Below are 43718 nucleotides of genomic sequence, written 5' to 3' on the forward strand. Positions count from 1 at the left end.
GGTACGGGGGGGAGCGGGGGGGGGGGGGGGGGGGGGGGGGGGGGGAAGGAGGGGGGGGGGGGGGGGGTGTGGGGGGGGGGGGGGGGGTGTTTTCCCCCCCCCCCCCCCCCGCGGGGGTCTCACTGCATGACGGCCATGGCCAGCGCGCGGCGGGCGCGCATCGAGGCGCGTTCGGCGCGGCGCTGCATGCGGCGGGCGGTGACCAGCCGCAGGGCGGGGCGTTGGGACTCCGCCTCGCGCAGGAGGTTGTCCATATGGGCCCGGGCCAGGGCTTCTGGGATGAGTTGCATTTCGAGGTTCCTGTTCTGACGCGACGCGGTCGCGGAGGTGTGGCGGGGGGCCTTGGAGCCGAACGGCTCGGACGGGTGCTGCATGGTCGGGGCCTGCTTCTGGGGGTCGTACGTGGTGGGGTGGTCGATGGTGCCGGCGGTGCTCATGCGCTGACCGGGTTCTTGCGCGGGCGGCCACGGGGACGCTTGCGGGCCACGACCACGCCCTGGACGAACAGCTCGCCGCCCCAGACGCCCCACGGCTCGCGGCGGTCCATGGCGCCGGCCAGGCAGGCCTCGCGGAGCGGGCAGGTCTGGCAGAGCGACTTGGCGTACTCGACGTCGGCCGGGGACTCGGCGAAGAAGACCTCGGGGTCGTAGCTGCGGCAGGGCACGGAGCCACCCAGGTTCTCGATCGCGTCGTCGAGGTCGGTGAGGGTGGTCAGTGAGGTGAGGGGAGTCAAGGTGTCCTCCGTGGGGACAGGCGGGGGGATCAGGTCGGTGGCTACTGACGGGGTGTGTGCCTTGAGTTGCACGGTGTCCATGTCCTCGTCTGTGTTCCGGCTGGTGGCCGGGCTGGTTTCCCCGGGCTTGGGGGCAAGCAAAAGGGCCGCGGATCCCGGTGTGGGTTCCGCGGCCCTGGAAGGTGCCGACCTGATCGCGATCAGGCTGGATCTCTCCAGGGTTTGAGCCCACGGAAGGCCCACGTCTTGGGAAGGTGGTGCTGCGGTGCGTTCGGGGAACCGGCGCCATTGGCGGGCGCGGCGACGACATAGGCCTGGGCCTGTGCCGTTGCTGCTGCCTTTACCGGGGACGTCATGGCCGGTCGCTGTTCCAGCTGGACCATTCCGGCACCGGACAGACCGGTGCCCTGGAACGGGCCGAAGGCGGAGCCGAGCATGCCGGCGGAGCTGACGCGGCGATCGGTCATTTTGTCGCGGCTGATAAAGCTGATCATTTTCTCCGCCTCCTCTCGGCGTCTCGGGGGACCGGTCGAAACCGGTCCGAGTCTTCGGTTCAGTACAGCACGGATCCAACGAATCCCGGTAGTACCGCAGAGCCGTCGTTCCCTGCTGGGAAGGCTATGGGTATGCCGTCCACACGCGCAAACTATTTTTCCGGAGATTCTTCGGACGTGTCCTGGGACACGTTGTCCGACGCCGGAACGTCGCCCGCGCACAGGGCGAGGACATCGGCTCCGAACCTGGCGAGCTTGCGTCCTCCGACTCCAGAGATGCTCGCGAGCTCCGGTTCGGTTCCCGGAACGGCCTCGGCGATCGCGAGGAGTGTCTTGTCGGTGAAGACGCAGAAGGCGGGCTGGCCCAGCAGGGCGGCCTGCTCGGCCCGCCAGTCGCGCAGCCGCTCGTAGAGCGCCTCGTCGAGCTCCGAGGGGCAGTCCTCGCACCGCATGAGCTTGATCTCCCCGGCCGCGGTGAGGGTCCGGCCGCAGACCCGGCAGCGCACCGGGACGCGCCGGCCCCGGGCGCCGTGCTCACCGCCGTGCCCGCCCGGTCCGGAACCGAAGCCGGAGGCGAAGCCGGAGCCGGAGCCGCCCGTGGCGAAGCCCGGGCCGCCGTACGCGGAGGTGGTTCCGAAGCCGCCGCCGGAGCGGGGCGCGGCCGAGCCGGGCCGCAGGCCGCTCAGGAAGCGGGTGGGGCGCCGGGAGGGGCGGCCGCCGGGGGTGCGGGAGAGGGACCAGGACAGGAAGAGGCGGGTGCGGGCGCGGGTGACGCCGACGTAGAGGAGGCGGCGCTCCTCCTCGATCTGCTCGTCGGTTTTGGCGTAGGTGATCGGCATCATGCCCTCGGTGAGGCCGACCAGGAAGACGGCGTCCCATTCGAGGCCCTTGGCGGCGTGGAGCGAGGCGAGGGTCACTCCTTCGACGGTGGGCGCGTGCTGGGCGGCGGCGCGTTCGTCGAGCTCGGCGACGAGGTCGGCGAGGGTGGCGTCGGGCCGGACGCGGACGAAGTCCTCGGCGAGCCGGACGAGGGCGGCGAGGGATTCCCAGCGTTCGCGCACGGCGCCGGAGCCGGCGGGGGGCTCCGGGGTCCAGCCGCGGGTGCTGAGGACGGCCCGCACCTGGGCGGGTACGTCGTCGGCGCCGGCGAGCTGGGGGTCGGTGTGGTGGCCGGCGCGGGCGGCGCCGCGCAGCAGGAGTCCGGCCTCGCGGACCTCGGGCCGCTCGAAGAAGCGTTCGGCGCCGCGCAGCTGGTAGGGGACGCCGACGTCGGCGAGGGCCTGTTCGTAGACCTCGGACTGGGCGTTGACGCGGTAGAGGATGGCGATCTGGCTGGCGGGGACGCCGGAGGCGATGAGGTCGCGGACTCGGCGGGCGGTGGCCTCGGCCTCGGCGGGTTCGTCGGCGTATTCGGTGTAGGCGGGGTCGGGGCCGGGGTCGCGCTGGGAGATGAGCTCGAGGCGGTGTTCGGCGGCGCGGCCGCGGGCCTGGGAGAGGAGGCCGTTGGCGAGGTGGACGACCTGGGGGGTGGAGCGGTAGTCGCGGACGAGTCTGACGACGGTGGCGTGCGGGTGGCGGATGCGGAAGTTCAGCAGGTGGTCGGGGGTGGCGCCGGTGAAGGAGTAGATGGTCTGGCTGGCGTCGCCGACGACGCAGAGGCTGTCGCGGTCGCCGAGCCAGAGGTCGAGGAGGCGCTGCTGGAGGGGGCTGACGTCCTGGTACTCGTCGACGACGAAGTGCTGGTACTGGCGGCGGACGGTGTCGGCGATGTCGTGGCGGTCCTGGAGGACGCCGACGGTGAGCAGCAGGACGTCCTCGAAGTCGATGGTGCCGCGGTCGCGCTTGAGCTGTTCGTAGGTGGCGTAGACGCGGGCGATCTCGGCGGCGTCGCGGGGGGCTTCGCGGCCGCTCTTGGCGGCGGCGGCCGGGTAGTCCTCGGGGACGGTCTGGGTGACCTTGGACCATTCGATCTCGCCGGTGACGTCGCGGAGCTCGTTGCGGTCGAGGCGGACGCGGCAGCGGGCGGCGGCCTCGGCGACGACCTGGACCTTGCGTTCGAGGAGGCGGGGCATCTCGCCGCCGACGGCCTTGGGCCAGAAGTACTGGAGCTGGCGGAGGGCGGCGGAGTGGAAGGTGCGGGCCTGGACGCCGCCGGCGCCGAGCTGGCGGAGGCGGCCGCGCATCTCTCCGGCGGCGCGGTTGGTGAAGGTGACGGCGAGCACGGCGGCGGGCGGGAGGATGCCGGAGCGGACGCCGTAGGCGATGCGGTGGGTGATGGCGCGGGTCTTGCCGGTGCCGGCGCCGGCCAGCACGCACACCGGGCCGCTCAGGGCGGTGGCCACCTGGCGCTGCTCGGGGTCGAGCCCGTCGAGCACCGCGTCGGCGGAGGCCGGCACCTGGGGGAAGAGGGTGGAGTGCGTTGCTGGTGTCACCCCGCCATGCTGCCAGGTCCGCGGGGGCGACCGGGAATGTCGTCCACAGCCGGGGCCGTATGGTCGTACCGGTACGACCGGAGTCCCGTGGTGGGAATGCCGGCCGGTGGGTGAGCGTTCTCCTTCCGGAATTACACCGAGGAAAAACGAAGGAAAAGGAGCGCGGGTCGCATGTCGAGCAGCGTGACGATGTACAGCACGACGTGGTGCGGTTACTGCCGCCGTCTGAAGAGCCAGATGGACCGCGAGGGCATCGCGTACAACGAGGTCAACATCGAGCTCGACGCCGACTCGGCGGCCTTCGTGGAGAAGGCGAACGGTGGCAACCAGACGGTCCCCACCGTTCTCTTCGCGGACGGCAGCACGCTCACCAACCCTTCGCTGGCCCAGGTCAAGGCCAAGATCGGCGTCTGAGGCCGACGAGCCGGCGAAGGGGCGAGCCGGCGAAGGGGCGCGGCGGCCGCTACGGCAGCGGCTCGCCGTACCAGAGTTCGATCAGGCGGGCCGCGATCGAGATGCCGGTGGGAGGCAGGACCTCCCCGGTCTTGAACGCGGCCCGCAGCTCGTCCCGCGAGAACCAGCGCGCCTCGTGGATCTCCTCCCCGTCCACCTGGATGTCGGCGGAGGTGGCGCGTGCCATGAAGCCGAGCATGAGGCTGGAGGGGAAGGGCCAGGGCTGGCTGGCGATGTATTCCACGTCGCCGACGACGACGCCCGCCTCCTCGGCGACCTCGCGGCGTACCGCCTGCTCGATGGACTCGCCCGGCTCGACGAAGCCCGCGAGGGTCGAGAAGCGGCCTTCCGGCCAGTGCATCTGGCGGCCGAGCAGGGCGCGGTCCTGTTCGTCGGTGACCAGCATGATCACGGCCGGGTCGGTGCGCGGGTAGTGCTCGGCGCCGCAGGCCGGGCAGCGGCGGATGTGGCCGGCGGCGGCGATGACGGTGCGCTCGCCGCAGCGGGAGCAGAAGCGGTGGAGCCGCTGCCAGTTCTCCAGGGCGACGGCGTGGACGAGCAGGCCGGCGTCGCGCGGCGAGAGGAGCAGCCCGGCCTCGCGGAGGCCGGCGGGGCGCGCGGACTGGTCCATGCGGCCCGGCAGGGCGTCCTTCTGCAGCGCGAAGTAGGCGACGCCGTCGCCGTCCCGGCCGAGGAAGTAGCGGTGGGTCTCGGTGGGGGGTGCCTCGAAGGCGGGGGTCATCACCAGTTCGGTGCGGCCGTCGGGGGTGTCGTCGATCAGCGCCTGGCCGCCGGAGACCACGAAGACCCGCGTCGAGGGGTGGCTCCACGCCGCGGAGAGCCAGGCCTCGTCCAGGCGGTGGTGCGCGGCGCGGTCGATGCCGCTCGCGCCGCTGAGCGTGATCGGCCGGTCTGCTGCGAATTCGGTCCAGGTGCTCACGGCTGCTTCCAACTCCCCCTACGGATGGTGTGTTGCCTCGGGCCCGCCGGGGCGGGTCAGCGGGTGGGTGCGGTCCGGGCCGGGTCGGCGGGGTCGCCGGCGGCCAGGTCGCTCCAGAGGTACGCGGCGGTCTCGACGCCCTTCATGAGGAGGTCGAGCTCGACCTTCTCGTTGGGCGCGTGCCAGCCGTCGGAGGGCACGGAGATGCCCAGGAACAGTACGGGCGCGCCGAGGACGTCCTGCAGGTCGGCGGCGGGGCCGGAGCCGCCCTCGCGGGTGAAGCGGATCTTCTGGCCGAAGGCGCGGCCCATGGCCCGGACGAGGGACCGCAGGTACGGGTGGTCGAGGGGGGTGAGGCAGGGGCGGGTGGCGCCCCAGAACGTCACCTCGTGGCGGATGCCGGTGGGCAGCCGGGCCGCGACCCAGTCGCGGATGGCGTTCTGGACGCGGTCGGCGTCCTGCCCGGCGACGAGCCGGAAGGAGAGCTTGAGCTGGGCGGACGAGGGCACGATGGTCTTGCCGCCGGGGCCTTGGTAGCCGCCGGTCAGGCCGTTGACCTCGGCGGTGGGGCGGGCCCAGACGCGTTCGAGGGTGCTGTAGCCGGTTTCGCCGAGGGCGCCGTGGGAGTGGGCGGTGCGCAGCCAGCGCTCCTCGTCGAAGGGGAGCTCGGCGAAGAGCTCGCGCTCGGTGTCGGTGAGCTCGACGACGCCGTCGTAGAAGCCGGGGACGGCGACGCGGCGGTCGTCGTCGTGGAGGGCGGCGGCCAGGCGGGCGGCCTCGGTGGCGGGGTTGGGCACGGCGCCGCCGAAGGAGCCGGAGTGGATGTCCTGGTCGGGGCCGCGGAGGTCGATCTGGCAGTCGGTGAGGCCGCGCATGCCGGTGCACACCGTGGGGGTGTCCTCGGCCCACATGCCGGTGTCGGAGACGATCACGGTGTCGCAGGCGAGGCGGTCGGCGCGGTCGCTGACGAGGGCGGGGAAGTTCGGCGAGCCGGACTCCTCCTCGCCCTCGACGAGGAGCTTGAGGTGGACGGCGGGGGCGGTGCGGCCGGTGGCCGCGAGGTGGGCCCGGACGCCGAGGGTGTGGAAGAGGACCTGGCCCTTGTCGTCGGCGGCGCCGCGGGCGTAGAGGCGGCCGTCGCGGACGGTGGGCTCGAAGGGCTCCGTGTGCCAGCCGTCCTCGCGGGCGGCGGGCTGGACGTCGTGGTGGCCGTAGACCAGGACGGTGGGGGCCTGGGCGTCGTCGGAGGGCCATTCGGCGAAGACGGCGGGGGCGCCGGGGGCGTCCGGGGTGCCGGTCTCCCAGATCTCGACGACCGGGAAGCCGGTGTCCTTGAGCTTCGCGGCCAGCCAGTCCGCGCTGCGCCGGACGTCCTCCGCGCGGGCGGGGTCGGCCGACACCGACGGGATGCGCAGCCACTCGGCGAGGTCGTCGAGGAACGCGGCGCGATGGGCGTCGATGTACGTGCGGACGGCGCTGTCCGGGGTGCTGCTCATGACATCGAGCCTATCCGTACACGGGGTGTGACCGGGACCGGGTTTCGTCACATGCCCTCTCCGGTGGCCGCTCCCCCGCCGGCGGCCGGGTCGGGGCCGGTGCCGAGGAGGAGGCGCTCCAGCCCGGCCCTGTCGGGCAGGCCGGGCGGGTGGACGGTGGCGCCGTCGCGGATGTGGACGAAGGCGGCCGTGACGGAGGACACGGGCACACCCTGGCGTTCGGCCCAGGCGACGCGGTAGATCGCGAGCTGGAGGGGGTCGGCGTCCTGGGCCCGGCCGGTCTTCCAGTCGACGATCTCGTAGGTGTCGCCGTCGGGGCCGCGGTGGCGGTAGACGGCGTCGATGCGGCCGCGGATCACGCGGCCGGCGAGCACGATGCGGAAGGGCGCCTCGACGCGGTACGGGGTGCGGTGGGCGTAGGGGGTGCGCTCGAAGGCCTCCTTGAGGGCGGCCAGGTCGCGCTCGTCGGCGATCTCCGGGTCGTCGTCGGGGCCGCCGGGGAGTTCGTCGGGGCCGAGGAGGGGCAGCGGGAGGGCCTCGAAGCGGGATTCGACCCAGGCGTGGAAGCGGGTGCCGCGGCGGGCGGCGGGCCGGGGGCGGGCGGGCATGGGGCGGGCCAGGTCGCGGGCGAACTCCTCGGGGTCGGCGGCGAGCCGTACGAGCTGGGAGGCGCTGAGGGCGGGGGGCAGCACGATGTCGCGGACGGTGGCGCGGGCGCGCTGGAGCTCGCCGGTGAGGGTGGCCAGGTCGCGGTCCCAGGAGGCGATGGCGCGGGCCTCCTCGGGGGTGGGTGCCATGGCTTCCTCGGGGGTGGCCGCCATGGCCTCCCGGGGGGCGGTCCCCTGACGCGTGTGGGCCCGTACGGCGTCGGCCGCCTCCCGACGGCGGGCCAGGGCGGCGCCGTCCAGGGGCAGCGGCCAGACGTGTTCCCGCTCGGCCTCCTCCAGGGCCGGGTTGGTCTCGTCGTCGCCCGGCCGCTCGGCCCAGGCCTCGATCTCGCCGTGACCGGCCTCGCAGTGGGCGCGGAGGCGTTCGAGGAACTCCGAGGGGCCGCGGCGGCGCTTCTGGGCCGGGCCCCACCAGTGGCCGGAGGCCAGCAGGAGGGAGCGGGGGCGGGTGAAGGTGACGTAGCCGAGGCGCAGCTCCTCGGTGGCCTTGTGGTCCTTCATGTCCTGCTGGTAGGCCCTCAGACCCTTGGCGTCCCAGGTCTCGACGGTGGGCAGGGTGTCGGCGTCGCCGCGCAGGGTGTGCGGGAGGACGTGGGCGTGGGCGGTCCAGGAGTCGGTGCCCTTGGTGCTGGGGAAGGCGCCGTCGACGAGGCCGGGAACGGCGACGACGTCCCATTCGAGGCCCTTGGACTTGTGGGCGGTGAGGATCTTCACGGTGTTCTCGCCGCCCGGCAGCGAGCTGTCGAGGCCCTTCTCGTACTGGGCGGCGGTGCGCAGGAAGCCGAGGAAGGAGGCGACGGTGGTGTCGCCGTCGAGGGCGGCGAAGCCGGCGGCGATGTCGAGGAACTGGTCGAGGGTCTCCTTGCGGCGGGCCGCGAGGGCCTGGGGGGAGGCGGCCAGTTCGACGTCGAGGCCGGTGGTGGTGAGGACGCGGTGGAGGACGTCCATGAGGGGGTCGGCGAGGGCGCGCCGGAGGTCGCGGAGTTCGGTGGCGAGGCGGGCGAAGCGGACGCGGGCCTCGGTGGAGAAGGGGAGGCCGTCGTCGGGGGCGCCGGCGGGGGTGAGGAAGGTGTCGAGGGCGTCGGCGAGGGAGATCACCTCGGCGGGGTCGGTGCCCTCGACGGCTTCGGCGAGGCGACGCTCGGGGTCGGTGCCGGTGCCGGTGCCGGCGTAGGGCACGAGGGTGCGGGCGCGGCGGCCGAGGAGGGCGAGGTCGCGGGGGCCGACGCGCCAGCGGGGTCCGGTGAGGAGGCGGACGAGGGGGGCGTTGGCGGTGGGGTCGGCGAGGACCTCGCAGACGGCGACGAGGTCGGCGATCTCGGGGAGGTGGAGGAGGCCGGAGAGGCCGACGACCTCGACGGGGAGGTCCCGTGCGACGAGGGCGGCCTGGATCCGGGCGAAGTCGCCGGCGGTGCGGCACAGCACGGCGATGTCGCCGGGGCGGGTGCCGGTGCGGACGAGGTGGGCGAGGGAGCCGGCGAGCCAGTCGAGTTCGGCGGCGTGGGTGGGCAGCAGGGCGCAGCGGACGGTGCCGTCGTGTTCGGCGCCGGGGGCGGGGCGCAGCGCCTCGACGCCGTGGTGGCGGGCGCGGAGGGGGGCGGCGAGGCCGTTGGCGAGGTCGAGGAGGCGGCCGCCGCTGCGGCGGTTCTCGCTGAGGGTGTGGCGGCGGGCGGGGCTGCCGTCGGCGTGCGGGAAGTGGGCGGGGAAGTCGTCGAGGTTGGCGACGGAGGCGCCGCGCCAGCCGTAGATGGCCTGGCAGGGGTCGCCGACGGCGGTGACGGCGTGGCCCGTGCCGCCGCCGAAGAGGCCGGCGAGGAGGATGCGCTGGGCGACGGAGGTGTCCTGGTACTCGTCGAGGAGGACGACGGCGAACTGCTCGCGGAGGATGCGGCCGGTCTCGGGGCGGGTGCGGGCGAGCTCGGCGCACAGGGCGATCTGGTCGCCGAAGTCGAGGAGGTCGCGGTGTTTCTTCTCGCGCCGGTAGGCCTCGACGAGCTGGAGGAGTTCGAGGCGGGCGCGGGCGGCGTCGGGGGCCTTGCGCAGGTCGGCGTTGGTGAGACGGGCGGTGCCGAGGGCGGCGAGCAGCTCGTGGTCGTGGGCGCGGAGCCGGGCGGGGGGCACGAGGTGCTCGGACAGTTCGCCGTCGAGGGTGAGGAGGTCGGCGACGAGGTCGGCGAAGGGCCGGGTGAGGGCGGGGTGGGGGCCCGGGGAGGTGCGCAGGACGCGGGCGGCGAGCTGGTAGCGGGTGGCGTCGGCGAGGAGGCGGGCGGTGGGCTCGAGGCCGATGCGCAGGCCGTGTTCCTTGAGGAGGCGGCCGGCGAAGGCGTGGTAGGTGGAGATCTGGGGTTCGCCGTCGGTGCCGGGCTCGTGGGGGGCGCCGGGGGTGATGCCGGCCTCGCCGAGGGCCTTGCGGACGCGTTCGGCGAGCTCGCCGGCGGCCTTGTTGGTGAAGGTGAGGCCGAGGACCTGTTCGGGGGCGACCTGCCCGGTGCCGACGAGCCAGACGACGCGGGCGGCCATGACCGTGGTCTTGCCGGAGCCGGCGCCGGCGACGATCACCTGCGGGGCGAGGGGCGCGGTGACGCAGGCCATCTGCTCGGCGGTGAAGGGGATGCCGAGGAGCTCCTTGAGCTGCTCGGGGTCGGTGAGACGGGGGGTCCGGGGGGTCACCCTGTCCACCGTAACGGGGGGTGCCGACAACGCCGGACCGTCGTACGTCACTCCACCACCTGGCGGCCCTCGGGCCGGGCGGTGCAGGAGGAACGGAAGGAGCAGTGGGAGCAGTGGCGGCCGGGGCGGGGGGCGAAGCGCTCCTCGAGGACGCGGCCCGCGGCCTCGGCGAGGAGCTCGCCGACCCATTCGCCGTCGAGGGCCTCCTGGCCCTGGACCCGGGGGACGGTGTCGCCGCCGTCCTTCTTGGGGGCGCCCTGGCGGAGGTGGACGAGTTCGGCGCCGCCGGGGCGGGGGCGGGTGCCGTCGAAGAGGCCGTCGACGGCGCCCTCCTGGACGGCGAGCTGGTAGACGGCGAGCTGCGGGTGCTGCTCGACCTCGGCGGCGGAGGGGGTGTTGCGGCCGGTCTTGAAGTCGACGACGTAGGCGTGGCCGTGGTCGTCGCGCTCCACGCGGTCCATGGAGCCGCGGATGCGGACCTGGTACTGGCGGGCCTTGAGGGTGACGTCGAAGGGGTGCTCGGTGGCGACGGGGGTGCGGCCGCGTTCCATGACGTGCCAGCGCAGGAAGCGTTCGAGGGCGGCGCGGGCGTCGTCCTTCTCCTGCCGGGACTTCCAGGGGGCGTCGAAGGCGAGGGAGTCCCATACGGAGTCGAGGCGCTCCATCAGGACGGCGAGGTCGGCGGGCGTACGGCCGGAGGCGACCTCGTCGGCGAGGACGTGGACGACGTTGCCGAAGCCCTGGGCCGCGGTGGCGGGGGCGTCGGCCTTGACCTCGCGGCCGAGGAACCACTGGAGGGAGCAGCCGGCGCCGGTGAGCTGGCCGAGGGCGGAGCCGGAGAGGGCCAGAGGCTGCTCGGGGTCGCGCAGGGGCGCGGGGGCGCTGGTGGTTTCGGCCAGGCCCCACCAGCGGTCGGGGTCGGCGGCCGGGACGAGGGGCATGCCGTCGTCGTCGCGGAGCGCGGCGAGGGCGGCGAGCCGCTGGGCCGCGGCGGCCCGCAGGGTGGCGGAGGCGTGGGGGTCGACGGTGGTGGCGCGGAGTTCGGCGACGAGCGGGGCGACGGCGAGGGGGCGGCGGGGGCGCTGGGTGACGTCGACGGGCTGGACGCCGAGCTCGGTGAGGAAGCGGGACGGCTGGTCGCCGTCCTCGGCCGCGGCCTTGACGGCGGTGACGACGAGGCGTTCGCGGGCGCGGGTGGCGGCGACGTAGAAGAGGCGGCGCTCCTCGGCGAGGAGGGCCTTGGGGGTGAGGGGTTCGGCGAGGCCGTCGCGGCCGATGCGGTCGGCCTCGAGGAGGGAACCGCGGCGGCGCAGGTCGGGCCAGAGGCCCTCCTGGACACCGGCGACGACGACGAGCCGCCATTCGAGGCCCTTGGAGCGGTGGGCGGTCATGAGGCGGACGGCGTCGGGGCGCACGGGGCGGCGGGTGAGGGTGTCGGCGGCGATGTCCTGCGCCTCGAGCTCGTCGAGGAGGTTGAGGGCGCCGCGGCCGCCGGTGCGTTCCTCGGCGCGGGCGGCGGTCTCGAAGAGGGCGCAGACCGCGTCGAGGTCGCGGTCGGCGTTGCGGCCGGCGGCCCCGCCGCGGTGCGCGGCGCGCTGCAGGCGGGCGGGCCAGGGGGTGCCGTCCCAGAGGGTCCAGAGGGCCTCCTCGGCGGTGCCGCCGTCGGCGAGCAGCCGGCGGGCCGCGGCGAGGAGCGCGCCGAGGCGCTGGGCGCCGCGGGCGTAGGCGGGGTCGTGGGCGACGAGCCGGGCGGGCTCGGCGAGGGCCTCGGCGATGAGCACGTCGGACGGCCGCGGCACCCGCTCCCCGGCGGCCCGCTCCTCCTCCCGAAGCGCCCGCCCGAGCCGTCGCAGGTCGGAGGCGTCCATACCGCCGAGGGGCGAGGTGAGCAGGGCGAGCGCGGTGGCGGGGTCGAGGGGGGCCGCCCCCGGGGCCGCGGTCGTACCGGGGGTACGGGGCTCCGCGGGGGTGCCGGACGCGACGGGGTCGCCGGGGGCCGGCGTACCGCCGGGGCCGGGCTCGGCGGGCGCGCCGACGGCACCGTACGGGCCGGAGACGCCTGACACGGCGCGCTCGCCCGTCGTACCGGCGGTACGGGGCTCGGCGGGGGTGCCGGACGCGACGGGGTCGCCGGGAGCCGGCGTACCGCCGGGGCCGGGCTCGGCGGGCGCGCCGGGCTCGGCCGGCTCTCCGGGCGTACCGGCCGCGCCGGGCATCCCGAGCGCGCCGTTCTCGGCAGAACCCGGTGCGTCCGGCCCGGTCGCCGGGGCCGCCGGCTCGCCGGAGGAGCCGGTCGCCGCTTCCGCCACCGCCCGCAGGGCCATGAGCAGGGGCGCCACCGCGGGCTCGTGGCGGAGGGGGAGGTCGTCGCCGTCCACCTCCACGGGGACGCCGGCGCCGGTGAGGGCGCGGCGGAGGGGGGGTATCGAGCGGGAGCCGGCGCGGACGAGGACGGCCATGTCGTGCCAGGGGACGCCGTCCTCGAGGTGGGCGCGGCGGAGGATGTCGGCGATGTTGTCGGCCTCGGCGCCGGCCGTGGGGAAGGTGCGGGCCTCGACGCGGCCGCCGGCGCGGGGAGTGGCGAGGTCGCGGTGGGCGCGGACGGCGTCGGCGGGGAGCCGGGTGAGCGGCATCCGGTGGGTGAGGAGCCGGGTGGCGGCGAGGAGGCCGGCGCCGGAGCGGCGGGAGGTGGCCAGGACACGGACGGGGGCGGGGGTGCCGTCGTGGCGGGGGAAGGCGGTGGGGAAGTCGAGGATGCCGTTCACATCGGCGCCCCGGAAGGCGTAGATGGACTGGTCGGGGTCGCCGAAGGCGACGAGGGTGCGGCCGCCGCCGGCGAGGGCGCGCAGCAGGCGGACCTGGGAGGCGTCGGTGTCCTGGTACTCGTCGACGAGGACGGCGTCGTAGCGGCGGCCGAGCTCGGCGGCGGCGGTGGTGTCGCGTTCGGCGAGGAGGACGGCGCGGTGGACCAGCTCGGCGTAGTCGAGGACGCCGCGCGCGTCGAGGACGTCGAGGTACTGGGCCATGAAGGAGGCGGCGGCGCTCCAGTCGGGGCGGCCGATGCGGGCGGCGAAGCGGGCGAGGTCGTCCTCACCGAGGCCGAGCTCGCGGCTGCGGGCGAGGACGGCGCGCACCTCGTCGGCGAAGCCGCGGGTGGTGAGGCAGGCGCGGAGGTCGCCGGGCCAGCGGACGCGGCCGAGGCCGCGGGCGGCGAGCTCGGTCTCGCCGGCGAGCAGCTCGCGGACCATGACGTCCTGTTCGGGGCCGGAGAGCAGGCGCAGGGGTTCGGCGAAGAGGCCGGCGTCCTGGTGGGCGCGGACGAGCGCGTAGCAGTAGGAGTGGAAGGTGGTGGCCTGGGGGGCGGGGGCGCCGCCGAGGCGGGCGGCCATGCGGTCGCGGAGTTCGACGGCGGCCTTGCGGCTGAAGGTGAGGACGAGGATGCGGTCGGGGTCGGCGCCGCGCCGGACGCGGGCGGCGACGGTCTCGACGAGGGTGGTGGTCTTGCCCGTGCCCGGTCCGGCCAGCACCAGCAGGGGTCCCCGGTCGTGCTCAACCACGGCCCGCTGCGCCGCGTCCAGCTCAGGAGGGGCCACCGGCCCCGGTGGGGTGCGTACGAGGCGGTACGCGCCCGTGGCGGGGCGGGAGGGCGGAGAGGAGCTCACGTGGTTTGCCGGTCCTGGTGGGAGTGCGGGGTGTCGTGCGGCCGTCGGTGCTGAGGCGGGGCGCGGTCCTCGACGCTACGCCAGGAGAGGGGTGGGGCGCAGGACGTCCGGTGGGTCGCCGTGGTGCCCGGGCGGCCTCATCCGTTCGGGTCATACCGGGGTCGCGGCGGTCCGGGGGGCGTGGACGGCGGGGGCGGTCAGGTGGGCGGATTCACACCGGAGCCGTCCCAGCGGGCGCGGGCGAGGGCGAGGCGGGGGAGGTGTCCTTCGGCGGTGCGGCCGGCGTCGCGCAGCGGGGTGCCCTCGGCGCGGTAGTGCTCCAGGGCGCGCAGCTCGTGGCCGGGGAGGAGGGCGCCGTCGGCGCGGACGACGCGCCACCAGGGGACGGCCGCGCCGTAGAGGGCCATGACGCGGCCGACCTGCCGGGGGCCGCCCTCGCCGAGCCATTCGGCGACGTCGCCGTAGGTCATCACCCTCCCGGGCGGGATCGTCTCGGCGACGGCCAGCACGCGTTCCGCGTATTCGGGGAGCTCGGTCACCGGTCCATACTGCCGCACGCCACCGACACCGCGGCCGGCACGGACCTCCGCCCCGCAGGACGCACCGCAGGACGCCTCGCAGGACGCACCGCAGGACGCACCGCAGGACGCACCGCACGACGGACCGCACGACGGGCCGCACGCCGCACCTACCGGAGCCAGCCATTCCACAAGATCACCCAGAGTGCGCCGGAGGACTACAGGGCGTACGATCTCCAGTCCGCGCCCCCGAAATGCACCCTGATACCCCCTTGCCCGGCCGGGTCGTGCCACCATCTTCCGGGCGGTGACTGGTGATACGAGACCGAGAAGAGACCAACGAGCAGCAGGGCGTACGGCCTCCTGAGGAGGCCCGCGCCCCGAAGGTGCTGCCCTGCGACGGCGAGGCGGAGGACCGCGGCAGGTACACGTGCGACGACGGCGAGGTCACCATCGACAAGGTCTCCGGCGACGAGCCCCTGCTCCCCGCCCGCGTCCACCGCCCGGCCGATCTCGTGCGGCTCTTCCTGGGCATCGTCGGCATCGCCCTGGTGCTGGCGCTGGCCGCCTTCGCCCACGCCACCACCACCGGCCTGGAACAGGACATCAGCGAGAGCACCGGCAAGGCGCCCCAGCTGCTGGCCAGCTTCGCCGGGCTGGCCGCCAACGTCGCGATCTTCATCGTGCCGGTGGCGTTCGCCATCGAGCGGCTGATCAAACGGGACGGCCTGCGCATCGCCGACGGCGTGCTGGCCGCCGTCCTCGCGCACGGCGTGTCGCTGGCCACCGACCTCTGGGTCGCCGAGGCCGCGCCCGAGTCGATCCGCGACGCGCTCACCCAGACCTCGCCCACCGGCGGCGTCACCGACCCGGTGCACGGCTACCTGGCCCCCGTGATCGCCTATATGACGGCCGTCGGGATGTCCCGGCGCCCGCGCTGGCGGGTCGCGATGTGGGTCGTCCTCCTCCTGGACGCGTTCGCGGTGCTGGTCAACGGCTACACCACGCCGTTCTCCATCGCCGTCACGGTCCTGATCGGCTGGACCGTCGCCTACGGCACGCTCTACGCGGTCGGCTCCCCCAACGTCCGCCCCACCGGCCAGCACCTGCTGGCCGGGCTGCGCCGGGTGGGCTTCAAGCCCGTCACCGCCCTGCGCGCGGAGGACGCCGGCCACGCCGAGCCCGCGGCGCCCCACGACCGGGGCCGCCGCTACATCGTCACGCTGGAGGACGGCCCGCCCCTCGACGTCACCGTCGTCGACCGCGAGCAGCAGGCGCAGGGCTTCTTCTACCGCGTCTGGCAGCGGCTGGCACTGCGCAGCGTCATCCAGCGCCGCAGCCTGCTGTCCCTGCGCCAGGCCCTGGAGCAGGAGGCGCTGCTGGCCTACGCGGCCATCGCCGCCGGGGCCAACGCGCCCAAGCTGATCGCCACCTCCGAGCTGGGCCCGGACGCCGTCATGCTCGTCTACGAGCACGTCGGCGGCCGCACCCTCGACGCGCTGGCCGCCGACGAGATCACCGACGACCTGCTGGACGGCGCCTGGCGGCAGGTGCGGGCCCTGCAGTCGCGGCGGATCGCCCACCGCAGGCTCGACGGGGACGCCCTGCTGGTGGATCGTTCCGGCAATGTCGTCCTGACCGATCTGCGCGGCGGCGAGATCGCCGCCGGCGACGTGATCCTGCGGATGGACGTCGCCCAGCTGCTCGTCACCCTCGGCCTGCGGGTCGGCGCCGAGCGGGCGGTGGCCACCGGTGTGGCCGTGCTGGGTCCCGACGCCGTCGCCGACAGCCTCCCCCTGCTCCAGCCGCTGGCCCTGACCCGGATCAGCCGGGCGACGCTGCGCCAGCTCGCCCGGGAGCGTGCCGAGCGCGAGCGCGAGAAGGTCCTGGAGGCCGCCCGGCTGGCCAAGGAGGCCCGCTCCGGCGAGGCGTCCCCCGACGAGGTCAGCCGCAAGGCGCTCAAGGCCGAGCGGCAGGCCGAGAAGAAGGCCATGGACGAGGCGCTGGAGGAGGCCCGCGAGGAGGACCTGCTCGCCCGGATCCGCCGCCAGGTGCTGCTCATCCGGCCGCAGGCGCCCATAGAGCCCGTGCGCCTCGAACGCATCAAGCCACGCACCCTCATCAGCTTCGTGGCCGGCGCGTTCGCCGCCTACTTCCTGCTCTCCCAGCTCACCCACATCAAGTTCGGCGATCTCGTCGACAAGGCCAACTGGGCCTGGGTGGCGGTCGCGGTCGCCTTCCAGGCGCTGACCTACGTCGCCGCGGCGCTTGGCCTGCTGGGCTTCGTGCCGGAGAAGGTGTCCTTCGCGCGCACGGTCGCCGCCCAGGTCGCCGGGTCGTTCGTGAAGCTCGTGGCGCCCGCCGCGGTGGGCGGCGTCGCCCTCAACACCCGCTTCCTCCAGCGCGCCGGCATCCGCCCCGGCCTGGCCGTGGCGAGCGTGGGCGCCTCCCAGCTGTTCAGCCTGGCCTGCCACATCCTGCTGCTGCTGTCCTTCGGCTACGTCACCGGGACCGAGCGCAGCTCCTCCCTCGGACCCTCCCGCACCGTGATCGGCGGCCTGCTCACCGCGGCCGTGCTGGTGCTGGTCGTCGCCGCGATCCCGGTCCTGCGGAAGTTCGTGTCGACCCGGCTGCGCTCGCTGTTCGCCGGCGTGGTGCCGCGCATGCTGGACGTCCTCCAGCGCCCGCAGAAGCTGTTCGCGGGCATCGGCGGCATGGTGATGCTGACCGCCGCCAACGTGATGTGCCTGGACGCCTCGATCCGCGCCTTCGGCGGCGAGCTCAGCTACGCCAGCATCGCCGTGGTCTTCCTGACCGCCAACGCCCTGGGCTCGGCGGCGCCCACCCCGGGCGGCGTGGGCGCGGTGGAGTTCGCCCTCACCGGTGCCCTGACCTTCGCGGGCCTGCCCGCGGAGCAGGCGGCGCCGGCGGTCCTCCTCTTCCGGCTGATGACCCTGTGGCTGCCGGTGCTCCCCGGCTGGGTGTCCTTCACCCACCTCACCCGCAAGAGCGCCATCTAGAGCCGGATCACCTTGCGTCTGCGAGCCGCGACGCCGTACGGTGCCGCACATGCGGTCGTACACCATCGGGCGGGCAGCCCGTCTGCTGAGCGTGAGCCCCGACACGGTCCGCCGCTGGGCCGACGCCGGCCGGATCCCCACCCGCCGTGACGAGGCGGGGCGACGCCTGATCGAGGGCCCGGACCTGGCGGCCTTCTCGGTGACGCTGGCGGCCGAGGCCGCCGAGCCGGATGAGGCGGGCGAGGCGTACACCACGGCCCGCAACGCCTTCCCCGGCATCATCACGGCCGTGAAGCTGGGCGACGTGGCCGCCCAGGTGGAGGTCCAGGCCGGCCCGCACCGCCTGGTCTCCCTCCTCACCCGCGAGGCCGTCGAGGAGCTCGGCCTGGCCGTCGGCATGGAGGCCGTGGCCCGGGTGAAGGCCACCAACGTGCACATCGACCGCGCCTGAGGAGCCCCCATGCCCCGCACCACCGTCCGGGCGGCCCTCGCGGCCACCCTCCTCGTCCTTCCCCTCGCCGCCTGCTCGGCCGAGGAGACCAAGGGCGACGCCAAGAAGCCGACGACGGTCACCGTCCTGGCCGCGGCCTCCCTCACCGACGTCTTCAAGCAGGCCGGGGCCGCCTACGAGAAGAGCCACCCGGACACCAGGGTCACCTTCTCCTTCGCGGGATCCCAGGAGCTTGCCGCCCAGGTCCGCCAGGGCGTCCCGGCCGACGTCCTGGTGACGGCCGACAGGAAGACGATGGACGGCCTGAAGGAGCGGACCGCCACTCCCCGCACCATCGCGAAGAACCGCCTGACCATCGCCACGGCACCGGGCAACCCGAAGCACATCGCCGGCCTCGCCGACCTCGGCAAGCCGGACCTGAAGGTCGTCCTCGCGGCCCCCGAGGTCCCCGCCGGCCGCTACAGCGAGAAGATCCTCGACCAGGGGCACGTCACCGTCCACCCGGCCTCCCAGGAGCCCAGCGTCCGCGCGGTCCTGAGCAAGGTCTCCCTCGGCGAGGCCGACGCCGGGATCGTCTATGTCACCGACGCGGCCTCCGCCAGGAACAAGGTCGCCACCGTGACCATCCCCGACGACGCCAACGCCGTCGCCTCCTACCCGGCGGCGACCCTCAAGGACGCCCCGCACGCCCAGGAGGCGCGGGACTTCGTGACGTGGCTCAGCGGGGACGAGGCGCGGCGACTGCTCGGGGCCGCGGGCTTCCAGCGGCCATGAGACCGGGCCGTACGGGGGCGGGGCGCGCCAGGGCGGGTCGTACGGGAGCGGGCCGCAGGGGGACCGGACGCGCTCCCCTGACGCTGGCGGTGCCGGCGGCCGCGGCGGTGGTGTTCCTGGCCCTGCCCCTGGCGGGCATCCTGGCCCGCACCCCCTGGCACGACCTCCCCGCCCGTCTGACGGCGCCCGCCACCACGGAGGCGCTGCGCCTGAGCCTCGTGGTGTCGCTGGGGGCCCTGGGGCTCTCGCTGCTGCTGGGCGTCCCACTGGCCTGGCTCCTGGCGCGCACCGACTTCCCGGGCCGGACGCTGGTCCGCTCCCTGGTGATGCTGCCGATGGTGCTGCCGCCCACGGTCGCGGGCGTGGCCCTGCTCCAGGGCTACGGCAGGAACGGCGTACTGGGGCCGTTCCTGGAGGACCTGGGTGTGACCCTGCCCTTCTCCACGGCGGGCGCGGTCGTCGCCTCCGCGTTCGTGGCGATGCCGTTCCTGGTGATCAGCCTGGAGGGTGCGCTGAACACGCTGCATCCCCGCTACGAGGAGACGGCCACCTCCCTCGGAGCCTCGCCGCTGCGGGTGTTCCGCACGATCACCCTCCCGATGATCGCGCCGGGGCTGTTCGCGGGCGCCGCGCTGTGCTGGGCGAGGGCCCTGGGGGAGTTCGGCGCGACGATCACGTTCGCGGGGAACCTCCCCGGCACCACGCAGACGCTCCCCCTGAAGGTCTATCTGCTGCTCCAGGAGGACCCCGAGGGCGCGACGGCCCTCTCGCTGCTCCTGCTGACGATCGCGACGCTGGTCCTGTTGCTGCTGCGCGGCCGCTGGCTGAACCCGGGGGCACGGGCGGACGGCTACGGCACGGGGACGGACGCCGGCGCGGAAACGACGGCATCGGAGTCGCGGCCCGCCGCCGTACCGGAGACGACACCGCCGCCCGCGCCCGACGCCCCGCGCTACCCGCTGCGCACCGTCGTGGAGGGCGCCGTCGCGGCCGACCTCACCGCCGAGCCGGGCGACACGATCGCGATCGTGGGCCCGAACGGGGCCGGCAAGACGACGCTCCTGCGCGCCCTGCTGGGCCTCACCCGGCGCGCCACCCCGGGCACCCTGCTGCTGGGCGGCGCCGAGACCGTCACGCTCCCGCCCCACCGCCGCCGCATCGCCTGGGTCCCCCAGGACGGCGCGCTGTTCCCGCACCTCACCGCGCTGGACAACACGGCGTACGCGCTCCGGGCGCAGGGCGTGCCGCGGGCCGAGGCGCGCGAGCGGGCCCGGGTCTGGCTGGCGGACCTCGGCCTGGCCTCCCTGGCCCACCGCAGGCCGGCCCGGCTCAGCGGCGGTCAGGCCCAGCGGGTCGCCCTGGCCCGCGCCCTGGCGTCCCGCCCCCGGCTGCTGCTGCTGGACGAGCCGCTGGCCGCCCTGGACGCGTCGACCCGGGCCCACGTCCGGCACACCCTGCGGACGCACCTGGCGGCCTTCCCCGGGGTGTGCCTGATCGTCACCCACGACCCGGTGGAGGCGGTGTCGCTGGCCGGCCACGTCCTGGTCCTGGAGGACGGCCGCACGACGCAGTACGCGACGCCCGCCGAGCTCACCCGGCACCCCCGTTCGCCGTGGACCGCCCGGATGCTGGGCCACAACGCCTGGCCGGCCGAGGCCACGCCGGAGGGCATGCTGCGGCTGGCCGGCGGGGCGAGCCTGGCCACCGCCGACCCGGCGCCGGACGCGGTGACGGCGGGGCTGGCCGTGGTCCGTCCCGAGGCGGTGTCCCTGCACACGACGCGCCCGCACCGGTCGGGCAGCAGCCCCCGCAACGCCTGGGAGGGCACGGTGCGGGAGATGACGCGGCACGGCAGCAGGGTGCGGGTGACCGTGGCCGGCGTGCCGGAGGTGACGGCCGAGATCACCCCGGCCGCGGTGGCGGACCTGGCCCTCGCCGAGGGCGGCCCGGTGTGGGTGACGGTGAAGGCCACGGAGGTCGCCTTCGTGGCGCGGTAGGCAGTGGCAGGCGGCGGGCGGCAGTGGCAGGCGGTGGGAGGCGGGCGGCGGGCGGCGGGCGGCAGTGGCAGGCGGCGGGCGGCGGGCGGCGGGCGGCAGGCGGCGGGCGGCGGGCGGCAACGGGAGGCGCCCGTACCGGGGAACCACCCGTACGCCCCGCCCCCCGCGCGCGGTTCGGGCGCCGCCCGGAGGATGGGCCTCGTGTCCACACCCGCCCGGAGGACCGGCTGCCAGGCCGACGCCAGGACCGGGGCGCAGCGCGCGGCCGGGGCCGGGGGCAGGGCCCGGTTCGCGGTCGCGCTGCTCGCCGCGCTGGCGCTCGTCCTGGCGTCGGCGGGCTGCGACTCCGGCGGGCACCGCGACGCGGACGCGGGCACCGCCGCCACCCCGGCGGACCAGCGGCTGGACTGGAAGGCCTGTCCGGCGCCCAGCGCGGGGCAGGGCGGTGGCGAGGGGGCGGGCACGCCGCCGGGCCGCGACTGGGAGTGCGCCACGCTGCGCGCGCCGCTGGACTACGCGCGCCCCGGCGACGGGACGCTCGGCATCGCCATGATCCGGGCGCGGGCCACCGACCCGGCCCACCGCATCGGCTCGCTGGTCTTCAACTTCGGTGGCCCCGGCGGCTCCGGGGTGACCACGCTGCCGGCCTTCGCCGACGACTACCGCACCCTGCGCACCCGTTACGACCTGGTGAGCTTCGACCCGCGCGGGGTGGGCCGCAGCGGCGGGGTGACGTGCCTGGGTGACAAGGAGCTGGACGCGTACTACGCCGCGGACGCCACCCCGGCGACCGACGCGGAGGCGAAGGCCCTGGTGGAGCGGACCGAGCGGTACGCGGCGGGCTGCCGTGAGCACTCCGGCAAGGTCCTGCCCCACGTGGGCACGGCGAACGCCGCCCGGGACATGGACCTGATACGGCAGGTCCTGGGCGACGAGAAGCTCCACTACTTCGGCGTCTCGTACGGCACGGAGCTGGGCGGCGTCTACGCCCATCTGTTCCCCGGCCGGGTGGGCCGGGCGCTGTTCGACGCGGTGGTGGACCCGGCGAGCGACCCGGTGCAGAGCGCCCTCGCGCAGGCCGCCGGGTTCCAGCTGGCGCTCGGCGACTACATGACGGCGTGCGTACGGACGTCCGACAACTGCCCGACGGAGCGGCAGATCACGGCCCTGCTGGCCCGGCTGGACAAGGAGCCGGTCCCGGGGACCGGCGGGCGGGAGCTGACGCAGTCGCTGGCGACGGGCGGCATCGCCCAGGCCCTGTACTCGAAGGACTTCTGGGACTACCTCACCGAGGGCGTGGAGGACGCGGAGAACGGCGACGGGAAGATCCTGCTGGCGCTCGGCGACGCGATGAACGGCCGTGGCCAGGACGGCCGGTACAGCACCCTCCAGGCGTCCCTGGCGGCGATCACCTGCGCGGACTTCGCGCAGCGCTACACGGCCCGGGAGGTCCAGCGGTGGCTGCCGGAATTCCGTAAGGCGTCCCCGGTGTTCGGCGACTTCATGGCCTGGAGTCTGCTCCAGTGCACCGGTTGGCCGGTGAAGGGCGCGTGGCGGACGCCCGATGTGAGCGCGAAGGGGTCGGCACCCATCCTCGTGGTCGGCAACACCGGCGACCCGGCGACTCCTTACGAGGGAGCGCGCAGGATGGTCCAGGAGCTCGGTCCCGGGGTCGGGGTGGGGATGACGTACCGGGGCGAAGGCCATGGGGCGTACGACAGCGGCAATGCCTGCGTGAAGTCGGCAGTCGACGCATATCTCTTGGAAGGCACCGTTCCGGGACCCAATAAGGTGTGTTCATAGGTGTAGACACAGGTGTGGTCATAGGACCGATAGCACCCATGAGTCCATCACACCGGTACGACGTACGCCGCGCACCGCCCGCTCGAATGTCAGTCGCCCGCACTACGATCTCCCGCACAGAAGTTCCGCGGGGGACGCGTCCGGTGACCGCCGGGCGCGTGCGGCGGCGTGGGGAGGGAAGCGATGCCCCGGACCACCGGGCAGAGCGACGACGACGGCGACAGCGACGGCGACGGGAACGCCCGGCTGCTCACCGGCGCGCTGGCCGTCGCCGCCCTGCTGGCCGCCCTGGCGGCGCTCTGGCAGACGCAGTCGAGCCCCCTTCAGCCGCGGCCCGAGCGCAGCGAGCCGCCCGGCGCCACGGCGGCGACCTCGCGGGAGGCCACCGGCCCGGCCGGCGACACGCCCCGTCCGCCCGCCGCGAGCGCTCCCGCCCCGCCGACCCCTTCCGCCACGCCCACGGACGAGGCGTACGCCCCCGCGCTCCCTCTGACGGCGACCGTACGCCGGGGGTCGGGAGCACGCGGCGGGGGGATTCGTCCGTAGAGTCGGTGGAATGAGTCCCACACGGCCCCGGTCCCTGGCCCTCGCCTCCACCGCCCTGGCGGTCCTCCTCACCGCCACCGGATGCGGCGGCGGTGACGCGAGGACCGGCGCCGAGGGCAGCGGCACCCCGGACGACAAGGACCGCTCCCCCGCCGCCACGCTCCGCTGGGCGCGCTGCTCGGCGCCCACCGCCGCGCAGGGCGGCGGCAAGGCACCCGGCAAGGGCTGGGAGTGCGCCACCCTGCCCGTGCCGCTGGACTACGCGAAGCCGGACGGCGAGAAGATCTCCCTGGCCCTGATCCGGGCGAAGGCCACCGACACGAAGGGCCGCATCGGCTCGCTCGTCTTCAACTTCGGCGGCCCCGGCGGCTCCGGGGTGGCCACCCTGCCCGGCCTGGCCGACACCTACTCCGCGCTGGGCGGCCGCTTCGACCTGGTGAGCTTCGACCCGCGCGGGGTCGGTGAGAGCGCGGGCGTGCGCTGCCAGAGCGACAAGGAGCTGGACGAGGCGGCCCAGATCGACGCCACGCCCGACGACGACGCCGAGCTCCGCGCGGCCCTCGCCTCCAACAAGGCGTACACCGACGCCTGCGCGAAGAACTCCGGCAAGGTCCTGCCGCACGTGGACACCGAGAGCGCCGCCCGCGACATGGACCGGCTCCGGGCCGCGCTGGGCGAGGAGAAGCTGCACTACTTCGGCATCTCCTATGGCACCGAACTGGGCGGCGTCTACGCCCACCTGTTCCCCGGGCGGGTCGGGCGCACCGTCCTGGACGCGGTCGTGGACCCCACGCAGGACCCGGTGCAGGGCAATCTGGGCCAGGCCAAGGGCTTCCAGCTCGCCCTGGACGACTATCTGAAGGACTGCGGCGCGCGGGGCGGGCCGGGGGACGACCGCTGCCCCTCCCGGGACGAGATCCTCACGCTGCTGAAGGGGCTCGACGCCAAGCCGCTGCCCACCGCCGAGGGCCGGAAGCTGACCCAGGACGAGGCGGTCAACGGCATCGCGGCCGCCCTCTACTCCAAGGAGACCTGGAAGTACCTGACGGCCGGCCTGCGGGAGGCCGTCGACCGGCGCACGGGCAACACGCTGCTGCTGCTCTTCGACTCGCTCAGCGGCCGCTCCCCCGACGGCCGGTACAGCAACCTCCAGGCCGCCAACCGGGCCATCTCGTGCGCCGACGCCGAGCAGCGCTACACCGTGGACGACGTCCGGCGGCGGCTGCCGGAGTTCCGGGCGGCCTCCCCCGTCTTCGGCGAGTCCGCCGCGTGGTCACTGCTGTCGTGCACGGACTGGCCGGTCAAGGGCCGGTGGACGACGCCCCAGGTGAGCGCGCGGGACGCGGCCCCGATCGTGGTGGTCGGCAATACGGGCGACCCGGCGACGCCGGTGGCCGGCGCCGACCGGATGGCCCGGGAGCTCGGCTCCGGCGTGGGTGTCCGGCTGACGGTCCGGGGCGAGGGCCACGGCACGTACGGGGTGAACGCGTGCGCGACGAAGGCCGTGAACGCGCGCTTCCTGGAGGACAGGGTCCCCCGGGACGGCACGACCTGCTCCTGAGACGCGCCGGCGCCCCCACCCGGGCACGGGCGGGGGCGCCGAGGAGCGCGTACGGTCAGTAGACCGGCTTCTGCGGCTCGATCTGGTGGACCCAGCCGATCACGCCGCCGCCCACGTGCACCGCGTCGGAGAAGCCGGCCGACTTCAGCACGGCCAGCACCTCCGCCGAGCGGACGCCCGTCTTGCAGTGGAGGACGATCCGCTTGTCCTGCGGGAGCCCCTGGAGGGCGGTGCCCATGAGGAACTCGTTCTTGGGGATCAGCCGGGCGCCCGGGATCGAGACGATCTCGTACTCGTTGGGCTCGCGGACGTCGATGATGTCGATGTTCTCGCCGTCGTCGATCCACTCCTTGAGCTGCTTGGGAGTGATCGTGGAGCCGGCCGCCGCCTCCTGGGCCTCCTCGGAGACGACGCCGCAGAATGCCTCGTAGTCGATGAGCTCGGTGACGGTGGGGTTCTCGCCGCAGACCGCGCAGCCGGGGTCCTTGCGGACCTTGACCTGACGGTAGGTCATCTCCAGGGCGTCGTAGATCATCAGCCGGCCGACCAGCGGGTCGCCGATGCCTGCCAGCAGCTTGATGGCCTCGTTGACCTGGATCGAGCCGATCGAGGCGCACAGCACGCCCAGGACGCCGCCCTCGGCGCACGAGGGGACCATGCCGGGCGGCGGGGGCTCGGGGTACAGGCAGCGGTAGCAGGGGCCGTGCTCGCTCCAGAAGACGGACGCCTGGCCGTCGAAGCGGTAGATCGAGCCCCAGACGTACGGCTTGCCGAGCAGCACGCAGGCGTCGTTGACCAGGTAGCGGGTGGCGAAGTTGTCCGTCCCGTCCACGATCAGGTCGTACTGGGCGAAGATCTCCATGACGTTGTCGGCTTCCAGCCGGCCCTCGTGGAGAACGACGTTCACGTACGGGTTGATGCCGAGCACGGTGTCACGGGCGGACGCGGCCTTCGACCGGCCGATGTCGGACTGGCTGTGGATGATCTGCCGCTGGAGGTTCGACTCGTCGACCTCGTCGAACTCCACGATGCCGAGGGTCCCCACACCGGCCGCGGCGAGGTACATCAGGGCGGGCGAACCCAGGCCGCCCGCGCCCACGCAGAGCACCTTGGCGTTCTTCAGCCGCTTCTGCCCGTCCATCCCCACGTCCGGGATGATCAGGTGGCGGGAGTACCTGCGAACCTCGTCGACGGTGAGCTCGGATGCCGGCTCGACCAGGGGTGGCAGCGACACGGGGACTCCGTAGGTCGGTATGTCAGTACGGTCGTTTCCCCCGTAACACTGCCACGCCCCGTCTCATTCCGAGACACCCGGTCCGATGCGCGAGATGATCTCGTCCCAGTAGCCGGGCAGGGACTCCCAGGGATCGAGCTGGTCGTGGTCGGTGCGGTCGGTGAAGTAGATCGTCCCGGCGCCCTGCCAGCGGGCGATGCGCAGCGCCTCGTCCAGGTGGGAGCGCGGCACGCCGTGGACCAGGTGGCAGAAGCGCTCGGGCGGGTGCTCGGCGGTCCACTCGGCGGCCTGGGACCAGCGGTAGCGCGACCAGGGGCCGGAGAAGGTCACCAGCTGGTCGGCGAGGGCGGCGTAGCCGGGCGCGGGCGGCCCGCCGTGCACGAGCACGATGCGGGCCCGGGTCAGGAGGGTGCGCAGGGCGCCGATCACGCGCCGGACCTCCGGGAGGGAGGCGGCGTCGGACGGGCAGCGGCCGAGGGCGAAGCCGTCGACGCGGTACCAGTTGAGGTAGCGCTGCGCGTCGGAGACCAGTTCGCCGAAGGGCCGGGAGCCGAAGCCGGCGTCCAGGTGGCCGAGGACGCGGACGCCGGCGGTGCGCAGGGGGACGACGGCGGAGAGCCAGTACGGGTCCTGGCGGCTGCCCGGGCCGCCGGTGATCCCGCCGGACTCGCGCAGCGAGCTGCCGCCGAGGACCACCCAGTCCAGCGGCAGGCCGGCGCGCTGGAGGCCGCCCCACTCGACGGGGGCGACCAGGGGGTGGGCGAAGCCGGGGACGGCGAGCCGGAGGGGGGCCTTGCGGGCGGACAGGGCCCGTCGGTGGCCCGGGGAGATCAGATACGACACGCGGCCTCCATCCAGATGTCGGCGAGGGACTCCTCCAGGCCGATGCGGGGCCGCCAGCCGAGCCGGTCGCGGGCGGTGCGCACGTCGGCCTGCTGCCAGCTGCCGCAGCCGTCGGGGTAGGGGTAGGCGGGCGGGGAGCCCAGGTGGGGGTCGTCGAGCTCGTGGAGGGCTCCGCCGAAGCCGGCGACGCGGGCCAGCAGGGTCGCGGCGTCGCGGAGCCGGACGGCCCGGCCGGTGCCGATGTTGACGGCGCCCTGCGCCGCGGACAGGGAGGCGGCGTGGACGGCGCGGGCGATGTCGCGGACGTCGACGAAGTCGCGCTGGACGCCGAGCCCGGTGAGCTTGAGTTCGTTGTCGCCGCTCTGCATGGCCCGGCGCATGGCCTCGGCGAGCCGGCCCAGCGGGGAGCCGGCCGGGGTGCCGGGGCCGACCGGGGAGAAGACGCGCAGCACGATGGCGTCGAGGCCGGAGCCGAGCACGAGCTCGGTGGCGGCGAGCTTGCTGACGCCGTACGGGCCGCCGGGGCGGGGCACCGCGTCCTCGGCGGTGGAGGAGCCGGGCTGGGAGGGGCCGTACTCGGAGGAGCAGCCGACCTGGACCAGGCGGGCCCCGCAGCCGCTGCGGCGCAGGGACTCGCAGACGGTGGCGACGGCCACGGTGTTGTGGCGGGTCAGGTCGCGGGCGCCGCCGCGGGTGGCGCCGGCGCAGTTGATGACGACGCCGGGGTGGACGGCGTTGAGGAAGCGGGTGAGCGCGCCGGGGCTGCCGGTGGCCAGGTCGAAGCGGACGTCCGCGTCGTCGCCGCGGCCGAGCGCGGTGAGCTGGACGGCGGGGTCGGCGAGCAGCCGGTCGGCCACGAAGCGGCCCAGGTAGCCGTTGGCGCCGAGCAGCAGGACCCTCATCGGTCGTGCCCTCGCTCTCGCCCGGTGGTGCTGCGGGGGTGAACGGTCATCTTCCTTGGTCTCCTCATGACGGGGTGGCGGGAGTGAGCACGTGCGGGTGGTCCCCGCGTCCGTGGACCGAGGCCCGGGACAGGGCGGGGAAGGCGTGGGCCAGCAGGGCGAGGGCGGGCAGGGCGCAGGCGACCAGGGATATGGCGGTGGGCCCGTAGGTGTCGGCGGCCCAGCCGACGGGCCGGCGCAGGGCCTCGCAGCCGGGCAGCCGGGCGGCGAGCAGGGTGGCGAGGGCCGCCGCCTCGGCGACGGCGGCGGCGAGGGCGGCGGCCCGGGCGGGGCGGGCGAGGCCGTGCGCGGCGAGCAGCCGGGCGAGGAAGAAGAGGGCGCCGAGCGCGGCGACGGCGGTGTAGGCGAGGAGCGGCGGGGTGGGGTCGGCGGGCCCCGCGGGCAGGGCGGTGCGGGCGGGCCAGAGGAAGGCGAGCAGGGCGCCGGTGAAGAGGACGACGGCGGCGAGCAGGGCGGGCCGTACCCTCCTGCCGAACTCGGCCAGTCCCCGGCTGGCGGCGAGGACCCGGCGGGCCCGGCCGGCGAACCAGTGGGCACACCAGGCGGCGGGGGCGACCGCGCAGGCCAGGGCGAGCGCGGTGGGCGCTGCGGCGGCCAGCGCCGCGGGGGCCGGGGCGTGGCCGGGCAGGCCGCGGCGGCCGTGCAGCAGCAGGACGACCAGGCAGTCGCCGACGAGGCCGTAGGCGGCGAGCCAGAGCCAGGCGAGCGCGCCGGTGGTGCCCCAGCCGGCGCGCAGCACGGCGCAGGACGCGTCGCCGGACGGGGACGCGTCCGCATGGGCGTGCGGGCCACCCGGCGGGGTCTCCTCCTCGCGTTCGGCGCGGGCGTGGAGTTCCTCGGCGAGGGAGAAGACGTCGCGGTGCCGGCAGGCGGCGGCCTCCCGGTCGCCGACGCCGTGGGCCTCGAGTCCGGCGGCGATCCCCAGGGGGTCGACGGCGCCGGCGCACAGGGCGTGGTGACGGCGCAGGAGCGCCTTGACGGGGTCGGCGGGCGGCCTCTCCCCGGTGCCGGGGCCGGCCTCCGGTGGGGCGCCGGCCGTCTCCTCGGCTATGCCGAGGGGGTGGGGCGCGGCGTCCTCGTGCCGCAGCGGTGTGGTCATGGGCGGCCCGCCCAGGTGGGCGAGGCGGAGCGGGGGGAGACGGTGAGCGGGGTGCGGGAGCCGGCGGCGTGGGAGAAGGGGACGGCCGGGTCCGGGGCCGCGTGCTGGACGGGGGTGCGGGAGAGGACTTCGAGGTAGAGGGCGCCGAAGGCGGAGACGTTCTGCTCGACGGTGAAGAGTTCGAGGGCGCGGGCGCGGGCGGCGGCGCCGAGCCGGGTGCGGCGTCCGGGGTCGCGGAGCAGGGCGAGGCAGGCCTCGGCGAGGGCCCGGGCGTCCTCCGGGGGGACGAGGAGGCCGGTGCCGCCGATGACCTCGCGGACGGCGCCGGTGTCCGGGGAGACGGTGGCGCGGCCGCAGAACATGGCCTCGGCGAGGGCGACGGGGAAGCCGTCGGCGGTGCCGGCGAGGACGACGACGTCGCCGGCGGCGTAGTCCTCGGGGCCGGCGGCGGGGCCGTAGGTGACGCCGTCGGGGACGGTGCCGGTCTCCGGCGGGGCGCCGACGACGCGGAGCCGTACGCCGGGTTCGGCGACGCGCAGGGTGGCGAGGGCCTCCCAGAGGCGGGGTTCGGTCGCGCCGCCGGCCCAGACCAGGGCGGGTCCGCCGGCGGGCGCGTCGGGGCCGAGGTCGCCCTCGCCGACGGCCTCGTAGAGGCTGGCGTCCAGGCCGGGGGGGACGGTGCGCAGCCGGGCGCGGTCGGCACCGCAGCGCTCCTGCCAGCGGCGGGCCCGGCCGTGGCCGGCGGTGACGAGGGCGGCCTCGGCGTAGACCTGCGCGGCGAGGAGGCGGTGGAAGGCCGCGAGGAGGGTACGGACGGACGGGGAGTGGTCGCCCGGGTCGGCGAGGTGGTGGGCCCGGAGGTGGACCTCGTACTCGGTGACGAGCAGGGGGGTACCGAAGAAGCGTTTGGCCAGGAGTCCCGGGAGGGCGGCGGGGCCGGCGGAGGTGGCGTGGCAGAGGTCGACGGCGGCGAGGCCGCGGTCGCCGTCGGCGCTGCCGTACCAGTCGAGCGAGAGCGGGCGCAGGGCCCGTTCCAGGAAGCCGGAGACGACGAGGAGGTCGGTGACCTTGGTGCCGTAGGCGGCGGGGTGGGCGCCGGGGGCGCGGCAGGCGGTCTCCAGGGCGCGCAGGGCGAGTTCGGAGCGGAGGGCCGCGGCGAGGCCGCCCTCGTCGCGGGCGAGGTCGGCGAGTCCGTGAAGGCCGTCGGCGAAACGGTACGCCTGATCGCCGGGGAGGGTGATGGCGGCGGCGAGGTCCCCGAAGTGCGCGGCGAACCGGCGGCGCTGCTCACGGCCGTACGGGCCGCAGGCGCTGCCGGCGGTGCCGGGCGCGGGGCCGCCCCACAGCGGGGCCGCCCGGACGCGCCGGACGTTGCCGGGCAGCGCGTGCCAACCGCTGTCCTCCTGGCGGGCGCTGCGGCTCAGGGCGTAGAGCTCGAAGTCGTGCTGGCCGAGTCCGCGCACCAGCCGGTCGCACCACTCCCCGCCCTCGCCGGCGGCGTACGGATACCCGCCCTCGGAAAGCAGTCCCACACGCACGAACGCACCCCCGTTCTCCCTTGTCGGCAGCCGCCGTTGCGGCAGCGGGGAGCACGCTATGCGCGCTTCCCGGTGGCGCGGCGGACGGTTGTCCGTCGCGCCACCGGAAGGGGTGAACAGGAGTGACTTTCCCGCAGATGGGCCGTTGTCTCGCGCTATGCAGCGGCTTCCGCCGGTTCGATCCTCGGGACGGCCGCGAGCAGGCCGCGGGTGTAGGCGTGCCGGGGGTTCTCGTAGACCTCGTCGGCCGGGCCCTCCTCGACGATCCGGCCGCCGCGCATCACCACGAGCCGGTCGCTGACCTGGCGGACGACGGCGAGGTCGTGGGCGATGAAGACCAGGGCCAGGCCGAGGTCGCGCTGGAGCTCGCCCAGCAGGCCGACGACCTGGGCCTGGGTGGTGACGTCGAGCGCGGAGACGGGCTCGTCGCAGACCACGACGCGCGGCTCGGGGGCCAGCGCGCGGGCGATGCCGACGCGCTGGCGCTGGCCACCGCTGAACTCGTGGGGGTAGCGGTGGTAGGCCGCGGCGTCGAGGCCCACGCGCTCCAGGAGCTCGCGCACCCGGGCGGTGATCCGGGCCTCGTCGAGCTTCCCGGCGGCCCGCAGCGGGTCGGCGATGGACTCGCCGACGCTGCGCCGGGGGTTGAGCGAGGAGACGGGGTCCTGGAAGACCATCTGGAGCTCGCTGCGGAAGGGGCGCAGGTCGCGCTCGCTCGCGCGGCCGATGTCGCGGCCGAGGTAGCGCAGTTCGCCGGCGGTGGGTTCGAGGAGGCGGACCAGCATCCGGCCGAGGGTGGTCTTGCCGCTGCCGGACTCGCCGACGACGCCGACGGTCTCGCCGGCCCGGACGGTCAGCGACACGTCGCCCACGGCGTCGACGGCGCGGGCGCCGCGGCCGAAGCGCCGGGTGAGGCCGGTGGCCTCCAGCAGCACGGGGCGCTCGCCGGCCGGCGCCGCCGGGGCCTCGCGGCGGACCTCGACGCGGGGGACGGCGGCGAGCAGGGCGCGGGTGTAGGGCTCGCGCGGGGTGCCGAGCACACGGGGCGGCGGGCCGTGCTCGACGGCCCGGCCGTCCTTCATCACCAGCAGGTCGTCGACGCTGCCGGAGGCGACGCCGAGGTCGTGGGTGACGAGGATCAGGCCCATGCCGGTCTCCTCGCGCAGCTCGCGCAGGAGGCCGAGGATCTGCTCCTGGACGGTGACGTCGAGCGCCGTGGTGGGTTCGTCGGCGACGAGCAGCCGGGGGTCGCAGGCCAGGGCCATGGCGATGAGGGCGCGCTGGCGCATGCCGCCGCTGAACTCGTGCGGCCGGAAGCGGGCGCGGCGGGCGGCGTCGGGGATGCCCACCCGGTCGAGGACCTCGGTGGCGCGGGCGCGGGCGGCCCGGCGGGAGGCGTCCGGGTGGTGGACGCGGTGGACCTCGGCGATCTGGTCGCCGACGGCCTGGTAGGGGTCGAGGGAGGAGAGCGGGTCCTGGAAGACCATGGCCGCCACGCCGCCGCGCAGCCGGCGCAGGGCCGCGTCGTCGGCGGCCTCCACGTCGTGGCCGGCGACGGTGACCGAGCCGGTGACCCGGGCGCCGGTGCCGCGGTGCAGGCCGAGCAGGGCGTAGGCGGCGGTGGACTTGCCGGAGCCGGACTCGCCGACGATGCCGAGGGCCGCGCCGGGGGCGAGCTCGAAGGAGAGCCCGTCCACCGCGCGGACGGGACCGGCGGCGGTGCCGGGGCGGGCGGGGAAGGAGACGGTCAGGCCGGAGACGGCCACCAGGGGCTCGGTCATCAGGGGCGCGGTCATCGCAGGGCCACCCTTCGGTCCGCGGCGGCGTAGAGCACGTCCGCCACGATGTTGGCGACGACGACGGCGGTGCCGGTGATCATCACGACGGCGACGACCACGGGGAGGTCGAGGCTCGTGGTGGCGTGCACCAGCAGCTGCCCGATCCCGGGCAGGCCGAACATCATCTCGGTGAGGACCGCGCCGCCGAACATCGACCCGAAGTCGGCCGCCGACAGCGCGATGACGGGCGCGACGGCGCCGCGCAGGGCGTGCCGGCCGAGGAGGGAGCGCTCGCCCACGCCGTACGCGCGGAAGGTGCGGATGTGGTCCTCGGCCAGCGTCTCCAGCAGGGAGCCGCGGATGAGGCGGGCGTACTTCGCCGACTCCAGCAGCCCGAGCGCGGCCCAGGGCAGCAGCATGTTCCAGGCCCACTGCTCGGGGTCGTCGGTGAGCGGCACATAGGAGGGGAACGGCAGCCAGGCGAGGTAGGCGCAGAACACCATCAGCAGGACGAGGCCGCTGATGAAGACGGGGGTGGCGGTGCCGGCGAGGGTGAACCAGGTGAGCACCCGCTCGGTGACGCCGCCGCGGCGCGCGGCGGACAGCAGCCCGGTGGCCGTGCCCAGCAGCAGGCTGACGACCATGGCGCCGACCGCGAGCGAGGCGGTGGCGGGCAGCCGCTCGACGAGCATGTCGGTGACCTGCTGGTTGTTCTGGTACGACAGGCCGAAGCAGGGGGCGTCGCAGTGCAGCACGCCGGCGCCGGTGGAGTAGTCGTGGCCGGTGACCAGGCTCTGCAGGAAGTGCCAGTACTGGGTGTACACCGGGTCGTTCAGGGAGAGCTGGTCGCGGACCTGGGCGATCTGCTCGGGGTTGCAGCGCGGGCCGCAGGCCAGCCGGGCGGGGTCGCCGGGGGCGATGTAGAAGGTCGCGTAGACGACGGCGGACAGGACGAGGACGACGGCGAGCGCGCCGGCGGCGCGTCGCAGGAGGTATCCGGTCATGCGGCGTCCTCCGCGCTCTTGCCGCGCGCCGTGCGCCGGGGGCGGCCGACGCCCAGCCGGGAGGCCTGGCGCGGGTCGAGCGCCGCGCGCACCCCGTCGCCGAGGACGGTGAAGGAGAGGGTGGTGACGAAGAGCATGAGCGCCGGCAGCACCACGTACACGGGGTCGGCGCGGAACCAGGTGGTGGCCGACGAGAGCATGTGGCCCCAGGAGGGGGTGGGGGGCTTCACGCCGACTCCCAGGAAGGACATGCTCGCCTCGAGCACGATGTTGGTGGGCAGCAGGACCGCCGCGTAGGTGATGACGGGGGCGGCCAGGGAGGGCAGCAGCTCGCGCCGGGCGATCCGCCGGGTGGAGGCTCCGGTGAGCCGGGCGGCGGCGACGAAGTCGAGCTTGGCCAGGCCCAGGGTCTGGGCGCGGACGAGCCGGGCCATGCCGCCGAACTGCAGCAGTCCGATGGCGATGACGAGCAGCACCGGGCGCGGGAAGTCGGCGGGGACGACGGCCATCAGGGCGATGGCGAAGACCAGCAGCGGCATGGCGACCATGACGTCGGTGAGGTGCGTCAGGACGCTCTCGACGAGACGGTTGCCGAGCGCGGCGGCCAGGCCCACGGCGACGCCGACGAGCACCTGGACGAGGGTGGCGCCGAGGGCGACGAGCAGCGAGACGCGGGCCCCGTAGAGGAGGCGGGCGAACAGGTCGCGGCCGGTGCCGGGTTCGACGCCCAGCCAGTGGTCGGCGCTGATGCCGCCGAGGTCGCCGAAGGGCACGCCGCCGCGCGCCGAGTCGACGAGGGCGTCGTGGTACGTGGTGGGGTCCTGGCCCTCCAGCGCGGTCAGCAGCGGCGCGAGGAGGGCGAGCAGGACGAGCAGGCCCAGCACGGCGGCGGCGGCGAGCGCGGCCCTGCGGGCGCGCAGCCGCCGCCAGACCTGCCGGGCGCCGGAGGCGGGAGCGGCTCCCGCCTCCGGTTCCTGGGTGGCGATGGTGGTCGTCACTTGACCGCGACCTGCGAGATGTCGAGGACGCCGGTCCAGTCGCTGATGACGACGTTCTTGACGTCCTTGCCGAACAGCCGCTTGTAGACGGGGTGGAAGAGGGGAACGGTCAGGGCCTGCTCACCGATCTTCTTGTCGAGGGCACCCCAGCGCGCGGCGGCCGCGTCATGGTCGGTGATCTTGTTGATCTCGTCGATCTCGTCGTTGACCTTCGGGTCGTCGAGGCGCGCGGTGTTGAAGTTGGCGCCGTCCTTGACGATCTGACGGCCGTCGAAGACGGGAGCGAGGAACGGACCGCCGGAGGGCCAGTCGGCACCCCAGTGGGCGATGAAGAGGCCCGGCTGCTTCTCGAAGCTGTGGATCCTCTCGTCGTAGTCGTTGTCCTCCAGGCCCTCCAGCTTCACCGTGATCCCGGCCTCCTTGAGGGCGGCCTGGAGGGCGGTCGCGATCTCCGGGCTGGTCTCGAAGTTCTGGGCGGTGGAATGGGTGAGGGTGATCTCCAGGCCGTCCTCGTGGCCGGCCTCCTTCAGCAGCTCCTTGGCCTTGGCCGCGTCGCCCTTGGCGCCCGCCGGGAAGTGGTCGTAGGGCGTGTACCCGAGGGGCTTCTGGTTCGGCAGGAAGGTCGTCGCGGGCTCGGCGAGCGAGGAGCCGCCGGCGGCGTTGACGACGCTGGTGCGGTTGACGGCGTACGAGATCGCCTGGCGGACCTTCGGGTCGTCGAACGGCTTGACCGAGGGGTTGAACGCCAGGTAGCTGGTCTGGCCGAAGTGGCCGGTGCCGACCCGGTCGGCGAGCTTCTTGTCGCCGGTGACCTGCGCGAGCTCGGCGGGGCCCAGGTTGGTGTCGGTGGTGACGGCGGCCGCGTCGGCGCCGGAGCCGGTCGACAGGCGCTGGTTGATGACCGCGGAGGACAGGCCGGACCTCACCTCGATCCGGTCGGGGTAGGCGTGCCGCTCCTTGTCGGTCTCCTCGGACCAGTGGGGGTTGCGCTCCAGCGTCATCTGCTCGCCGTCGCCCACGTTCTTGACGACCTTGTACGGGCCGGACGAGACCGGGTGCTCGGCGTACCGGGCGCCGGTGTCCTTGGCCTTGGGCACGGGGGCGAACTGGGTGGAGGTGGCGAAATAGGGGAAGTCGCCCTCGGACTTCTTCAGCTTGAAGACGATGGTCTTCTCGTCGGGCGTCTCGATGGAGTCGAGACCCTTCTTCTCCTTGTACGGACCCTGGTAGGTGTCGCCGCCGATCAGCCAGTCGCGCAGGTAGGGGGCGCCGCCGGAGAGTTCGGCGGCGAAGGAGCGCTCGACGCCGTACTTGATGTCGGCGGCGGTGATGGGCGTGCCGTCCTCGTACTTCAGCCCGTCCTTGAGCTTGTACGTCCAGGTCTTGGCGTCGTCGCTGGGTGTGCCGGTGCCGGTGGCCAGGTCGGGGACGACCTTGGTGCCCTCGGCGCCGTTCTCACGGTGACGGGTGGTGAGGGTGCGGTAGACGAGCGAGGGGACGTTGCCGCCGCCGGAGGTGTAGAGGCGGGCGGGGTCGAACTGCTTCTGGGGCGCCCGGTTGAGGACCGTGAGCGTGCCGCCCTTGGCGGGCTTGCCGTCCGCGCCGCCGCCCCCGGCACCGCCGCTCTCCTTGGGACCGCACGCCGCCGCGCCGCCGGCCAGGACCACACTGACGGCGGCAGCGGCCACCCGACGGGATATGACGGACATTTGACGCATGACAGGAACAGCCTTTCGCGGAAGCGAGGGGGAGGGGGCGCGGAGCACCCGCGGAAAGGCGGCCGGAAGGAGCGTCGAGGGGACACGGCGTCGCGGACCGCCTTCCGGCGGGCGCGAGAGCGCGGAACACGCGGACGCGTGTGAAGGGGAACGCCGGAAGGGGAGTGCTTCTCAGCGACAGTGGATGTCGGCGACGGCGTGAGCGGCCACGCCGATCAGCGCCAGCTGGAAGCCGGCGTTCTCGGAGGCGTGGCGGTGCGACATGCGCAGAAGACTGAACGAATTTTCGGCACGTGGCAAAGATGTCTCACATCGAGAGACGAATCGTCTCACAAAACGAGATTGCTCCCCGGCCTACTCCCCCGGGTGGGGCCAGGGATTGGCCTTGCAGGTCTTGCCGTCCTCCGAGGTCAGGAACTTGGTCTGCTGCATCATCACGGGGGCCGGCGCGCCGTCCTTCGTGCAGGTCTCGTGGTCGTGGCCGAGCCGGTGGCCGACCTCGTGGTTGATGAGCATCTGCCGGTAGAGGTACATCTGCCCGCCGTAGGTCTGCGAGCCCTGCGCCCACCGGTAGGCGTTGATCATCACCCGGTCGGTCGCCGCCGAGTCGCAGGAGACGTTGTCCTCCGTGGTGTCGAGCCCCGACTTGGCGCACCAGGTGGCCGTGGTGCGCGGGCTGGCCAGGGTGACCACGAAGTCGGCCTTGCCGGAGGAGACACGTTCGAACGTACGGGTGCCGCCGTGGCCCCAGCTGCGGTCGTCGTTGAGGGTGCGGTGCACGGCGGTGGCGAAGAGGGCGCCGTCCAGCGGCAGCCCCTTCTCCACGTCAATGCGGTACCGCAGGACTTCACCCTTTCCAGGGGCCTTGTCGTTGCCCTCGATGGTCTGGAATTCACCCGAGGCCCCCGCCTTGGCGTCCAGCGGGTAGGCGTGCTCCATCCGCTGCTCGTACGTGGCGGGTGCCGCGGCACCGCCGTTGGGGGTGGGCCTGCTGTCGGAGCGGGAGGCGGCGTCCGGGCCCCGGCGCTTGCCGACGTCCAGGGAGCGGGCCTGCGCCGTGTCCTCGGTGGTGTCGTCCACCTGTGCCGCGACCGTGATCGCCAGCACGGCGGTCACCACGGCGGCGGCCACGCCCGTCACCGTCCGGGCGACGGTCCGGCCCTGCCCGCGCGGGGCGCCGGCGGCCCGGGGCGCGGCGGCGCGGCGGCGCGGGCGCTCGTCCGCCCGGTCCGGCGCGGCCCGCCGGGGGCGGGGGGTGGCGAGGCCGGGGCCGTAGCCGGTGGTGCGGCGGGTGGCGCCGGCCGGGGCCTGCGGGGCCTCGGCGCCCTGGGCGCGCTGGGCGCCGATGACGCCCCAGCCGGCGGCCGGCTCGCGTCCGGCGGCGTCCGGGCCCGGGCCGGTGCGCAGGCCGGCGCTGAAGCCCGCGTCGTAGTCGGGGCCGAAGCCCGCGTCGAACTCCGCGGCGAGCAGCTCGGCGTCGTCGCCCGAGACCGCTCCGCGCCTGCGCCCCGGGCCGGGTCCTGGCACCGGCGGCGGCGCGCCGGGGCCGGGGTCGGCCGGCGGCCGGTCGTCCGGGTCGCGGCGGCCGGGTTCCGCCGCGGAGCCCTGGCGGGGCCGGTCGGCGCGTGCGCTGTGTTTACCCACGGGGCGGGGCGCTCCGTTCAGATGTCGTGGCGGTGTCCGCGAGCAGGTCCCGGAAGGCGCGGGCCACCGCGTCCGGGTCCTCCATCATCGCGACATGACCCGCATCCAGGAGCGTCAGCAGCCGCGAGTCGCGGAACGCCTTGCTCGCGCGGCGGGCCATGCGGATGGAGACGAGTTGGTCGCGCACTCCGTACACCAGCAGGGTAGGGGCAAGGACCTTCTCCGCCTGACGCCACAGCGAATGCTGTCCGCCGAGCGTGTAGGAGTCGACGATGCCGCGGGCCGAACGGGCCATGACCTCCCAGAACCAGGGGAGCTCCAGCCGGCGCTCGTACTCGGTCACGGCCAGGGCGAATCCCTCGGGCGTCACCCGGGAGGGGTCGCCGTAGCAGAGGGAGAGCACCTCGCGGGTGCGCCGCTCGGGGCTCCAGTCCTTCGTCATCCGGGCGAAGAGCGAGACGACGCCGGGCACGGCGAGCAGCCCGGTGGGCACCGCGGACCGCTGGGGCCGCAGCTCGGGCAGGGCGGGCGAGACGAGCGTGAGGGTACGGACCAGGTCGGGCCGGACGGCGGCGACGCGGGTGGCGACGGCGCCGCCCATGGAGTTGCCGACGAGGTGGACGGGGCCGCGCGCGGAGGCGTCCAGGTGGCGGATGACGACGCGCGCGTACCCGGTGATGGAGTAGTCGCCGTCCCTCGGGGGCGGCGCGTCGCCGAAGCCGGGCAGGTCGAGGGCCTCGCCGTCGACGGTGTCCGCGAGCCGTTCCATCAGCGCGGACCAGTTCTGCGAGGAGCCGCCGAGTCCGTGGACGTAGAGCGCGGGCGGCAGGCCCGCACGGGCGGGCGGCCGGGAGCGCACGGTGATCGTCGCCCCGGGAAGGGCCACGGTGCGCACCTCCTCGCCCGGGCTGACCTGCGAGGACCGCGCGGGCGGCACCACCGGTACGGCACGGGAGTCCGGCGACTCGGTCGAAGACATGCGGGCAATGTTACGAGACGATCACGCCGGGACCCTTGTGGCGGCGGTCACAGATCGCCTGGCGGCGCGCGTCCGTGTCTCCTACGCTCGTACCAAGGAGTACGAGGGCGCTCATCCTGGATGCCGGAGGGAATCCCGCATGCCTGTCGACCCGACCGACCCGGACACCTTCGAGGACGAGGACGTCGCGGAAGCCGACGTGATCACCGCCGACCCCGAGACCCCGGAGGCGGACGCCGCGGAACAGCACACCGACCTGGCCCCGCAGCGCGACGAGGCGCCGACGGCCGGCGACCTGGACCTGGCCAACGAGGCGGACATCGCCGAGCAGGCCCGCGTGGTGGAGCTCGACGAGGACGACTACCGCTAGCCGCGAACCGGCCACTACGGACGGGGGCGAACGGGCGGCGTGTACCGCTTGTCGACTTTGTCGGCTTCCCACAGCGTCCGGTCCGTGAAATTCTCCGCTCCGACCACGCACGGCCCGGTTACCCAAAAGTACGATGGCGGGCGCGGTGCACACCGTGCTTGGAACGATCATGGGAGGCGGCGTGACAGCCATCGAGCAGACCGAGGCGCGCCCGCGAGGCACGCGCCTGCCGCGCCGAGCCCGACGCAACCAGCTGCTGGGCGCCGCGCAGGAGGTCTTCGTGGCGCAGGGCTACCACGCGGCGGCGATGGACGACATCGCCGAGCGCGCGGGGGTCAGCAAGCCGGTCCTCTACCAGCACTTCCCCGGCAAGCTGGATCTCTATCTGGCCCTGCTGGACCAGCACTGCGAGAACCTCCTCCAGGCGGTCCGCACGGCGCTGGCCTCCACCTCCGAGAACAAGCTGCGCGTGGCGGCCACGATGGACGCCTACTTCGCGTACGTCGAGGACGAGGGCGGCGCCTTCCGCCTGGTCTTCGAGTCCGACCTGACCAACGAGCCGGCCGTGCGCGAGCGCGTCGAGCGGGTGTCGCTGGAGTGCGCCGAGGCGATCAGCGACGTGGTCGCCGAGGACACCGGCCTGTCGAAGGACGAGGCCATGCTGCTGGCCGTGGGCCTCGGCGGGGTCTCGCAGGTCGTGGCCCGCTACTGGCTCTCCAGCGAGAGCACGGTCCCGCGCGAGACGGCGGTCCAGCTGCTGACCTCGCTGGCCTGGCGGGGCATCGCCGGCTTCCCCAAGGTGGCGCACGAGCAGCCCTGACCTCGCGTGTTCGCTGCGAGCGTGCGGACCGGGCCCGGCCGGGCGCCCGCACCGGGCTAATGTGGGGAATGTACGGCGCGGATCACCCGCGCACCCCTCCCCTGGGCTCAGCCAAGGGGGACCCCAACCTTCGGAGGGACAGGCCGTGGAGGTCAAGATCGGCGTGCAGCACGCGCCCCGCGAGATCGTTCTGGAGAGCGGGATGGCTGCCGAGGAGGTCGAGCGCTCGGTGTCCGAGGCGCTGGCGGGCAAGAACCCGCTGCTGACCCTGGTGGACGACCGCGGCCGCAAGGTCATCGTGCCGGCCGACCGCGTGGCGTACGTGGAGATCGGCGAGCCCACCGTCCGCAAGGTCGGCTTCGGCGCGATGTGACCCGCCGCCCGCGAACATGAGCGGACATGAGCGGATATGAACGGCGGGGCCCCGGTACGGAATTCACCGGGGCCCCGCCGTTGTTCGTACGCCACACCGGGCCCCCGGCACGAGGGTTGCCCGGGACGGTCCCGGGGTAGGACCGCTACGACCGATTTGCACCCGCTTCTCGGCCATCACACGGGAGGGAATGAGCATGATCCTCTGGGAAGCGCTCGGCTCGGTCCTGATCGGCCTCGCCGTCTCCTACGCGGCCCTGCGCTGGCTTCCCGCCCGCTTCGGGCAGTTCCGCTCCCGCACCCTCACGCTGTCCACCGGACCGGTCGCCGCGCTCTTCGGCGCCCTGCTCACCCACACCGTGCTGGGCCCGGGCCACACCCTGGCCACCCTCGGCGCGTCGCTGGGCGTGGCCGTCGCGCTGCTCTCCCTGCTGCTGCGCCCCGCGGGCCGGCCCCGCCGATCAGCCACGGCCTGACCGCGGGACCGGCGGGATCCGGTGGTTCGCGTTGTCCTTCGTGCCGTCCGTGCCGTCCGTGCCGCTGCCGCGACCCGCGTTACGCCGCCAGGCCCAGCGCCGCCATCCGCTTGGTGTGCGCCTCGGTGATCCGGGAGAACATCTTCCCGACCTCGGCCAGGTCGAAGCCGTCGGCCACGCCGCCCACCAGCATCGTCGACAGGGCGTCCCGGTCGGCGACCACGCGCTGCGCCTGCGAGAGCGCCTCGCCCATCAGCCGCCGCGCCCACAGGGCGAGCCGGCCGCCCACCCGGGGCTCGGCCTCGATCGCGGCGCGCACCTTCTCGACCGCGAACGTCGCGTGCCCGGTGTCGTCCAGCACGGCCAGCACCAGCGCACGGGTGTCGGAGTCCAGCCGGACCGCCACCTCGCGGTAGAAGTCACTGGCGATGGAGTCGCCCACATAGGCCTTGACCAGGCCCTCCAGCCAGTCCGACGGCGCGGTCTGGCGGTGGAACTCGTCCACGCCGGCCGCGAAGGGCTCCATGGCCCCCGTGGGCGGGACGTCGATGGCCTCCAGCCGGTCCCGCAGCCGCTGGAAGTGCTGGAACTCCGCCGCGGCCATCTTGGCGAGGGCGGCCTTGTCGTCCAGGGTGGGCGCCAGCTTGGCGTCCTCCGCCAGCCGCTCGAAGGCGGCCAGCTCGCCGTAGGCGAGGGCGCCGAGCAGGTCCACGACGGCAGCGCGGTACTGCGGGTCGGCGGAGGCCCGGGCCCAGTCCTGGGCGGCGATGCCGGTGGGCTCGGTGGGGTTCTCAGGCGTGTCGGGCGTCTGCATGCAGCGAACGATAGCCCGCCGCGAGTCCCCGCGAAGCCCCTGGTCAGACAGTTCATCCTGATCCGGACACGGCATCGTCCGGACACACATGCGCCTTTCCGGGGTACAGTGGTAATAGGCCAGTCGAGTATTCGACGGGCCGAACTCATGCTGAGTCTTCTGGGGGCGCGTCTCCGGAGCACCAGCGGATGCCCGGTCGGTGGCCCGATCGGCTTCCACAAAACCGACCGCCCTCCGCAGCGGTACGTACGAGACGTACGCACACCTGGAGGGATCCGCCAGCGGCACGTGTGCTCGAGCGAAGGCAGTGGTCCCGCGCCACCCGGCCCCCCAGGCCGGAATCATCACCGGCACGGTCAGTACATCGCAGTCGTACGACCCCCTTCGTGCGCCCCGCGCCGCGTCTCACAGAAGAGGCAAGATTCTGTCCACTTTCCGCGAACTCGGGATTCTGTCCGAAACCGCCGAGGCCCTCGAGGCCGTCGGCATCGTGAATCCGTTCCCCATTCAGGAGATGACGCTCCCGGTCGCCCTCTCCGGCTCCGACGTCATCGGCCAGGCCAAGACCGGCACCGGCAAGACCCTGGGCTTCGGCCTCCCCATCCTGGAGCGCGTCGTCGTCCCCGCCGACGTGGAGGCGGGCCGGGCCAAGCCCGAGCAGCTGACCGACGCCCCGCAGGCCCTGGTCGTCGTCCCCACCCGTGAGCTCTGCCAGCAGGTCACCAACGACCTGCTCACCGCCGGCAAGGTCCGCAACGTCCGCGTCCAGGCCATCTACGGCGGCCGCGCCTACGAGCCCCAGGTCGAGGCGCTCAAGAAGGGCGTCGACGTCGTCGTCGGCACGCCCGGCCGTCTGCTCGACCTGGCCGGCCAGAAGAAGCTCAGCCTGGCGCACGTCAAGGCCCTCGTCCTCGACGAGGCCGACGAGATGCTCGACCTGGGCTTCCTGCCCGACGTCGAGCGGATCATCACCATGCTGCCGGTCAGGCGGCAGACCATGCTCTTCTCGGCCACCATGCCGGGCGCGGTCATCTCGCTCGCGCGGCGCTACATGTCCCAGCCCACCCACATCCGCGCCACCTCGCCGGACGACGAGGGCCAGACGCACGCCAACATCGCGCAGCACGTCTTCCGCGCCCACAACATGGACAAGCCGGAGATGGTCGCCCGCATCCTCCAGGCCGAGGGCCGCAACCGCGCGATGATCTTCTGCCGTACCAAGCGGACGGCCGCCGACATCGCCGAGCAGCTCACCCGCCGCGGCTTCGCCTCCGGCGCGGTCCACGGCGACCTCGGCCAGGGCGCCCGCGAGCAGGCGCTGCGCGCCTTCCGCAACGGCAAGGTCGACGTCCTGGTCTGCACCGACGTCGCCGCGCGCGGCATCGACGTCGACGACGTCACCCACGTGATCAACTACCAGGCGCCCGAGGACGAGAAGACCTACCTTCACCGCATCGGCCGCACCGGCCGCGCGGGCAAGTCGGGTACGGCCGTCACGCTGGTCGACTGGGACGACATCCCGCGCTGGAAGCTCATCAACAAGGCGCTGGACCTGCCGTTCGACGAGCCGGAGGAGACGTACTCCACGTCCCCGCACCTCTACGAGGCGCTGAGCATCCCCGCCGGCACGAAGGGCATCCTGCCCCGCTCCGAGCGCACCCTCGCCGGCCTCGCGGCCGAGGAGATCGAGGACCTCGGCGAGCCGGGCGGCCGCGGTCGCCGCGACCGTGACCGTGACCGCGGTCGCGGCCCGAAGGCGGAGGAGCGCCCGGAGCGCACCCGTACGCCGCGCCAGCGCCGCCGCACCCGCGGTGGGTCCCCGCTCGGCGACCAGGCCGCCGCGGCGACGGCCCCGGCCGCACCCGTGGCCGAGCCCACGGCCGCGAACCCGTCCGGCGCCCCGGCCACCCCGTCCCGCCCGCGCCGCCGCCGTCGCACCCGCGGTGGTGCCGGCGCCGCCCCGGTCGCCGCCGTCGGCGCGCCGGTCACGCCCGTGGTGACGGAGGCCCCGGCCCCCGCGCCCGTCGTGGAGGTCCCGGCCCCCGCCCAGGCCGTCGAGCCTGAGGCCGCCCCGGCCCGCCCGAAGCGCACCCGCACGCGGGCCGCGCGGAAGCCGGTCGAGGCCGCCGCGGTCGTGGAGGCCGTGGAGGTCGCCGAGGCCGCCGAGGTCGTGGCAGCGGTGGAGACCGTCGCGGAGAAGCCGAAGCGGACGCGTCGCCCGGCCGCGAAGAAGGCCGAGGCCGTGGTCGACACGGTCGAGGCCGTCGAGACCGCCGAGGTCGTCGAGAAGCCCAAGCGGACCCGTGCGGCGAAGAAGGCCGTCGCGGCCGTCGAGACGGTCGAGGCCGCCGAGGCCGCCGAGGCCGTGCCCGAGAAGCCGAAGCGCACCCGCACCGCCGCCAAGAAGGCCGTCGCCGCGGTCGAGACGGTGGAGGCCGCCGAGGTCGTCGAGAAGCCGAAGCGGACCCGTACCGCCGCCAAGAAGGCCGTCGCGGCCGTCGAGACGGTCGAGGCCGCCGAGGCCGTCGCCGAGAAGCCGAAGCGCACCCGTGCCGCCGCCAAGAAGGCCGAGGCCGTGGTCGACACGGTCGAGGCCACCGAGGCCAAGCCCAAGCGCACCCGCACGGTGAAGAAGGCCGAGGCCGCCCCGGCCGCCGACGCCACCGAGGCCGTCGCCGTGGCCGAGAAGCCGAAGCGCACCCGCACCGCCAAGAAGGCCGTCGCGGCCGTCGAGACGGTCGAGGCCGCCGAGGTCGTCGCCGAGAAGCCGAAGCGCACCCGTGCCGCCGCCAAGAAGGCCGAGGCCGTGGTCGACACGGTCGAGGCCACCGAGGCCAAGCCCAAGCGCACC

General features: G+C 74.6%; 35 protein-coding genes. 13 read left to right on the plus strand and 22 right to left on the minus strand.

The features are described 5' to 3' along the window. Positions 1 to 119 precede the first annotated feature (119 nt). From AC07BS_RS29685 to AC07BS_RS29700, 4 genes are all read right to left on the minus strand, one after another. Complete coding sequence (locus AC07BS_RS29685; RefSeq protein WP_478935069.1) at positions 120 to 437, minus strand: hypothetical protein; 318 nt, start codon at positions 435 to 437, stop codon at positions 120 to 122. Further along, the gene (locus AC07BS_RS29690) at positions 434 to 805 is read right to left on the minus strand and encodes a WhiB family transcriptional regulator (protein WP_478643222.1); all 372 of its coding nucleotides are present in this window, start codon (positions 803 to 805) and stop codon (positions 434 to 436) included. The genes AC07BS_RS29685 and AC07BS_RS29690 overlap by 4 nt, the downstream gene beginning before the upstream one ends. Before the next feature lie 128 nt (positions 806 to 933). After that, the gene (locus AC07BS_RS29695) at positions 934 to 1227 is read right to left on the minus strand and encodes a hypothetical protein (protein ID WP_478642741.1); all 294 of its coding nucleotides are present in this window, start codon (positions 1225 to 1227) and stop codon (positions 934 to 936) included. A 152-nt stretch (positions 1228 to 1379) separates the two neighbouring features. Further along, a complete protein-coding gene (locus AC07BS_RS29700; protein ID WP_478642743.1) occupies positions 1380 to 3659 on the minus strand; it encodes an ATP-dependent DNA helicase UvrD2 in 2280 nt (759 codons plus the stop codon). Between the two features lie 171 nt (positions 3660 to 3830). On the opposite strand from AC07BS_RS29700, the gene AC07BS_RS29705 reads away from it, so the two are divergent. Next, positions 3831 to 4073, plus strand: a complete 243-nt coding sequence (locus AC07BS_RS29705) for a mycoredoxin (protein WP_478642745.1) — start codon at positions 3831 to 3833, stop codon at positions 4071 to 4073. A 49-nt stretch (positions 4074 to 4122) separates the two neighbouring features. Here the strand turns inward: AC07BS_RS29705 and nudC are convergent, their stop codons facing one another. From nudC to AC07BS_RS29730, 5 genes are all read right to left on the minus strand, one after another. Continuing rightward, positions 4123 to 5052 carry an NAD(+) diphosphatase gene (nudC, locus tag AC07BS_RS29710; RefSeq protein WP_478642746.1) on the minus strand — a complete coding sequence of 310 codons (930 nt, stop codon included), beginning with the start codon at positions 5050 to 5052 and terminating at the stop codon, positions 4123 to 4125. 56 nt (positions 5053 to 5108) lie between these two features. Then, positions 5109 to 6548: a dipeptidase gene (locus tag AC07BS_RS29715; protein ID WP_478642749.1), complete on the minus strand. Its 1440-nt coding sequence runs from the start codon at positions 6546 to 6548 to the stop codon at positions 5109 to 5111. Positions 6549 to 6595: 47 nt separating this feature from the next. Beyond that, positions 6596 to 9886 (minus strand): ATP-dependent DNA helicase, encoded by a 3291-nt coding sequence (locus tag AC07BS_RS29720; protein WP_478935070.1) that lies wholly within the window; start codon positions 9884 to 9886, stop codon positions 6596 to 6598. 47 nt (positions 9887 to 9933) lie between these two features. Then, the gene (locus AC07BS_RS29725; RefSeq protein ID WP_478935071.1) at positions 9934 to 13548 is read right to left on the minus strand and encodes an ATP-dependent helicase; all 3615 of its coding nucleotides are present in this window, start codon (positions 13546 to 13548) and stop codon (positions 9934 to 9936) included. Positions 13549 to 13745: 197 nt separating this feature from the next. Next, positions 13746 to 14105, minus strand: a complete 360-nt coding sequence (locus AC07BS_RS29730; protein WP_478642754.1) for an MGMT family protein — start codon at positions 14103 to 14105, stop codon at positions 13746 to 13748. 413 nt (positions 14106 to 14518) lie between these two features. Between AC07BS_RS29730 and AC07BS_RS29735 the strand changes: the two genes are divergently transcribed. The 7 genes from AC07BS_RS29735 to AC07BS_RS29765 all read left to right on the plus strand — a co-directional run bounded on the left by AC07BS_RS29735 (position 14519) and on the right by AC07BS_RS29765 (position 24218). Beyond that, complete coding sequence (locus AC07BS_RS29735; protein ID WP_478935082.1) at positions 14519 to 17086, plus strand: flippase-like domain-containing protein; 2568 nt, start codon at positions 14519 to 14521, stop codon at positions 17084 to 17086. A gap of 49 nt (positions 17087 to 17135) precedes the next feature. Next, positions 17136 to 17537, plus strand: coding sequence for a TOBE domain-containing protein (locus AC07BS_RS29740; RefSeq protein WP_478642756.1), 402 nt, complete (start codon positions 17136 to 17138; stop codon positions 17535 to 17537). A gap of 9 nt (positions 17538 to 17546) precedes the next feature. Then, positions 17547 to 18311 carry a molybdate ABC transporter substrate-binding protein gene (modA, locus tag AC07BS_RS29745; protein WP_478935072.1) on the plus strand — a complete coding sequence of 255 codons (765 nt, stop codon included), beginning with the start codon at positions 17547 to 17549 and terminating at the stop codon, positions 18309 to 18311. Further along, positions 18308 to 20308: an ABC transporter permease gene (locus AC07BS_RS29750; protein ID WP_478935073.1), complete on the plus strand. Its 2001-nt coding sequence runs from the start codon at positions 18308 to 18310 to the stop codon at positions 20306 to 20308. The genes modA and AC07BS_RS29750 overlap by 4 nt, the downstream gene beginning before the upstream one ends. A 192-nt stretch (positions 20309 to 20500) precedes the next feature. Further along, positions 20501 to 22111, plus strand: a complete 1611-nt coding sequence (locus tag AC07BS_RS29755) for an alpha/beta hydrolase (RefSeq protein WP_478935074.1) — start codon at positions 20501 to 20503, stop codon at positions 22109 to 22111. 183 nt (positions 22112 to 22294) lie between these two features. Beyond that, positions 22295 to 22657 carry a hypothetical protein gene (locus AC07BS_RS29760; RefSeq protein WP_478642764.1) on the plus strand — a complete coding sequence of 121 codons (363 nt, stop codon included), beginning with the start codon at positions 22295 to 22297 and terminating at the stop codon, positions 22655 to 22657. 10 nt (positions 22658 to 22667) lie between these two features. Continuing rightward, positions 22668 to 24218 carry an alpha/beta hydrolase gene (locus AC07BS_RS29765; protein ID WP_478935075.1) on the plus strand — a complete coding sequence of 517 codons (1551 nt, stop codon included), beginning with the start codon at positions 22668 to 22670 and terminating at the stop codon, positions 24216 to 24218. Positions 24219 to 24273: 55 nt separating this feature from the next. Here AC07BS_RS29765 and moeZ read toward each other — a convergent pair whose 3' ends face one another. The 12 genes from moeZ to AC07BS_RS29825 all read right to left on the minus strand — a co-directional run bounded on the left by moeZ (position 24274) and on the right by AC07BS_RS29825 (position 38015). Further along, positions 24274 to 25452: an adenylyltransferase/sulfurtransferase MoeZ gene (gene moeZ / locus AC07BS_RS29770; protein ID WP_478642769.1), complete on the minus strand. Its 1179-nt coding sequence runs from the start codon at positions 25450 to 25452 to the stop codon at positions 24274 to 24276. Between the two features lie 63 nt (positions 25453 to 25515). Beyond that, complete coding sequence (locus AC07BS_RS29775) at positions 25516 to 26286, minus strand: spherulation-specific family 4 protein (RefSeq protein WP_478643230.1); 771 nt, start codon at positions 26284 to 26286, stop codon at positions 25516 to 25518. After that, the gene (locus tag AC07BS_RS29780; protein ID WP_478642770.1) at positions 26283 to 27197 is read right to left on the minus strand and encodes an NAD-dependent epimerase/dehydratase family protein; all 915 of its coding nucleotides are present in this window, start codon (positions 27195 to 27197) and stop codon (positions 26283 to 26285) included. The genes AC07BS_RS29775 and AC07BS_RS29780 overlap by 4 nt, the downstream gene beginning before the upstream one ends. 64 nt (positions 27198 to 27261) lie before the next feature. Continuing rightward, positions 27262 to 28356: a hypothetical protein gene (locus tag AC07BS_RS29785; RefSeq protein WP_478642772.1), complete on the minus strand. Its 1095-nt coding sequence runs from the start codon at positions 28354 to 28356 to the stop codon at positions 27262 to 27264. Next, positions 28353 to 29894 (minus strand): DUF3492 domain-containing protein, encoded by a 1542-nt coding sequence (locus AC07BS_RS29790; protein ID WP_478642774.1) that lies wholly within the window; start codon positions 29892 to 29894, stop codon positions 28353 to 28355. The genes AC07BS_RS29785 and AC07BS_RS29790 overlap by 4 nt, the downstream gene beginning before the upstream one ends. Positions 29895 to 30049: 155 nt before the next feature. Then, entirely contained in the window at positions 30050 to 31675 is a 1626-nt protein-coding gene (locus tag AC07BS_RS29795) for a dipeptide ABC transporter ATP-binding protein (RefSeq protein ID WP_478935083.1), read from the minus strand. An 11-nt stretch (positions 31676 to 31686) separates the two neighbouring features. Next, positions 31687 to 32676, minus strand: a complete 990-nt coding sequence (locus tag AC07BS_RS29800; protein ID WP_478642776.1) for an ABC transporter permease — start codon at positions 32674 to 32676, stop codon at positions 31687 to 31689. Beyond that, entirely contained in the window at positions 32673 to 33674 is a 1002-nt protein-coding gene (locus AC07BS_RS29805) for an ABC transporter permease (protein WP_478642778.1), read from the minus strand. Before AC07BS_RS29805 ends, AC07BS_RS29800 begins: the two co-directional genes overlap by 4 nt. Next, entirely contained in the window at positions 33671 to 35392 is a 1722-nt protein-coding gene (locus tag AC07BS_RS29810) for an ABC transporter substrate-binding protein (RefSeq protein WP_478642781.1), read from the minus strand. Before AC07BS_RS29810 ends, AC07BS_RS29805 begins: the two co-directional genes overlap by 4 nt. A 171-nt stretch (positions 35393 to 35563) precedes the next feature. Beyond that, positions 35564 to 35656: an Ms4533A family Cys-rich leader peptide gene (locus tag AC07BS_RS29815; RefSeq protein WP_342749518.1), complete on the minus strand. Its 93-nt coding sequence runs from the start codon at positions 35654 to 35656 to the stop codon at positions 35564 to 35566. Positions 35657 to 35746: 90 nt separating this feature from the next. Then, positions 35747 to 37036 (minus strand): DUF3152 domain-containing protein, encoded by a 1290-nt coding sequence (locus AC07BS_RS29820; RefSeq protein ID WP_478935076.1) that lies wholly within the window; start codon positions 37034 to 37036, stop codon positions 35747 to 35749. After that, complete coding sequence (locus AC07BS_RS29825; RefSeq protein WP_478935077.1) at positions 37029 to 38015, minus strand: alpha/beta fold hydrolase; 987 nt, start codon at positions 38013 to 38015, stop codon at positions 37029 to 37031. The genes AC07BS_RS29820 and AC07BS_RS29825 overlap by 8 nt, the downstream gene beginning before the upstream one ends. Before the next feature lie 139 nt (positions 38016 to 38154). Here AC07BS_RS29825 and AC07BS_RS29830 point away from each other — a divergent pair, with 139 nt between their 5' ends. The 4 genes from AC07BS_RS29830 (at position 38155) to AC07BS_RS29845 (ending at position 40053) form a co-directional block, all read left to right on the plus strand. After that, positions 38155 to 38385 carry a hypothetical protein gene (locus AC07BS_RS29830; protein WP_478642790.1) on the plus strand — a complete coding sequence of 77 codons (231 nt, stop codon included), beginning with the start codon at positions 38155 to 38157 and terminating at the stop codon, positions 38383 to 38385. Positions 38386 to 38566: 181 nt separating this feature from the next. Further along, complete coding sequence (locus AC07BS_RS29835) at positions 38567 to 39205, plus strand: TetR/AcrR family transcriptional regulator (RefSeq protein WP_478642792.1); 639 nt, start codon at positions 38567 to 38569, stop codon at positions 39203 to 39205. Between the two features lie 145 nt (positions 39206 to 39350). Further along, a complete protein-coding gene (locus tag AC07BS_RS29840; RefSeq protein ID WP_478642794.1) occupies positions 39351 to 39578 on the plus strand; it encodes a DUF3107 domain-containing protein in 228 nt (75 codons plus the stop codon). 196 nt (positions 39579 to 39774) lie between these two features. Then, complete coding sequence (locus AC07BS_RS29845) at positions 39775 to 40053, plus strand: hypothetical protein (RefSeq protein WP_478642797.1); 279 nt, start codon at positions 39775 to 39777, stop codon at positions 40051 to 40053. Between the two features lie 79 nt (positions 40054 to 40132). Here AC07BS_RS29845 and AC07BS_RS29850 read toward each other — a convergent pair whose 3' ends face one another. Further along, positions 40133 to 40867, minus strand: a complete 735-nt coding sequence (locus AC07BS_RS29850) for a ferritin-like fold-containing protein (protein ID WP_478642800.1) — start codon at positions 40865 to 40867, stop codon at positions 40133 to 40135. Between the two features lie 514 nt (positions 40868 to 41381). Here AC07BS_RS29850 and AC07BS_RS29855 point away from each other — a divergent pair. Next, positions 41382 to 43718 (plus strand): DEAD/DEAH box helicase (locus AC07BS_RS29855; RefSeq protein ID WP_478642801.1); only part of this gene is annotated, 2337 nt, incomplete at its 3' end.

Source organism: Streptomyces sp. NPDC044063, from assembly GCF_056434285.1.

What these genes read in the sequence shown, in the direction of transcription:
- AC07BS_RS29685 (WP_478935069.1), bottom strand. Translation starts at nt 437, where the DNA reads ATGAGCACCGCCGGCACCATCGACCACCCCACCACGTACGACCCCCAG.
- AC07BS_RS29695 (WP_478642741.1), bottom strand. Translation starts at nt 1,227, where the DNA reads ATGATCAGCTTTATCAGCCGCGACAAAATGACCGATCGCCGCGTCAGC.
- AC07BS_RS29705 (WP_478642745.1), top strand. Translation starts at nt 3,831, where the DNA reads ATGTCGAGCAGCGTGACGATGTACAGCACGACGTGGTGCGGTTACTGC.
- AC07BS_RS29715 (WP_478642749.1), bottom strand. Translation starts at nt 6,548, where the DNA reads ATGAGCAGCACCCCGGACAGCGCCGTCCGCACGTACATCGACGCCCAT.
- AC07BS_RS29740 (WP_478642756.1), top strand. Translation starts at nt 17,136, where the DNA reads ATGCGGTCGTACACCATCGGGCGGGCAGCCCGTCTGCTGAGCGTGAGC.
- modA (WP_478935072.1), top strand. Translation starts at nt 17,547, where the DNA reads ATGCCCCGCACCACCGTCCGGGCGGCCCTCGCGGCCACCCTCCTCGTC.
- AC07BS_RS29750 (WP_478935073.1), top strand. Translation starts at nt 18,308, where the DNA reads ATGAGACCGGGCCGTACGGGGGCGGGGCGCGCCAGGGCGGGTCGTACG.
- AC07BS_RS29755 (WP_478935074.1), top strand. Translation starts at nt 20,501, where the DNA reads ATGGGCCTCGTGTCCACACCCGCCCGGAGGACCGGCTGCCAGGCCGAC.
- AC07BS_RS29760 (WP_478642764.1), top strand. Translation starts at nt 22,295, where the DNA reads ATGCCCCGGACCACCGGGCAGAGCGACGACGACGGCGACAGCGACGGC.
- AC07BS_RS29765 (WP_478935075.1), top strand. Translation starts at nt 22,668, where the DNA reads ATGAGTCCCACACGGCCCCGGTCCCTGGCCCTCGCCTCCACCGCCCTG.
- AC07BS_RS29780 (WP_478642770.1), bottom strand. Translation starts at nt 27,197, where the DNA reads ATGAGGGTCCTGCTGCTCGGCGCCAACGGCTACCTGGGCCGCTTCGTG.
- AC07BS_RS29785 (WP_478642772.1), bottom strand. Translation starts at nt 28,356, where the DNA reads ATGACCACACCGCTGCGGCACGAGGACGCCGCGCCCCACCCCCTCGGC.
- AC07BS_RS29795 (WP_478935083.1), bottom strand. Translation starts at nt 31,675, where the DNA reads ATGACCGAGCCCCTGGTGGCCGTCTCCGGCCTGACCGTCTCCTTCCCC.
- AC07BS_RS29800 (WP_478642776.1), bottom strand. Translation starts at nt 32,676, where the DNA reads ATGACCGGATACCTCCTGCGACGCGCCGCCGGCGCGCTCGCCGTCGTC.
- AC07BS_RS29810 (WP_478642781.1), bottom strand. Translation starts at nt 35,392, where the DNA reads ATGCGTCAAATGTCCGTCATATCCCGTCGGGTGGCCGCTGCCGCCGTC.
- AC07BS_RS29815 (WP_342749518.1), bottom strand. Translation starts at nt 35,656, where the DNA reads ATGTCGCACCGCCACGCCTCCGAGAACGCCGGCTTCCAGCTGGCGCTG.
- AC07BS_RS29825 (WP_478935077.1), bottom strand. Translation starts at nt 38,015, where the DNA reads ATGTCTTCGACCGAGTCGCCGGACTCCCGTGCCGTACCGGTGGTGCCG.
- AC07BS_RS29830 (WP_478642790.1), top strand. Translation starts at nt 38,155, where the DNA reads ATGCCTGTCGACCCGACCGACCCGGACACCTTCGAGGACGAGGACGTC.
- AC07BS_RS29845 (WP_478642797.1), top strand. Translation starts at nt 39,775, where the DNA reads ATGATCCTCTGGGAAGCGCTCGGCTCGGTCCTGATCGGCCTCGCCGTC.
- AC07BS_RS29850 (WP_478642800.1), bottom strand. Translation starts at nt 40,867, where the DNA reads ATGCAGACGCCCGACACGCCTGAGAACCCCACCGAGCCCACCGGCATC.